Source organism: Sphingobium sp. 22B (genome assembly GCF_001580035.1).
GTDB classification, from domain to species: domain Bacteria; phylum Pseudomonadota; class Alphaproteobacteria; order Sphingomonadales; family Sphingomonadaceae; genus Sphingobium; species Sphingobium fuliginis.
In genome coordinates, this window is record NZ_LTAB01000002.1 from 113,956 (window position 1) to 170,538 (window position 56,583).

Genomic DNA, 56,583 nt, shown 5'->3' on the forward strand with positions numbered 1-56,583 from the left:
GACGGGTGAAGCCCTGCAAGGCCTGCAAGCGCTTCACATTGGCGAGCGCCGCATTGGACAGGGCCCTGCGCGCGGCAAGATCGCCGGCCTTCTCATCCGCCTCCTGCCGCGAGACGGCGTCCTGCGCGAGCATGGAGGCCCAGCGCTTCGACGTGGTGGCGGCCAGCCGTTCATTGGCGAGCGCGGTCTGATAATCGGCCTGCGCCTGTGCGAGCTGCTGGTCCACCTCCGGCGCGTCCAATATGGCGAGCGGCTGCCCGGCCCCGACATGATCGCCTATATCGGCCAGCCACCGCCGCACATAGCCATTGGTCCGGGCAAAGATCGCCGCGCTGTTATAGGCCTGGACATTGCCCGGCAGCACCAATGCGTCGCCTTCGCCACCGGCGGACGGCGTCACCACCGAGACGGTGGGAATGGATGCGTCGGCAGCGACCTGCCTCAGTTCATTGGTCGCACTGATCCGCGACGCCACGCCGATGCCGACGATGGCGACCGCGACGACCGCCGCGCCGATCCCTACCCGCTTCAACGTGCGGCTATCGGGTCCTTGCGCCTCGGGATTTTCGATGGGGTTGTGCTCAGACATGGCTCGGCTGCATTTCCAGGGAAGGCGCCTTTTGTCCATGCTTGCGATGGACGAAGGCGAATATGGTGGGAACGAAGAACAGGGTGGCGACCGTCGCGCAGATCAGGCCGCCGATGACCGCCCGGCCCAGCGGCGCATTCTGCTCGCCGCCGTCGCCCAGCCCCAGCGCCATAGGCCCCATGCCGATGATCATCGCAAGGGCGGTCATCAGCACCGGTCGGAACCGGACCATCCCCGCCTCCAGCGCGGCCTTGCCGGCGTCGCCCAGTTCGGCGAGCTTCTCCCGCGCGAAGCTGACGACCAGGATGGAATTGGCGGTCGCCACGCCCATGCACATGATCGCGCCCGTCAGCGCGGGCACGGACAGCGTCGTACCGGTGGTGAACAGCATCCAAACGATTCCCGCCAGCGCCGCCGGCAGGGCCGTGATGATCACGAAGGGGTCGACCCAGCTCTGGAAGTTGACGACGATCAGCAGGTAGATCAGCACGATGGCCCCCGCCAGCCCCCATCCCAGCCCGGAAAAGGCCGTGTTCATCGTCGCATATTGGCCGCGGATGGTGACGGTCGTCCCCTTGGGCAGTTCCTTCTCCAGCGACCGGATCGCCCGCTGCACATCCCGGGCGACCGCACCCAGGTCACGCCCCTGCGTCGTCGCGAAGATGTCCAGCACGGGCGCAATGTCATAGTGACTGACGACGGGCACGGTGTTGGACCGCTTGATCGTGGCCAGCCCGCCCAGCGGCTGAACCGAGGCGCTTGCCGCGCTGCCCGACACCGGCACATTGCTAAGGTCGCTCATGGAGCCCACCAGATATTCCGGCGCCTGCGCCACGACCGGATATTGCACGCCGTTTTCCGGGTTCACGAAGAAGACGGGCGCGGTCTGCGACGTGCCTGCAAGCTGGCTTGCCAGGCTGGTCGTCACGTCCCGCTCCGACAGGCCATATTGCCCGACGCGCGAGCGGTCGACCTCGACATCGAGCTGCGGCGAGCGCGCCGGCTGCTGGATGCGGGCGTCGGCCAGTCCCGAAATGGTGGCCATCTTCGCCAGCAGCTTCTGCGCATAGGCGCGATTGCCGGCGGCGTTCTTGCCCGCGATCTGCACGTCGATGGGCGCGGGCGCGCCGAAGTTCAGGATCTGGCTGGTGATGTCGGCCGGCAGGAAGGCGAAGCCGGTGCCGGGGAAGCGGCGCGGCAGCTCCCGCCGCAGGGTGGCGACGATCTCGTCCGTCGGCCGATGACCTCTGGTCAGCGCGATCAGCATGTCGCCATCCTGCGGGCCGATGGTGCCGCTATTATTGTAGATGGCGTTGATGCCGCTGACCGGCAGGCCGATATTGTCCGTGATGGAGGCGAGTTCCTTCGCGGGGATCAGTGAGCGGACTTCCCGCGCGATGCGGTCGAAGCGGGCGGCGCTGTCTTCGATCCGGGCGCCCACCGGCACGCGCACATGCATCGCGATCTGCCCTGAATCGACCGAGGGGAAGAAGTTGCTGCCCAGCATCGGCAACAGCCCGAAGGACAGCAGAACGACGGCCATGAAGCCGAGCAGGAAGGGCTTGCGCGCATTAAGCGCCCGGTGCAGCAGCCCGACATAGCCGCGCCTTATCCTTTCGAAGCGCCGTTCGAACCCGCGCTGGAAGCGGACCAGCGGATTGCGCGAGGCAGGCGCCCCGGCCATATGCGCGTCGCCCTGTTCGACATGGGGCCGCAGCAGATACATGGCCATGGTCGGCACCAGCGTCCGCGACAGGATGAAGGATGCGATCATCGCGAACACGACGGAAAGCGCCATCGGCACGAACAGGAATCCGGCGACCCCCGGCAGGAAGAACATCGGCACGAACACGATGCAGATGCACAGCAGCGACACGAAGGCGGGCGTCACGATCTGCGCCGCGCCGTCCAGTATCGCCTCGATCACGCCCTTGCCCTGCTCCAGATGCCAGTTGATATTCTCTATGGTCACGGTGGCGTCGTCGACCAATATGCCGACCGCCAGCGCCAGCCCGCCCAGCGTCATGACGTTCAGCGTCTGGCCGAAGGCTGCAAGCGCCGCGACCGCCGCCAGGATCGCAAGCGGGATCGACAGCGCGATGATCACCGTCGAGCGCCAGGAGCCCAGGAACAGCAGGATCATCAGGGACGTCAGCGCCGCCGCGATGGCGCCTTCGTGAATGACGCCTTCCACCGCCGCCTTCACGAACAGCGACTGGTCGCCGATGGGCAATATCTTCAGGCTGTCCGGCAGGCCCGCCGCGATCTGGGGCAGCTTTTCCTTGACGCCGTCCACGATCGCCAGGGTGGAGGTGGCGCCGTTCTTGAGGATGGTCAGCAGCACGGACCGGCTGCCCTCGACATGCACGATATTCTGCTGCGGCCCGCTGCCGTCGCGGACATGCGCGACATCGCGCATCGTGATGGTCGCGCCGTTGACCACCTTGACGGGCAAGTCGTTCAGCGCCTCTATGGAGGAAGGCGCATTGTTCAGCTTCACGCTGTACTGGGTTTCCCCGATCTTGACGAAACCGGCCGGATTGATCTGGTTCTGCGCGGCGATCGCCGCACCCACATCCTGCGCCGACAGCCCCTTGGACTGAAGCGCCAGCGGATTGAGGTCGATCTGCACCTGCCGCTGCTTGCCGCCCGAGGGGAAAGGCATGGCAAGGCCGGGGACCGTGATCAGCGGCGGGCGGACCTGGTTCATCCCCATGTCGAACAGCTGCTGTTCCGACAGCCCCTTGCCCGACAGGGCGAGCTGGAGGATCGGCACGGTCGACGCGCTGTAATTCAGGACAAGCGGCGGCGTGATCCCCGGCGGCATCTGGCGCAACACGGTCTGCGACACCGACGTCACCTGCGCGGTCGCGGTGCGGATGTCGGCGCCCGGCTGGAAATAGATTTTGATGATGCCGATGCCCTGAAGCGACTGGCTCTCGATATGTTCGATGTCGTTGACCGTGGTGGTCAGCACGCGCTCATAGGGATTGACGATGCGGTTGGCCATGTCCTCCGGCGACAGGCCCGCATATTGCCAGGCGACCGCTACCACGGGAATGCGGATATTGGGAAAGATGTCGACCGGCGTTCGCGCCGCCGCCAGCACCCCCGCGATCGCGATCAGGATCGCCATCACGATGAAGGTGAGCGGACGATGCAGGGCAACCTTGACGATACCGATCATTCACGACTCCACGGATGCGCCGCCGGATGATCCCCGCCGCACATGACGATACAACCTCTCCAGATATTTTCGCCGCCTGATACCAGAGACGAAGCGCGCCAGGAAATGCGCATATCGTTTGCCGCATTTCCGGCCGTCGCCAGAAAGGCGGCCAGCGCGGAAATGCTCCAGGACGCGTGGGGGCTTCGTTCGGGGCGAGGCGAATTTCTACACATCCTAGAATGCGACGGCATCCCCGGCCATGGCGGAGTGCTGCGGCAATGAGGGGGCATAGCCCGCGCATCTCCGCCGGCCAGCCGGGAGACGCCGCCACATTCGAAGCCGCCCATGCGCCCTTGGACATTCTGCGTCTAATATATAATATGGCATGATCGATATGTTGAGCGACATGATCCATGGACCTTCGCCATCTCCGCTATTTTCTGTGCGTCGCTGAGGAGATGCATTTCGGCCGCGCCGCGCTGCGCCTCGGCATATCGCAGCCGCCGCTCAGCCAGCAGATCCGTGCTCTGGAGGAGGAACTGGGCGTCCGCCTGTTCGACCGCACCAGCCGCAGGGTGCGACTGACGGAGGCGGGCCGGCTGTTCGAGCCTGAAGCGCGCCGGACCCTTGCCCAGGCGGACCGCGCCGCACAGATCGCGCGCATGGCCCAAAGGGCGGAGATCGGGCGGCTGGGGCTGGGCTTCACCACTTCCGGCCCCTTCGTGCCTCCGGTGGCGCGGGCGCTCTACCGCTTCCGCCAGACCTATCCCGATGTCGAACTGATCCTGCGCGAACAAGGGCGCGACGAGCAGGTGGAGAGTGTGGCGAGCCGTCAGCTCGACCTTGGCATCGTGCGTAATTTCGAGGCGCCGGCGCTGCCCGAAGGCATGCTGTCCCGATGCCTGCTCAAGGAAGAGATGGTGCTGGCCCTGCGCGCCGATCATCCGCTGGCGCTGCGCCCTGCCCCGCCGCGCATCGCTGACCTCTCCGACGAGCCGCTGGTGCTCTATGGCGCGCCCAATGGGACGGGGTTCACGGAGCATTTCCAGGCCCTGTGCGCGGAAGCAGGGTTCGTCCCGAAAATCTCGCATGAAGCCCGCAGCCTCGCGACCCTGCTGGGCCTTGTCGCGGCCGGCTTCGGCCCCACGGTGATCGCCGGGTCGATGGCGCGGCTGCATGTCGACAATGTGATCAACCGCCCGTTCGACGTGCCGGTCATGAGCGCGCTCTGGCTGATCCATCATGAGGATCTGTCACCGACCGGCCGGGCCTTTCTGAAGACCCTGCTGGAAGAACGTCATTTGTAGGAGTTAATTCACGAAACATCTTCTGCTCAAGCCTCCTCTTCCCATTCCCCTTTCCAGCCTCTATGCATGGCCGCCGAAGGGTGGTTTCGACCGACCTTCATGATCGCGCCGGTGCCCTCCCAAGGGGCTTAATAGGGAATGCGGTGATGAATCCGCGGCTGTCCCTGCAACTGTAAGCGGCGAGCGAGACGCATAGCGATCCCCCGGAAGCGCCGGAGGATCAGCCACTGGGCCGGACGCTAAATCATGCGAGGCCTGGGAAGGCCATGCGCCAAGCTATGACCCGCGAGCCAGGAAACCTGCCTGCGTCTGGTCGCTCTTGCCTTGGTCCAGGGGATGGCCACGGCACGGTCCTCCGTCTGAGCGACGCTTCACGCAGCGGGAGCTGCTGTCGGCATGCCGGGCGCAAGAGCGTCCGTCCGGCATGAAGGCGGCTCCCGTCCGGTTTCGCAGACGCAGACGGGGTATCGACCCTATGAGCATATCGACCCATGAGCCGGAATCGCCCGGGGCGCCGGCCAGCCGTCTTCGCCGCCGCGCGACCGGCATGTTCGCCGGGCTCATCGCCGCCAATCTGACGGCCTGGATCGCGGCCTTCACGATCTTCGCGGGCGATCCGGTCATGCTGGGCACGGCGTTGCTGGCCTGGAGCCTGGGCCTCCGCCATGCCGTGGATGCCGATCATATCGCCGCCATCGACAATGTGACCCGCAAGCTGATGCAGGACGGCCAGCGGCCCCTGACCGTCGGCTTCTGGTTCGCCATCGGCCATAGCGGCATCGTCCTGATCGCCGCCGTCGCCATCGCTGTCGCCGCCAATGCGCTGAGCCGGGTGGAAGCGGCGGGAGCCATCGGCGGCACCATCGCGACAATGGTGTCGGCGACCTTCCTCTTCGCCATCGCGGCGATGAACCTGATCATCCTCCGATCAGTTCTCAGGACGTTCAACCATGTTCGAAAGGGTGGAGCCTATGTCGATGAAGATATGGACATATTGCTCGGCAACCGGGGTTTGCTCGCACGCCTCTTCCGCCCGCTTTTCCGGCTGGTGACGCGAAGCTGGCACATGGCTCCGCTCGGCTTCCTCTTCGGCCTGGGCTTCGATACCGCAACCGAAGTCGCCATTCTGGGCCTGTCCGCCGGTCAGGCCGCCAGCGGCCTTTCGGTTGCGACCGTCCTCATCTTTCCCCTGCTCTTCGCGGCGGGCATGGCGCTGATCGACACGGCGGACGGTGCCCTGATGATGGGCGCCTATCAGTGGGCGTTCGTGAAGCCGATCCGCAAGCTCTATTACAATATCACCATCACGCTGGTGTCGGCGCTGGTCGCGCTGCTCATCGGCGGGATCGAGGCAGCGGCCCTGCTGGGCGACAAGCTCGGCCTCAGCGGCGGCGTCTGGACCCTTGCCGCCGACCTTGGCGAGCATTTCAACAGCCTCGGCTTCATCATCATCGGCCTGTTCGCCGCCTGCTGGCTGCTGAGCTGGGCCATCTATCGCTGGAAAGGCTTCGACGAGATCGAAGTCGCTCCCATCCCCAGCCACCAACCGCAAGGAAATCCCGCATGAAAAAGGTTCCCGCCACCGTCATCACCGGCTTTCTCGGCGCCGGCAAGACCACGCTGATCCGTCACCTCATCGAACATGCGGGCGGCTGCCGCCTCGCCCTCATCATCAACGAATTCGGGGACGTGGGCGTCGACGGCGCGCTGGTGCGGGGCTGCGGCGACGAAGCCTGCCCGGACGAGGACATCATCGAACTGGCCAATGGCTGCATCTGCTGCACCGTGGCCGACGATTTCCTGCCGACCATGCAAAAGCTGCTCGACCGGCCCACCCCGCCCGATCACATCATCATCGAGACCAGCGGCCTTGCCCTGCCCAAGCCGCTGGTGAAGGCCTTCCAATGGCCCGACATCCGCACGCGCGCCACGGTCGACGGAGTGATCGCCCTGATCGACGCCGACGCGCTGGCGGCGGGTCGCTTCGCCCATGACGAGGCGGCGCTCGCCGCCGCCCGCGCGGCCGACCCGACGCTGGATCATGACAGCCCCATCGAGGAACTGTTCGAGGACCAGCTTGCCTGCGCCGACCTTGTCCTGCTCAACAAGACCGATCTGGTCGCCGTGGACCGGCTGGCCGTGCTGGAGCGGGAACTGGCCCAGGAAATCCGCCCCGGCGTCCGCATCCTCCGCACGGCGAGGGGAGAGATCGATCCGGCCATATTGCTCGGCCTTGGCGCCGGGGTGGAGGACGGGATCGATGCCCGTCCCTCGCACCATGACGATGGGGAGGATCACGACCATGACGATTTCGAGAGCTTCATCGTCGACCTGGGCGAACTTTCCGGTCCGGAGCCGCTGTTGGCGGCGCTGGCGGAGAGCATCGCCGTGCATGACATCCTGCGGGTGAAGGGCTTCCTCGCCATAGAAGGGCGCCCCGCCCGCCTCGTGCTGCAAGCCGTCGGCCCCCGCATCCAGCATCATTATGACCGGCACTGGCAGGCCGACGAACCGCGCCACTCCCGTCTGGTGGTGATCGGCCAGAGCGGCATGGACCGCGCCGCCATAGAGGCCGCGCTCGGCGCGCAGATGGCCTCTGCCTGATGCATCTGCTGACCGCCACGCCCGGCACCGTCTCCAACGGCGACGAAGCCATCGACCTCGGCCAGTCGTCGGGCGACATCGTGCTGCTGACCGTGGCGGACAGCGAACTTGCCTGTTTCGCGAGCGCGGCCCATGTTCTGGGGCAGGAACTGGGCAGGGCGGCGCCCGAAATCCGGCTGGCCAATCTCCTCCAGCTCAAGCACCCCTATTCCGTCGATCTGTATGTCGAAAAGGTCGTCGCCCACGCCAAATTCGTCTGCGTCATCCTGCTGGGCGGCAAGAGCTATTGGCCCTATGGCATTGATGAGATTGCAAATATCGCCCGGAAAAAGGGCATAGCCTTTGCGGCGATTGCCGATGGGCGAGAAGATGACCCCGCGTTGCGCGCCGCATCGACCGTCGCGGCGGAGAGCTGCGATCTCCTGCGCGACTATCTGCGGCAGGGCGGCATTGCCAACGCCATCGCCTTCCTGCGCAACGCCGCCCGCCTTGCCGGCTTCGACGCGGGCGTTCCCGATGCGCCCGTTCCGGTGGCCGACGCCGGCCTCTATTTGCCCGGCGTCGATCGACCCACGCTGGATCAGGTCAGGAGCGGATGGAAGGCAGGGCAGCCGACGGCCCTCTTCCTCTTCTACCGCGCGCTGCTGATCGCGGGCACGCTGGAAGCCGTGGACCGCATGGTCGCGGGATTGGAGACGGCGGGCCTCAACGTCCTTCCCGTCCATGTGCGCGCCTTGCGCGAACCTTTCGCCCGGGACTTCCTGCAAGGGCTGATGGCGGAGGCGCCGCCGGACGTCATCCTCAACGCCACCGCCTTTGCCGCCAGCGCGCCGGGCGAGCCGCGCACGCCCTCCATCCTCGAACAGGCGGATTGCGCGATCCTCCAGACGATCTTCGCCAGCGCCGAACAGAGCGCCTGGGAGTCGAGTGCCCGCGGGCTTGGCCCCCGCGACCTCGCCATGCATGTCGCGCTGCCGGAGTTGGACGGCCGCCTCTTCACCCGCGCGGTCGCCTTCAAGGCCGCGGCACGGTTCGATGCCCGCACGGAATGCAGCATCGTCGTGCCCCAGATACTGGAAGATCGTGTCAGCTTCGTATCCCAACTTACTGCAAATTGGGCTAAACTTCGTAGAACGCGAGTGGAGGAACGTCAGGTCGCGCTCATCCTCGCCAACTATCCCAACAGGGATGGCCGCATCGGCAATGGCGTCGGCCTCGATACGCCCGCCAGTGCCGCCGCCATTCTGAAGGCCCTGGCGGAAGCAGGCTACGGAACGGATGATGCGCCCACCGACGGCGCCGCGCTGATGCAGCGCATGACAGGTGGCATCACCAATGCCGCGCCGGACCGTCCGGGTGAAATCACCCTCTCGCTCCAGGCCTACGACGCAGCCTTCGCCACGCTGCCCCAGACGGTCCGCGAAGCCGTCCGGTGCCGTTGGGGCGCGCCCGAAACCGATCCTTTCTTCCGCGATGGCGCCTTCCATCTGCCGGTGCACCGCTTCGGCCGGATCGCGGTCGCCGTGCAGCCGTCGCGCGGTTATCATGTCGATCCCAAGAGCAGCTATCACGACCCGGCGCTGCCCCCGCCCCATGCCTATCTCGCCTTCCATATCTGGCTGGCCGGCGATTTCGGCGCCCATGCCGTCGTCCATGTCGGCAAGCACGGCAATCTCGAATGGCTGCCGGGCAAGGCGATCGCGCTGTCCGAAAACTGCTTTCCGGAAATCTGCGCCGGGCCGATCCCGCAAATCTATCCGTTCATCGTCAACGATCCCGGCGAAGGCACCCAGGCCAAGCGCCGCATCGGCGCCTGCATCGTCGACCATCTGACGCCGCCATTGACCCGCGCCGAGAGCTACGGCCCGCTCAAGGAGCTGGAGGCTCTGGTCGACGAATATTATCTCGCCGCCGGCATGGACCCACGCCGGCTGGAAACGCTGCGCAAGGACATTCTGGCCCTCGCCGCCTCGCAAGGGCTGGACAAGGATTCAGGCGCGCAGGGAAGCGGAGACGAGGCTTTAGCAGCGATCGACAACTATCTGTGCGAACTCAAGGAAATGCAGATACGCGACGGGCTGCACGTCTTCACGCAAAGCCCGAAGGGTTCCCTTCGCCGCGACCTGCTCATTTCCCTTGCCCGCTGCCCAAGGGGTATGGACGATGCCGGCCAGCAGTCCCTGCTCCGTGCGCTGGCGGATGATCTGGGGCTGGATTTCGACCCGCTCGACTGCACGATGGGCGCGCCCTGGGCCGGACCCCGGCCGGAAGCGCTGCAAAGCCTGACAGGAGCACCTTGGCGCAGCACGGGCGACACGGTGGAACGGCTGGAACTTCACGCCATCCGCCTGCTCGATGAGCTGGAACATCGTCATTCCCGCGCGGGCGGGGATGACGGCAGTTGCCGGAAAGGCGCTCCCGGTCCACGGAGCGCTGCGGTTCTCAAGGCTATCGAAACCGATCTCGCCCCACGCGTCGACGGCTGCGGAGAGGCCGAAAAAGCCGCACTCCTCAAAGCCCTCAACGGCGATTTCGTCGCCCCGGGCCCTTCCGGAGCGCCCACCAGGGGTCGCCCCGACGTCCTCCCCACCGGGCGCAATTTCTATTCGGTCGACACCAGGGCCGTGCCCACGGTGGCGGCATGGAATCTCGGGCAGCGCTCCGCCGATCTCATCGTGCAGGACTATCTCCAGCGCGAGGGCGACTATCCCCGCGCCATCGCCCTTTCCGCCTGGGGCACCGCCAATATGCGGACCGGCGGCGACGACATAGCGCAGGCGCTGGCCCTGATGGGCGTCCGGCCCCGCTGGGACTGGGCTTCGGGCCGGGTCATCGGTTTCGAAGTCATGAAGATCGCGGAACTGAACCGCCCCCGCGTCGACGTCACCTTCCGCGTGTCCGGCTTCTTCCGCGACGCCTTCCCGGAACAGATCGACCTGATCGACAGCGCCGCCCGCGCCGTCATGGCGCTGGACGAGCCGGACGAGGACAATCCGGCCGCCGCCCGCCACCGCATCGAAACCGCCGCGCTGATCGCGCAGGGCACGCCGGAAAAGGCCGCGCGGCGCCGCGCGGGAAGCCGCGTCTTCGGTTCGAAACCGGGCGCCTATGGCGCCGGCCTCCAGGCGATGATCGACGAGAAGATCTGGCACGACCGGTCGGACCTTGCCAATGTCTATCTCGACTGGGGCAGCTATGCCTATGGCGGCGGGGTGGAAGGCGACAGCGAACGCGGCCTCTTCGCGCAGCGCCTGACCGAAGCCGACGCGCTGATCCAGAATCAGGACAATCGCGAGCACGACCTGCTCGACAGCGACGATTACTACCAGTTCGAAGGCGGCATCGCCGCCGCGGTCGAGCATCTCTCCGGCAGGAGGCCGCTCAGCTATCATAACGACCACAGCCGTCCCGAACGTCCGGTCATCCGCACGCTGGAGGACGAGATCGGCCGCATCGTCCGCGCCCGCGTCACCAACCCCAAATGGATCGCGGGCATGATGCGCCACGGCTACAAGGGCGCGTTCGAGATCGCGGCCTCCGTCGACTATCTCTTCGCTTTCGCCGCCACGACCCATGCGGTGAAGGATCATCATTTCGACGCCGTCCACGCCGCTTTCATCGAGGATGAGGCGGTCCGCGCCTTCATGGCGGAGGCCAATCCGGCAGCCCTGCGGGAGACCGCCGCCCGCCTTCACGAAGCGCTGGACCGCGCCCTTTGGAAACCCCGGTCGAACAGCGCCGCCATGCTTCTCTCCCAACTCAAGGATGCCCCGCAATGATCGAACGCACGCCCGAACAGCATGCCGAAAAGATGAAGAAGAAACAGGCCGCTCATGACAGGATCATGGCGACCAAGACGCAGGAAAAGGGCCTGCTGATCGTCCACACCGGCAAGGGCAAGGGCAAGACGACCGCCGCGCTCGGCATGGTGGTCCGCGCCATCGGCCATGGCAGGAAGGTGGGCGTCGTGCAGTTCGTGAAGGGCGCGATGACCACCGGAGAAAAACGGGTGTTCGATGCGTTCCCCGACAATGTCGAATTCAAGCCGATGGGCGAAGGCTTCACCTGGAACACGCAGGACCGGACGCGGGACATTGCCCTTGCACGCGAAGCATGGGATGAGGTGAAACGCATGATCGCCGATCCGGCCTATGACATGGTCCTTGCCGATGAACTCAACATCGTCCTGCGCTACGACTATCTTCCGGTCGAAGAGGTGTTGGAGGCCGTGACCGCCAGGGGCGAAATGAAGCATGTCATCGTCACAGGCCGCAACGCGCCCGAGGCGCTGATAGAGGCGGCCGATCTCGTCACTGAAATGACCCTCGTCAAACATCCCTTCCGCAGCGGCGTGAAGGCCCAGCCGGGAATCGAATTCTGACACACACCGCCTTCGACATCGCCGCCTTTGAGGAACTGGTGCACCTGCGTCGCGACGTGCGCCATTTCCTGACCGATCCGCTGGACGAGAGCGAGGTCGAACGGCTCCTTGCCCTTGCCCATAGCGCGCCCTCCGTCGGGCTGTCGCAGCCCTGGCGTTTCGTCCGGATCGAAACGCCCGCCCTGCGCGAGGATCTTGCCGCCCATGTCGACGCGCAGGTGATCGAGGCGGGCAGTATCTATCGGGGGGAGGAAGACAGGCTGTACCGAAGCCTGAAATTGCACGGCCTGCGCGAAGCGCCGGTGCTGTTCGCGGTCTATTGCGACGAAGGCACGGAAACCGGCCACAGGCTGGGCGCGATCACCATGCCGGAGGCGCGCCGCTATAGCTGCGTGATGGCGATCCACACCCTCTGGCTGGCTGCCCGCACGCGCGGCATCGGCATGGGCTGGGTTTCGATCCTCGACCGCCCGACCGTGGACGCCCTGCTCGCCATTCCGGAAAACTGGCGCTGCCTCGGCCTGCTGTGCCTGGGCTATCCGGTGAGCGAGGAGGCGACGCCGGAACTGGAGAGGCGCGGCTGGGAACATCGCACCGACTGGCATTCCACCATCGTTACGCGCTGACGATTCCCGTCCGAAGGCCTCTTCCCTTTCCTTTCCGCCCGGCCTATGAGCGTTTTTGGAGCGGGTTCCGCCCGCTCCATCGATCGCGTCGGTGCCCCGAAGGGGCTTAAATGGGAACGCGGTGCGGGAGGAGACTCCCTAATCCGTGGCTGTCCCTGCAACTGTGAGCGGCGAGCAAGGCAAGGACGTGCGGTTCCCCCCGGGGAACGGCCAGCCACTGGAGCGATCCGGGAAGGCCCGTGCCGAAGCGACGACCCGCAAGCCAGGAGACCTGCCGAACGCAAAGGTCGCTCTAGCCATGGTCCAGGGGATGGTCACGGCTCGGTTCTCCGCACGGGCGACGAAATGCGGCTGGGGGTGAACCCTCCGGCCGTCGTTGCGACGTGGGAGGTAAGGTCCGTTGCCAGACGCGCAAAGCGCATCGTCCGCCGCCATTCGCGGCTGGTGCCCGACGGCATGGCGCCCGATGATGGCGGGCGACGGGCTGCTGGTGCGGGTCCGTCCACCGCTGGGCCGTCTGACCGTCCCCCAGGCCATCGGCCTTGCCGAAGCCGCACGTCTTCACGGCAATGGCCTTGTCGACCTCACCAACCGGGCCGCGCTCCAGCTTCGCGGCGTGACGGAACAAGGCCATGGCCCGCTGCTCCGGCGCCTTGTCGCCCTGGGCCTTGCAGATCACGATCCGGCCCGCGAAGCGCGCCGCAATTTCCTGCTCGCTCCCGATTCATTGCCCAGGGACGACACGGAAAGCATCGCGCTCAGCCTGATCGCCCGCATCGCTGAGCTGCCCCAGCTTCCTTCCAAGATCGGGATCGCCATAGATGCCGGGCCTGCGCCCTGTCTTGCCGCCGTCCCCGCCGATTTCCGGTTCGAGCGCAGCGAGGCGGGCAGGCTGCTGCTGCGGGTGGAGGGGCGTCCGCTGGGTTCGCCCACCAGCGTTGAAACGGCGGCGCGCGACCTGATTGCGCTTGCCCGCTGGTTCCTTGCCACGGGCGGCGGCGCATCGGGCCGTGCCGCCCGGCACGAAGCCCCGCTGCCGACCGCTGCCGACATCGCGCCCGCGCCGTCCCGCCCGCTGTCCCAATTGCTGGCGGAGGCATCGGGGCCTTTCCACGGCATTCCCTTCGGTCAGCTTGACGCCGACAGCCTTATCGCGCTGGCCGGGAAACCGCATGTCACGGCCCTGCGCCTCACCCCATGGCGCGGTTTGATCCTGGAGGGCGGCGCAGACAGCGCGGAGCACGCCTCCCCTGACGGCTTGCTCCGCGTCGACGCCTGCCCCGGCGCGCCCGCATGCCCGCAGGCAAGCGTCGAGACCCGCGGCCTCGCCACCCGGCTCGCGCCCCTTGTCGAAGGGTCACTGCATGTGTCCGGCTGCGCCAAGGGCTGCGCCCGCCAAAGGCCCGCAGGGCTGGTCCTCACCGGCCGGCAGGGCCGCTTCGACCTGTCCCGCAACGCCCGCGCCGGATCGCCGCCGGAAACGACCGGCCTGACCGCCCGACAAATCCTCGCCCTTTTCGGAAGGCCCTGATGCCCCACAGCTACGAAACCGACGGAGCCGCCATCTACCGGCAGTCCTTCCGCACCATTCGCGCCGAAGCCGACCTTGCCCGCTTCTCGCCCGAGGAGGAACGCATCGCCGTCCGCATGATCCATGCGGCGGGTCTGGTCGGACTTGCTTCCCACATCCGCTTTTCGCCGTCCTTCGCCCGGGACGCCATCGCCGCGCTTCAGGCGGGCGCGCCGATCCTCTGCGACGCGCGCATGGTGTCGGAGGGCATAACCCTGAAGCGCCTGCCCGCCGCCAATCCGATCCTCTGCACCCTGAACGATCCGCAGGTGCCTGCCCTGGCGGCGCAAATGTCCAACACCCGCTCGGCCGCGGCGCTCGAACTCTGGCGCCCGCATCTGGAGGGTGCGCTGGTCGCGATCGGCAATGCCCCGACGGCGCTTTTCCATCTGCTCAACATGCTGGAGGACCCCGACTGCCCCCGCCCGGCCGCGATCATCGGCTGCCCCGTCGGCTTCGTCGGCGCGGCGGAATCGAAGGAAGCGCTCTGGCGCAGCCGGCCCGTCCCCTGCTGTATCGTGGAGGGTCGCCCCGGCGGCAGCGCCATCACGGTCGCGGCGGTGAATGCGATAGCGAGCCCGGCGGAATGAGCGGCGGGACCATCCATGGCGTCGGCCTGGGACCGGGGGCGCAGGACCTGATGAGCGTCCGCGCCGACCGGCTGATCCGCAATGCCCGGCACATCGCCTATTTCCGCAAGAGGGGAAGGTCGGGCCATGCCCGCAGCATCGTGGAGGGCATGTTGCGCGCCGATGCCGTCGAATATCCGATGGAATATCCGGTCACGACGGAAATCCCGCTGTCAGACCCGCGCTACAATGATCTGCTCTCGACCTTCTATGCCGATTGCACGGCGCATCTGGACGGGCTTTCGGCACGCGGCGAGGATGTGGTCGTCCTTTGCGAAGGCGATCCCTTCTTCTACGGCAGCTTCATGCACCTGCACAGCCGCCTTGCCGCGCCGGTGAAGATCGTCCCCGGCATCACCGGCATGTCCGGCGCCTGGACCGCCAGCGGCATGCCGATCAGTTGGGGCGACGATGTCCTGACGGTGTTGATGGCCACCCTGTCCGAAGAGGAACTGACCCGCCGCATCCGCGACAGCCATGCTCTGGTCGTCATGAAGATCGGCCGCAACCTTCCCAGGCTTCGCCGCGCCGTCGAAGCCGCGGGCAAGCAGGACAGCGCCTGGCTGGTCGAATATGCGACCATGGCGGATCAGCGCATCACCCCGCTGACGGAAGCGACCGACGTCACCGCCTATTTTTCGATCCTGCTGGTCCACGGACAGGGCCGCCGTCCATGACCGGATGGGTCGTGGCCGCCGGTCTTGGTCCGGGAGCGGACGCGCTCATCACGCCGGAGGTGTCGGATGCGCTGGCGCAGGCGAGCGACGTCATCGGATACATCCCCTATGTCGCCCGGGTGGCCCAAAGACCGGGCCTGACGCTCCACGCCTCGGACAATCGGGTCGAACTCGACCGCGCCGCCCATGCCCTGGCCCTCGCCGCGCAGGGCAAGCGGGTGGCGGTGGTTTCCTCGGGCGATCCGGGGGTCTTCGCCATGGCCTCCGCCCTGTTCGAAGCCGTGGAGGCGGGGCCGGAGGACTGGCGCGACCTCGACATCCGCGTCCTGCCCGGCATCACCGCCATGCTCGCCGCCGCCGCAAGGGCGGGCGCGCCGCTCGGCCATGATTTCTGCGCCATCAACCTGTCCGACAATCTCAAGCCCTGGCCGCTGATCGAGCGCCGCCTGCGCCTCGCCGCACAGGCCGATTTCGCCATGGCCTTCTACAATCCCCGTTCCCGTTCCAGGCCGGAGGGTTTCGGGCGGGCGCTGGCGATCCTGCGCGAGGAATGCGGCGAGGACCGGTTCATCCTGTTCGCCCGGGCCGTCTCCACGCCCGAGGAAACGCTGAGCGTGGTGCCGTTGAGCCGGGCCACTGCGGACATGGCCGACATGCGCACCATGGTCATCGTCGGTTCCAGCCGCACCCGGCTGATCGAACGCTCCGGCCCGCCCATCCTCTATACGCCGCGCTCCGCCGCATGACCCAGCCATTGCAGCACCCCGGCGACCTCATGCGTCACCTGCGCCGCTGGACAGGCCGGACGCTCGATCATCACGACCGGCAGTCCCAGCATGCGCGCGGCGACCAGCTTCGCCCGCGCGCCGCCGCCCCCCGCATTTTTCGACACCACGCAGTCGATGCCATGGGCGCGCATCAACTGCATGTCGCCCTCCACCGTGAAGGGACCGCGGTCGATCACCAGCGCATGATCGGGCAGCACCGGCGCAACGGCGGGCATATCGACGAAGCGCAACAGATAATGATGCTGAGGCTGCACGGCGAAGGCGTCCACATGCATGCGCCCAAGGGCCAGCATCACATTCTGCCTGGCTCCCTCCAGCGCTGCCACCGCCCCGGCCATGTCCGGCACATGGGTCCAGCGGTCTCCCTCCGCCGCGGTCCAGGGCGGCCGGGTCAGCATGATATGCTCCACCCCCGCCTCCCGCGCCGCGCCAAGGGCATTCCCGCTCATCACAGCGGCGAAGGGATGAGTGGCGTCCACCAGATGGGTGACGCCTTCCTCCCGCAAATAGCGCGCGAGGCCGGCGATGCCCCCGAAGCCGCCGACGCGCACCGGCACCGGCTGCGCCCGTGGTTTGTCCGTCCGCCCCGCATAGCTCAACACCGCGCGAACGCCCCGTTCGGCAAGAGCAGCCGCAAGCGCGCTCGCTTCCGTGGTGCCGCCCAGAATGAGGATGTTGGACATGCCCGATACTCCTGACGGTCCGTGGCTGACGATCGTCGGCATCGGGGAAGACGGCCCGAATGGCCTGTCGTCCGCCGCCCGCGAAGCGCTGGAGAAAGCCGCGCTCGTCGCCGGAGCGCCGCGCCATCTTGCGCTGCTGCCAGCCCTTAGGGCCGAAAGCCTGCCCTGGCCAGTCCCGTTCGCGGCCGGCGTTCCGATGCTGCTCGCCCGCCGTGGAGACCCAACCGTCCTGCTTGCCTCCGGCGATCCCTTCTGGTTCGGCGCGGGGAGCAGCATCACGCGGCATTTGCGGCCGGATGAATGGACGGCGCACCCAGCGCCCTCCACATTCTCACTTGCCGCCGCGCGGCTGGGCTGGGCGCTTCAGGACGTGGAATGCCATGGCCTCCACGCCGCGCCGCTGACGCGGTTGCGTCCCGGTCTCGTGCCCGGCCGCCGCGCCATATTGCTGCTGCGCGACGGGCAGGCGGCGGGCGAGCTTGCCGCCTGGCTGACGGAACAGGGCTTCGGCCGTTCGACCCTGCATGTGCTGGAAGCGCTGGCCGGCCCCCGCGAACATATCCGCCAGTGCACGGCCGAAGCGCCGGACCTTGCCGATGTCGCGCATCCCGTTGCGGTCGGCCTGTCCGTGGCGGGCGAAGGCAGGACGCTCCCCCGCTCCAGCGGCATCCCCGACGACTGGTTCGACCATGACGGCCAGATCACCAAGCGCCCGGCCCGCGCCCTGACCCTGTCCGCCCTGGCGCCCCGCCCCGGCGAGACATTATGGGACATAGGCGCAGGTTCCGGCTCCATCGCCATAGAATGGCTGCTCGCCCATTCCTCCACCCAGGCCATCGCTTTCGAGGCCGATCCGGACCGCGCCGCCCGGGCGCGCGCCAATGCCCTTCATCTGGGCGTCGACCGCCTGACCGTCATGGAGGGCAGAGCGCCCGACATCCTGACCGGCCGGACCCGCCCCGAGGCCGTCTTCATCGGCGGAGGGCTGAGCCAGTCCCTGCTCGCGACATTGTTCGCCCTGCCCGGCGGTCCCACGCGCCTTGTCGCCAATGCCGTCACGCTGGAATCGGAAGCGCTGCTTGCCAAATGGCATGCCGACAAGGGCGGCGACCTGCTTCGCATCGAGCTTGCGCAGGCAATGCCCCTGGGCAGCCGTCGCGGCTGGCGTTCCGCCTATCCGCTGGTGCAGTGGAGCGTGACGCTATGATCGTCGCCGGCTTCGGCTTCCGCCACAGCGCGTCGCTCGCTTCGCTGGAATCGGCGCTGGAGCAGGCGACGGGCGCCATGATCGCCGTCGACGCGCTGGCAACCCTCGATGGCAAGGCCGGGCAGCTTGCGCCATTGGCGCGCAAGCTCGCCCTGCCCCTGATGGCCGTCGGCGTGGAAAGGCTGGCGGAACAGCCCGTGGCCACCCGATCTCCCGCTAGTATGGCCGCCCATGGCACCGGCAGCGTCGCCGAAGCCACGGCCCTCGCCGCTTCAGGGCCAGAGGGCCGCCTGCTTGCCCCCCGCGCCTTCTCTTCCGACCGCCTGGCAAGTTGCGCCCTAGCCGAAAGCCCTGCCCCATGACCGTTCATTTCATCGGCGCCGGTCCCGGCGCGCCCGACCTCATCACCCTGCGCGGGCGCGACCTGATCGCGCGTTCTCCGGTCTGTCTCTATGCCGGATCGCTGGTGCCCGCCGCCCTGCTCGATCATTGTCCGGCGGGCGCGCGGATCGTCAACACGGCGCCGCTGACCCTGGACGAGATCGTCGCCATCATCGTCGATGCCCATCAAGCGGGGCATGACGTCGCGCGCCTTCATTCCGGCGACCTGTCCGTCTGGTCGGCCATGGGCGAGCAGCTTCGGCGGCTGAAAGCGATCGGCATTCCTTTCAGCATCACGCCCGGCGTCCCCTCCTTCGCCGCCGCCGCTGCCGCCATCGGCGCCGAACTGACGCTGCCCGAACTCGGCCAGTCGGTGATCCTCACCCGGACGCCGGGACGCGCCAGCGCCATGCCGTCCGGTGAAAGCCTCTCCGCATTCGGCGCGACCGGCGCGACGCTCGCCATCCATCTTTCGATCCATAATCTGGCACAGGTGGTGCGCGACCTGATCCCGCATCATGGCGCCCATTGCCCCGCGGCCGTGGTGTGGCGCGCAAGCTGGCCGGATCAGCGGATCGTGCGGGCGACGCTGGGCACCATCGGGGAAGCTGCTGCGGACGGGCCCGAACGGACCGCCATCATTCTTGTCGGCCCGGTGCTGGGCAGCGAGGATTTCGCGGAAAGCAGCCTCTACGCGCCCGGCTATGACCGCCGTTTCCGACCGGCCAGCGCCGACTCCGCCTTCATCGACAAGCCATGACGCCGGGCCTTCTGATCGCGGCGCCCCGTTCAGGATCGGGCAAGACGACCGTCACGCTGGGCCTGTTGCGGGCCTTTTCCCGGATGGGCATCAGGGTACAGCCGTTCAAGTCCGGCCCCGACTATATCGACCCGGCATTCCAGCAGGCGGCCAGCCGCCGCCCCTCCTTCAACCTTGACAGTTGGGCGATGTCCGCATCGCAGATGGCGACCGTTGCAGGCCGGGCCGACGCAGAACTGATCGTCGCGGAAGGCGTGATGGGCCTGTTCGACGGCGCCCCCGCCATCGGGGAAGCCGGCACCGGCGCGAGCGCGGACATCGCGGCGCTGTTCGGCTGGCCCGTCCTTCTCGTCATGGACGTGTCGGGCCAGAGCCAGTCCGCCGCCGCCATCGCCAGCGGTTTCCGTGGCCTTCGTTCCGATATTTCCATGGCCGGCGTCGTCCTCAACCATGTCGCCAGCCAGCGCCACGAACGGCTGATCCGCTCGGCGATGGAGGGGGCGGGCATCCCCGTCCTGGGCGCCATTCCGCGCTCCGCCGCGCTCCACCTGCCGGCGCGTCATCTGGGTCTGGTCCAGGCGGCCGAACAGGCCGATCTCGACCGGATCATCGACCGGATGGCGGAAATCGTGGCGACCCATGTGGACCTCAACGCCGTCCGGCGCGCAGCCCGGTCCGCCCCGGCGCAGGATCGCGCTTCAATGCCGACCCTGCCGCCACCCGGCCAGCGCATCGCCATCGCCCGGGACGAAGCCTTCTCCTTCACCTATGCGCATCTCCTGTCCGGCTGGCGGGATGCAGGCGCGGAAATCCTGCCCTTCTCCCCCCTGGCCGACGAAGCCCCGGCAGCCGATGCCGATGCGGTCTGGCTCCCCGGCGGCTATCCCGAACTCCATGCGGGCCGGATCGCGCAGGCGGCCCATTTCCTTTCCGGCCTGCGCCGCCACGCACTGGACCGTCCGATCCATGGCGAATGCGGCGGCTATATGGTGCTGGGACAGGCGCTGATCGATGCCGACGGGCAGGCACATGCCATGGCCGGCCTGCTCGGCCTCGTCACCAGCTTCGCGGAACGGCGCCTTCATCTTGGCTACCGACAGGCGCGCTTGCTGGCGCCGATGGGCGGCATGCCTGCGGGAGCGATGCTGAACGGCCATGAATTCCATTATTCCACCATCGTCGAGCAACCGGACAGCCCGCTCGCTCATGTGACCGACGCGGAAGGTCAGGCCGTTCCGTCGACGGGATCGCATCGCGGCCGTGTCACCGGCAGTTTCTTCCACCTCATCGCTCCCGCCTCGAAAGCCTCCTCATGATCAGTATCGACCTTATCGGCATCGGCACGGGCAATCCCGATCACCTCACCCGCGCCGCGGTGAAGGCGATGAACGACGCCGACCTCATCCTGCTGCCCCGCAAGGGCGACGCCAAGTCCGACCTCATCGACCTGCGCCGCGCCATTTGCGCCGAACTGCTGACGCAGGCGGTGAAAATCGTGGAATTCGACATGCCTCGGCGAGCGGACCGGACCGATTATGTCGGCGCCGTCCTCGACTGGCACGATGCCATCGCCGCGCTCTGGATGGAGCAGGTCGCGCGGCACCTTCCCGAAGGCGGCAGGCTCGCCCTGCTGGTCTGGGGCGATCCGTCGCTTTATGACAGCAGCCTGCGTATCGCCGGGCGCCTGCCGGACGTGAAGATCCGCGTGATCCCCGGCATCACCAGCGTACAGGCGCTGACCGCCGCCCACGGCATCTGCCTCAACGACCTTGCCGATCCCGTGCTGATCACCACCGGCCGGCGCCTCAGCGAACGCGGCTGGCCGGACTGCGCCGACAGCCTGGTCGTCATGCTGGATGGCCATTGCGCCTTCCAGACCCTGCCGCCCGAGGGTCTCGACATCTGGTGGGGCGCCTATCTGGGATTGCCCCAGGAAAGACTCGCCCAGGGTCCGCTGGCCATGAGGGGGGCCGAGATCGCCTCATGCCGCGCTGCGCTCCGCCAGGAACACGGCTGGATCATGGACATCTATCTTTTACGAAGGCGCAAGACGGTCCGACGACCCTGAAGCCGTCAGGCGACGTTCGGCATCAGTTCGATGATCGGCCTGCTAGCGGCCTGTCGCATGCCGCTCGATGCCGTTTCGGCGCGGCGGCGGAACTCGGCAGCCATTGCCTGATGCATCATGCGCGCCGAAGCATCCGCAGTGGTCGCTGCCAGTTGATCATGCATTCTTGCCCGGTCTAGACATTCTTCTGGCGTAAGAGCATTCGTCATGAATCGAACTCCTGCCTGTCGCAGGGCCCGTCCTCTCCACCGCCTTCAGAGCGACAGATCCGACTTCGCCCACGAAAAACCGGCGGACAACTTAACCTTTCCCATCATCGATTGAAAACGGAATCTTGCCGCAGCCCTTTTCCCGTCCGCCGCGCGCACCGGTTCAGCGCAGCCAGGCCGCATTGGGCTGCGCGCTATGGCTTTTCAATTCCTTGCGCGTTTCGGAATCAACCTCCTTCAACAGCACTTCATAGCCCCAGAGATTCGCCAGATTTTGCAAGACCATAGCGGCATCGCGGGCCTCCAGTTGGACGCCGTCCAGCACCGAATGCTCGACGATCAGCTTGCGGTCGCCCGCCAGGTCGACATCGACCACCTGTATGTCGGGTTCCTGCCGCCCGATTTCATATTCCCGCGCCAGGGAGCGCCGAATCCGGCGATAGCCGCGCTCATCGTGAATGGCGTCGACCCGCAGTTCCGATTCGCCCTGCTTGTCGAGGATCTTGAACAGCCGCCATTGCCGGATCAGATGTGGGCTCAGAAATTGCGAAACGAAGCTTTCGTCCCGATAATTGGCCCATATGTCCTTCAGCACCTCCATCGGGTCGCCCGATCCGGCAATATCCCCGAACCATTCGCGATCCTCCTCCGTCGGCGCCCGGCAGACCCTTTCGATGTCCGACATGATGCCGAAGCCCAGGGCATAGGGGTTGAAACCGCCAAATTGTCCTGAATCATAGGTGGGTTGATAGACAACATTGGTATGGGATGAGAGGAATTCCATGAAGGCGCCGTCGGTCAGCCATCCCCGTTCGTGCAGCGTCGTCATGATGCGATAATGGGTGTAGGTCGCAGCGCCTTCGTTCATCGCCTTGGTCTGGCGCTGCGGGTAGAAATATTGCGCGATCAACCGCACGATCCGCAAAATCTCCCGTTGCCAGCTTTCCAGCCGGGGGCCGGACTTTTCCAGGAAATAGAGGATATTTTCCTGCGGCAGTCCCAGCGCCGCCCGTCTGGCGTCGCTGGGGATCGCATCCGCCTTCGCTCCAGTGGGCACGGTGCGCCACAGATCGTCATAGATGCGGTCGCGATAGGCCTGCCGTTCCGCCTCCCGCGCCGCCTCCGCCTTCAAGTCCCTTGGGCGGACACGCGGATAGCGATGCACGCCCTGGTTCATCAGCGCATGGGCGGCGTCCAGCACCCGCTCGACCGGCAACTGACCGTAGCGTTCCTCGCATTGCGCGATGTAGCGCTTGGCGAATTCCAGATAATCCAGAATTCCCTCGGCATCGGTCCATTGCTTGAAGACATAATTATTCTTGAAGAAATGATTATGCCCGAAGGCCGCATGGGCGATGACCAGCGTCTGCATCGTCGCGCTGTTTTCCTGCATCAGATAGTTGATGCAGGGATCGCTGTTGATGACCAACTCATAGGCCAGGCCGCGCAGCCCCTTTCGGTACATCATCTCATTGGTCACGAACTGCTTGCCGAAGGACCAGTGTTTGTAGAAGAGCGGCATGCCGATGGAGGAATAGGCGTCCAGCATCTGCTCCGCGCTGATGACCTCTATCTGGTTGGGATAGATGTCGAGCTTCATTTCCTGGAGCGCGATGGGCTCGATCGTTTCGTAAATGCGGTTGATGAGCGCGAAGTCCCAATCGCTTCCCGTGAACAGCGGGGCGGACGCCAGTTCGACCGTCATGCCGGTTCCACCATCATGAACTCCGCTCCGCCACGCCCTTGCGCTGGAACAACTCCCGGAAAACCGGATAGATTTCCCGCCGATGATGCACCTTGCGCATCACGAAATTGCGGTTTGCCTCGCTGACCGGGGCATAGGCCTGCCACAGTCCGGTCGTCGTGCCGATGGTCTCTATGTCGGCGAATTCCTCTCGCCCGACTTCCAGATAGGCGAAATATTGGCTGAACGGCAGGATTTCCTGCTGCATCAGGCTGACCACCCGGCCATTGTCGGACTGCATGGTGTCGCCGTCCGACGCCTGCGCCACATAGATGTTCCAGTCATCCGGACGGAAGCGTTCCTGCACCACCTCGATCAGTTTCTCCAGCGCGCTCGACACCAAAGTTCCGCCCGTCACCGTGCTGTAGAAGAAGGTCTGCTCGTCCACCTCCGCCGCCCGGTCGGTATGGTGGATGAACACCACCTCCACATGCTCGTAGCAGCGCGACAGGAACAGGTGCAGCAGCGCGAAGAAACGCTTCGCCAGATCCTTCATATGCTCCGTCATGGAGCCGGAGACGTCCATCAGGCAGAACATCACTGCCTGGGCCACGGGCTTGGGCACCGTCTCAAACCGGCGATAGCGCAGGTCCACAGGGTCGATATAGGCGATCAGGTTGCGGCGGCGGATGACGGTCGAGCGTTCCTCGCGCAATGCCTCCAGCCGTACGGCATCGTCGGGCAGGGCCGGATCGCGCGCCTCGATCAGCGCGATCTCCTCCTCGATCCGGGCAAGATCGGCGCCCTTGGGACGGCGCAGCGCCAACCGACGCGACATCGCCTTCTGCATGGTGCGCGGCACGGACAGGTTGGACGGGTTGCCGACCGTCGAATAGCCTGCCCGCCTTATGCCGTCGACGGCCCCGCCGATCAGCCGCCTTTTGGCGAGGTCCGGCAGCTCCAGATCGTCGAGGAACAGATCCAGAAACTCTTCCCGGCTGAGCGCGAACTGGAAATCGTCATTCCCCTCGCCCTGCCCGGCCTTCGACCCCGCGCCCGCGCCGCCATCGGGCCGCTTGATCCGGTCGCCTTCCATATAGTCGTGATTGCCGGGGAAGACCCGTTCGCGGCTGCCCCCCTGCGCGGCGCGGTGCAGCGTCGGTTCGTGGATGACGTCGCGCTGGATCGAAATCTGGCCTTCCTTGTCCAGATCCTTGATGCTGCGGTCCTTCAGGCTGTCGCGCACCGCCTGCTGCACATATGCCCTTGCCCTCCGCAGGAAGCGCTGCCTGTTGACCAGGCTCTTGCCTCCTGGATTCAACCGTCTGTCGACTATGTGCATGGCGGGCTTGGCGCCTCCATCATCCGGCCTGCTTGACGCGTATATACCATTCGACAAGCCGCCGAACCTGCCGCTCAGTATAGCCTCTTTCGATCATCCGCGCGACGAATTCGTCATGCTTGGTCGCAGTCTCGCCGTCCTTCTTCGATCCGAAGCTGATGACCGGCAGCAGGTCCTCGACCTGGCTGAACATCCGCTTCTCGATCACCTCGCGGATTTTCTCGTAACTGGTCCATGACGGGTTGCGCCCGTCATTGCTGGCCCGCATGCGCAGCGCGAACTTCACCACCTCGTTGCGGAAATCCTTGGGATTGGCGATCCCGGCGGGCTTTTCGGTCTTGGACAGTTCCTGGTTGATGACCTCCCGGTCCAGCAATTGACCCGTGTCCGGGTCCTTGAAGTCCAGATCCTCGATCCACGCATCGGCATAGGCGACATAACGGTCGAACAGGTTCTGCCCATAATCATGGTAGGATTCGAGATAGGCCTTCTGGATTTCATTGCCGATGAACTCGGCATAGCGCGGCGCCAGTTCGCCCTTGATGAACTCCAGATAGCGGGATTCGATCTCAGCGGGGAACTGCTCCTGCCGGACCATGCCCTCCAGCACATACATGAGGTGCACGGGATCGGCCGCGATCTCATTGGTGTCATGGTTGAAGGTGGCCGACAGCGCCTTGAAGGCGAAGCGGGTCGAAATGCCCGACATGCCCTCGTCCACGCCCGCAGCGTCGCGATATTCCTGAAGACTCTTGGCCCTCGGATCGATTTCCCGCAGCATCTCGCCGTCATAGACGCGCATCTTGGAATAGAGATTGCTGTTCTCATGCTCCCGCAGCCGCGTCAGCACGGAGAAACGCGCCAGCATGTCCAAAGTCCCCGGCGCGCAGGGCGCCTTGTTCAGGTCCGATTCCCGCAGCAACTTCTCATAGACATGCCGTTCCTCGGTGGCCTGCAAACTATAAGGAACCTTGATGACGTAGATACGGTCGATAAAGGCTTCGTTATTCTTGTTGTTCTTGAAATTCGCCCATTCAGATTCATTGCTATGGGCCATGATGATGCCGGTATAGGGAATGGCGCCGATATTCTCCGTGCCGATATAATTGCCCTCCTGCGTCGCGGTCAGCAACGGGTGGAGCATCTTGATCGGCGCCTTGAACATCTCGACGAATTCCAGCATGCCCTGGTTCGCCCGGTTGAGCCCGCCCGAATAGCTGTAGGCGTCCGGATCGTTCTGCGAGAGCATTTCAAGCTTGCGGATGTCGACCTTGCCGACCAGCGAACTGATGTCCTGGTTGTTCTCGTCGCCCGGCTCGGTCTTGGCGATGGCGACCTGCCGCATGCGGGACGGCATCATGCGCACGACCCTGAACTGGGATATGTCGCCGCCATATTCATCCAGCCGCTTGCGGCACCAGGGGCTGATCATGCCGGTCAGCCGCCGCCGGGGAATGGCGTAATTCTCCTCGATATAGTCGCCATGGGTTTCGGCGTCGAACAAGGCGAGCGGGCTTTCGAAGATCGGGCTGATCTCATCCCCCGCCTTCAGCACATAGATGGGATGCACCTCCATCAGCGCCTTCAGCCGCTCGGCCAGGGACGACTTGCCGCCGCCCACCGGACCCAGCAGGTATAAGATCTGCTTGCGCTCCTCCAATCCCTGGCTGGCGTGGCGCAGGAAACTGACGATATGCTCGATCGTCCCTTCCATGCCGTAGAAATTGGTGAAGCTCTTGTAGCGGCGGATGGTCCGGTTCATGAAGATCCGGCCCAGCCGCTGATCGCGCGAGGTGTCGATGATCTCCGGCTCACCGATTGCAGCCAGCAGCCGCTCCGGCGCGGACGCATGCATCAATGGATCGTTGCGACATCCCAGCAGATAATCTTCGATAGACATTTCGGCCTGACGCCGATCATCGAACTTCCGCGTGAAGCTGGAAAACAGCTCATTCTTTGTCACTGGCGACTCCCGCTAAAGTAGCCATGGAATGTATATAGACCCTTATGGTCTGTAAAAACAGTGCAATAGAACCTGTTCAGAGTAAAAAATTCAAATCTGTCCAATCGTCGATCTGCATGTTTCTGCAAAAAGAACGCACGATGCTTATCCGGCCACGCAGAAGCATTTCCGGCAATCGCACGACCATCTTCATGCGACCGGCAAGATCATTACCGCGCCGCCGTCATGCAGCATCTTCCAATCGGCGCGACGTTCCCCCGCCGCGATATGATGCATAGTGTCACCTGAGCCCCCGGGAGGGAAGAGGGTAAAGGAGATAATCTCACCAGGGGTGCATTGGTTCCCATGCATGGAACGATGCGATCGCGACGATCGAAGGCTGCATTGCATATGCTGAACCTGTTTCGGCATCCTTCCCGCCTGCGGAAATGCCGTTACGCCCGCATGTCGATCGTGGCGATCAGCCCGCCGTCGGACGCATTGGCCAGGCGCACGGACGCCTCGAAACTCAGCGCCAGCGATCGCGCGATGGTGAGGCCGATGCCGGTCCCGGGCCGCCCGCCGGGCTGCCCCGCCACACCGCGGGTGAAGGGTTCGAACATCTGGTCCAACTGATCGGGTGCGATGCCCGGCCCATGGTCGCGCACCTCGATCAGCACGCGCGTCCCCTGCCGCATGCAACTGACGTCGGCGCTGCCGCCATATTTCACGGCATTGTTCACCAGATTGCTGATGCAGCGGGTCAGCGCGTTGGGCTTCACCCGCACCGTGCCGCCGCAGCCCGACAGGAAACGCACGGGCAATCCCAGGTCCTGCGCGTCTTCGGCCATGCTGGTGAGCAGCGAATCGATGTCGATCACCGACCAGTCCTCCTGCGCCTCCGTGCTCGCCGCCAGGTCCAGCCCTTCGCGGACCAGCGTCATCATCGCCTGGTGATCCTGCAAGAGGCGGGCCCGCAACTCCTCGTTCTCCACCAGTTCCAGCCGCAAGCGCAGGCGGGTGAGCGGCGTCTGAAGATCATGGCTGATCGCCGCCAGCAACTGCGTCCGCTCGGCAAAGCCCGCACGGACCCGGCGCTGCATCAGGTTGAAGGTCGACAGGGCGGCCCGCACTTCTTCCGGCCCCCGCTCCGGGATTTCCTCCGGATCGACCGATACCGAAAAGGCTTCGGCCGCCCGCTCCAGCCGGCGCAGCGGCTTGGCGACGAAGCGCGCGACGACGATCGCCAGCCCTGCCGAGGACAGCAGGATCAGCAGCAGGTAGATCGGCTTGGCGAGATTGCTGGGCGGCTTGACGACCCGCGGCAAATAGAGGGCGAGCGACCGCCGTTCGCCCGTGCCGTCGGTGAAGCGCACGACCCAGCAATCGGGCCGTGGCGCGTCGATCAGACCCGCCGCCCGATTGTTCGGATCGACCTTGCCGGCCGGAAAGCACAGCCCGACCGGCACCTGCCCCGCTTCGGGGTTGGAGTGCGGCCCGAAACGCACCGCCAGCGCGTCCGCCAGCGTCGGGTCCGGGTCCGCCAGCGCCACGCCCTCCGGCGCGGTCCTCGCCCCCATGATCTGCTGGTCCTTCAGCATCGCCTCTATCTTGACCGGATCGTGACTCAGCCGCTGCGCGATGTCGACGGCGCTGGCCACGACGCGCTGGAGGCGCCAGCGCTCGAAATCGAGATGCCGGGCCTGCTCCGCGACCAGCAGCGCCAGCACGGCGGCGACCGTCATGCCGACGGTCAGCAGCAGGAATATCTGCCCCACCAGCGACCGGAAGAAATTGCGCGCCCGCGCCACGACGGGGATCATCATGCGCCGATCATCCGCCCGTCATTCATAGGTCACCGTGCTCGCCAGCACATAGCCTTCGCCCCGCACCGTCAGGATCAGGCCGTCGCCGCCCGGGCTGTCGGCCAGTTTCTGCCGCAACCGGCTGACCTGCAGGTCTATGGACCGGTCGAACGCCGCCGTGGCCCGGCGTTCGGGCACCAGCGCCTCGCGCGAGAGCACCACATTGGGTTCCTCGATAAAGCGCGACAGCAGGCGAAATTCGGCGGAGGAGAGCATGATCAGCCGCTCGTCGCTGGCGATCAGCCGCCGCTGGAACAGGTCGAGCCGCCAAGATCCGAAGCGGGCGATCCGCGCCGTCTTCTGCCGCGCCGGCTCCTCGCTGCGCGACCGCCGCAGCAGGTTGCGGACCCGCACCAGCAGCTCGCGCGGCTCGAACGGCTTGGTCAGATAATCGTCCGCGCCCAGTTCCAATCCCAGCACCCGGTCTATGGCGCTGCCCCGCGCCGTCACCATGATGATCTGAACGCCATTGCCCTGCCCCCGCAATTCCCGGCACAGCGACAGGCCGTCGCCGTCTGGCAGGTTGAGGTCGAGCACGATGAGGTCGACCGCCCCCGCCGCCATGAGCCCCCGCAATTCGGCAAGGCTGCCGGCCGCCTCCACCTCATAATGGTCCTGCGCAAGCTGTCCGACGATCAGCCCCCTTATGTCTTCATCATCATCGACGACGATCACGCGGAACGGGCGGGATGGCGGCATATCGGGCATCGTCTCCTTCTAACCGCATTCGCGCGGCAAGTCTGCGCTCGCGGCGGCGGCCGTTACATATCGATACAATCCGCTACACAATGATCCAACCGGATGAAAAGTCGCTCTACCATGCGACATGATGAAGAGAGATGAGGAGCAGGTCGGCGCCCCTTTGGAGGAGCCGACCTTCGCCCGGCGCGCCCCTCCCTCCCCCTGCGCCGGGCGAAGTCCCCATCTTCATTCTGGACCCGCCCGACGACCATGCCCAGCCGCCTCCCCGCCCTTCGGACCGCCTCCATGGCGCTTTGCGTCCTTGTCGCCGCCTGCGGTCACAAGGAGGCGCCGAAAAAGGGACCGGTGGAGGTCGGGGTGGTGACTTTGGCGACGCAGGATGTGACCGTATCCACCGAACTGCCCGGCCGCACCGCCTCCACCATGATGTCGGAGGTCCGGCCGCAGGTCGCCGGCGTCGTCCAGAAGCGGCTGTTCGCGGAGGGTTCGACGGTCAGGGCGGGCCAGCCCCTCTACCAGATCGACCCCTCGCTCTACCGCGCGTCCCGCGACGAGGCGCAGGCCACCTTGGCCAGCGCGCAGGCGACCGCCGCCGCCGCGCAGGCAAGGGCCAGTCGCTACCGTACGCTAGGCCAGAGCGAGGCGGTGAGCGCGCAGGATCGCGACGACGTCATCGCCACGGCCCGTCAGGCCGCCGCCGCCGTGCAACAGGCCCGCGCCACGCTCCAGACGGCGGGCATCAACCTCAACTTCACGCAGGTCCGGGCGCCCATCAGCGGGCGCATAGGCCGGTCCGCCGTGACGCCCGGCGCGCTGGTGACGGCCAGCCAGGCGACGCCGCTCGCCATCATCCAGCAGCTCGACCCGATCTTCGTCGATGTGACGCAATCGAGCGCAAAGCTGCTCCAGTTGCGCCGCGCGCTGGCGGCGGGCAAGGCGCTGCCCGCCAGCGCCACGATCCGGCTGAAACTGGACGACGGCACCGCTTATCCGCTGGAGGGCCGCATCGAATTTGCCGAGCCCATCGTCGATCCCGACAGCGGCACCGTCACGCTGCGCGCCCGCTTCCCCAATCCGGACGGCCTGCTGCTGCCCGGCATGTTCGTGCGCGTGGTCGCGCCGCAGTCGGTCGTGCCGAATGCGATACTGGTGCCGCAGCAGGGCATCAGCCGCGATCCCAAGGGCAACGCCACCGCGCTGGTGGTGGACAAGGGGAACAAGGTCGAACGGCGCACCGTCACCGCCGCGCAGGCCGTGGGCGACAAATGGCTGATCACCGACGGATTGCGGAGAGGCGACAGGCTGATCGTCGAGGGCACGGACAAGGTGCAGCCCGGCGACACGGTCAAGGCCGTTCTGGTCGACCAGGCCGCGAAATAAGGGGCCGGGACCTTGCTCAGCCGCTTTTTCATCGAACGGCCGATCTTCGCCTGGGTCATCGCCATCGGCATCATGATGGCAGGCCTGGGCGCGATGTTGACCCTGCCGATCGCGCAATATCCGGACATCGCCCCACCGTCGGTCAACATCAGCGCCAACTATCCCGGCGCGGCGGCCGAAACCGTGGAGACCAGCGTCACCCAGGTGATCGAGCAACAGCTCACCGGCATCGACGGTCTCATGTACTTCTCCTCCTCGTCCACGGCCAATGGACAGGCGCGGATCACCGTCACCTTCAAGAAGGGCACCGATCCCGACACCGCGCAGGTGCAGGTGCAGAACAAGGTGCAGCAGGCGCTGAGCCGGCTGCCCAATGCCGTGCAGCAGCAGGGCCTGACCGTCACCAAGTCCCAGACCGATTTCCTGATGGTCGTCGGCCTTTACGACAGGACCGACACGGCGTCGCAGGCCGACATCGCGGACTATCTGGTCAATAATTTCCAGGACGCCATCGCCCGCGTCGACGGCGTCGGTTCATCCCAGATCTTCGGATCGCAATATGCGATGCGCATCTGGCTGGACCCCTACCGGCTGGCCACCGTCAAGCTGATGCCGTCGGACGTGCAAAGCGCCATCGCGGCCCAGAATGTCGAGGTGTCGGCGGGCCAGATCGGCGCCGACCCCGCGCCGGAGGGGCAGCAGCTCAATGCCACCGTCACCGCCCGCGCCCGCCTGCAGACGCCCGAGCAGTTCCGCAACATCATCGTCAAGACGCAGAGCGACGGATCGGTCGTCCACCTGTCGGACGTGGCGCGGGTCGAACTGGGCAATGAAAGCTACACCTCCTCCGCGCGCCTCAGCGGTCATCCCGCCTCCGGCATGGCGTTGCAGCTCGCGCCGGGCGCCGACGCGCTCAAGACCGCCGAACTGGTCAAGGCGAAGGTGCGGGAACTGTCGACCAACCTGCCGCATGGCTACACCGTCACCTATCCGCGCGACACCACGCCCTTCATCAAGCTGTCGGTGGAGGAAGTGGTCCAGACGCTGATCGAGGCGGTCGCTCTGGTCGTGGTGGTGATGTTCATCTTCCTGCAAAGCTGGCGCGCGACACTGGTGCCCGCCATCGCCGTTCCGGTGGTCCTGCTCGGCACATTCGGCGTGCTGGCGCTGTTCGGCTATTCGATCAACACGCTGACGCTGTTCGGCATGGTGCTGGCCATCGGCCTGCTGGTCGACGACGCCATCGTCGTGGTCGAGAATGTCGAACGCATCATGGAAGAGGAAGGACTTTCCCCGCGGCAGGCCACCATCAAGTCGATGGAGGAGATCGGCAGCGCCCTGATCGGCATCGCGCTGGTCCTGTCCGCCGTGCTGCTGCCCATGGCCTTTTTCGGCGGGTCGACAGGCGTCATCTACCGGCAATTCTCGATCACCATCGTCTCCTCCATGCTGCTTTCGGTGGTCGTTGCGCTGATCCTTTCGCCCGCCCTCTGCGCGACGATCCTGAAGCCGGTTTCGCATGAGAAACGCGACCGAGGATGGACCGGCAAGTTCAATCGCTGGTTCGGCCGCGTCACCCATGGCTATATGGCGCGGCTGAATGGCTTCATCGGCCGGCGGACCGTCTTCTGGATCGGCTATGCGGTGATGCTCGGCCTGCTCTGGCTGCTGTTCGTCCGCCTGCCCACCAGCTTCCTGCCGGTGGAGGACCAAGGCCAGCTGATGGTTCAGGTCACATTGCCCGCCGGCGCCAAATCCTCCCGCACCAGCGCAGCGATCGACCAGATCCAGAATTATTTCGTCAATGACGAGAAGGACAATGTCGACTTCATCTTCGTGACCCAGGGCTTCAGCTTCGCCGGGCAGGGTGAGAATACCGCCCAGGGCTTCGTCAGCCTCGTGCCGTGGGACAAGCGCAAGGGAGCCGCCAACAGCGCGACCATGATCGCGAACCGCGCCACGAAGCAACTCGCCGCGATCCGCGATGCCAAGGCGCTGGCGATGACTCCGCCCTCCATTCGCGGGCTGGGCCAGTCCAACGGCTTTACCTTCGAACTGCTGAACACCGGCGGCCTCAGCCGCGAACGCTTCCTCGAACTGCGCAACCAGCTCATGAAGGCGGCGACCGGCAGCCCGAAACTGGCGGGCGTGCGCGCCGCCACGCTGGAGGACACGCCGCAGCTCAAGGTCGACATCGACTCCGAGAAACTCGCGGTCCTCGGCCTCACCCAGAGCAGCGTCGACAATGTGCTGAGCGCCGCCTGGGGCAGCACCTATATCAACGATTTCGTCGACCGCGGCCGAGTGAAGCGCGTCTATATGCAGGCCGACGCGCCCTTCCGCGCCCTGCCGACCGATCTCGACAATTGGCAGGTGCGCTCCGCCACGACGGGGGAAATGGTGCCCTTCTCCGCCTTCGCCACCACCCATTGGACGATGGGGCCGACCACCGTTTCGCGCTATAACGGCCAGTCTTCCTATGAAATCCAGGGGCAGGCCGCGCCCGGTTCCAGTTCGGGCGAGGCGATGGACGAGATGGTGAAGCTGCAAAAACAGCTTCCCCCCGGCACCGGCTATGCCTGGAGCGGCCTTTCCTATCAGGAGCAGCTTTCCGGCGGGCAGGCGCCGCTGCTCTACGGCCTGTCGGTGCTGGTCGTGTTCCTCTGCCTCGCCGCGCTCTACGAAAGCTGGTCGATCCCGCTCGCCGTGCTGCTGGTGATCCCGCTCGGCCTGATCGGCGCGGTGCTGGCGGTGACGCTGCGCGGGCTGGAGAACAACATCTATTTCCAGGTCGGCCTGCTCACCACCATGGGCCTCGCCGCCAAGAACGCGATCCTGATCGTCGAATTCGCGGAACTCGCCTATCTGCAGGGCAAGGACGCCATGTCCGCCGCGCTGGAGGCCGCGCGCCTGCGCTTCCGCCCGATCCTGATGACGTCGCTGGCCTTCATCGCGGGCGTCATTCCGCTCGCCATCGCCAGCGGCGCGGGCGCGCAGAGCCGCGTCGCCATCGGCACGGCGGTGATCGGCGGCATGCTGACCGCGACCGTGCTCGCCATCTTCTACGTCCCCCTCTTCTTCCTGACGATCATGCGCATCTTCAACCGCAAGAACCCGCCCTCCCCCGCCGCCAACGCCACGGAGGTTCCGGCATGAGGCGCGCTTTCCTCATCCCGACCTGGGCGACGGCCCTGTCGGCCTGCAACATGGCGCCGACCTATGTGCGGCCCACGCCCCCGGTGCCCGCCGGCTTCCCCGGCGGCCCGGCCTATGCGCCCGCGGCCGCGACGGAAAGGCCCGGCCTGCCCTGGACCGCGCTGATCGGCGATCCCAGCCTCAGGACGGTGATCGGGCGTGCACTGGACAATAATCGCGACCTGCGCGCCGCGCTCGCCAATGTGGAGGCGGCCCGGGCGCTCTACCGGGTGCAGCGCGCCGAACGGCTGCCTGCCGTCACCGGTGAGGCGGCAGCCAGCTTTTCCCGGCGGAACGACGCGCGCCAGGACAGTTACAGCGCCGACATCGGTTTCAGCGCGTTCGAGATCGACCTGTTCGGCCGGGTGAAGAACCTGACCCGATCGGCGCTGGAATCCTATCTGGCGACCGAGGAAGGGGCGCGGGCGACCCGCATCGCCCTGATCGCGGAAACGGCCACGGCCTATGCGACCTTGGCCGCCGATCAGGAATATCTGGACCTTTCCCGGCAGACATTGGCGAGCGCCGAACGGACGCTTGCCCTCACCCGGTCGCTGAACGGCGCGGGGCTGATCGGCAAGCTGGACGTCCATCAGGCCGAAACCACGGTCGAACAGGCGCGCAGCGACATTGCCGCGAACGTCACCCAGGTGGCGCAGGACCGGAACGCGCTGGACCTGCTGGCCGGCGCGCCGGTCGAGGATGCGCTGTTGCCCCGGTCGTTGCAGCAACTGACCGGCAGCATTGCGAAGGTGCCGGCGGGCCTTTCCTCCGACGTGCTGCTCCAGCGGCCGGACGTGCTGCAGGCCGAACATCAGCTGAAGGCCGCCAATGCCGACATCGGCGCGGCGCGCGCCGCGATGTTCCCGAGGATCAGCCTGACCGCGGCCATCGGCGTCGCCAGTTCGGCGCTGTCGTCGCTTTTCACGGGCGACGGCTTCGCCTGGTCGGCGGCGCCGTCCGTCGGCATGCCGATCTTCGGCGGCGCGGCTCGCGGCAATCTCGAATATAGCAAGGCGCAGCGCGACCTCAGCCTTGCCCAATATGAAAAGGCGATCCAGACCGCCTTTCAGGAAGTATCCGACGCACTGGCGCGCGAAGGCACGATTGACGAGCAGCAGGCCGCCCAGCAGCGTCTGGTCCTCGCCAGCCAGCGCAGCTACAGGCTGGCCGAGGAACGCTATCGCGCGGGCATCGACCCATTCCTCAACAGCCTGACCAGCCAGCGAAGCCTCTACAATGCGCAGCAAAGCGCGATCGCGACGAACCTGGCGCTGATCAGGAACCGCATCCTGCTCTACCGGGTCATCGGGGCCGATTTCCGGGAAGGATGATCGCCATGGCTGGCCGAACCTACGCCGCCTGACCTTAGCCCTTCAACCGCAGCGGCAAGCCGGCGGCCATCAATATGACGTCCTCGCACAGGGCCGCCATCTGCTGGTTCAGCCAGCCCGCCTCGTCCCGGAACCGCCGGGCCAGGGCATTGTCCGGCACGATGCCGAGGCCCACTTCATTGCTCACCAGCACGACAGGAACCGGACAGGCCATCATCGCCTCCGCCAGCGCCGCCCGGGCGCTGGCCAAATCCTCTTCGGCAAGCATCAGGTTGGTCAGCCAGAGAGTCAGGCAATCGACCAGGACGGCATCTGCCCGGCGCGCTGCTTCGGACAGGGCGGCGGGCAGGTCCATGGGTGCGTCGATGGTCAGCCAGCGGCTTCCACGCTCACCCTTGTGGCGCGCTATCCGCTCCTCCATCTCCGCGTCGAAGGCCTGCGCGGTCGCGATATAAGCCAGGTTCCCGTTCCCGACAGCCTCGCAGCGTTGCTGCGCATAGCGGCTCTTGCCGGACCGGCATCCGCCCAGCACCAGCATTCTCGTCATCCGACATTCTCCCAAATAGCGGCCAGGACCCACAGCAGCAGGCAGGCGCGCAAATAGATCCGGAGCGCTGTCCGCATTCCGCGGACGTCCGCTTCCCCGCCCGCGCCGATCCATGGCTTGTCGTGCAGCACGCCGTCATAGTGGATCGGTCCCGCCAGCCGGATGCCGAGCGCGCCGGCCATCGCCGCCTCCGGCCATCCCGCATTGGGCGAGGCATGCTTCCGGCGATCCCGCCGCAACACGGCCCATCCGCCGCCGCCTGCAACGCACAGGATCAAGCCGGATAGCCGCGCCGGCACCCAGTTCAACAGATCGTCGAAACGGGCCGCCGCCCAGCCGAAGTCGGTATAGGGCGCTTCCTTGTGCCCGATCATGCTGTCGGCTGTGTTGACGGCCTTATAGGCCCATATTCCCGGCAGACCGAACAGCAGCAGCCAGAACAGCGGCGCCACGACGCCATCGCAGAAGCTTTCGGCCAGACTTTCTATGCCGGCCCGTGCAACGCCCGCCTCATCCAGCGCGGCCGTGTCGCGGCCCACGATCCGGGCCACCGCCTGCCGCGCGGCATCCAGATCCCCGCGCGCCAGAGCGCGAACCACCGGCGCCACATGGACATAGAGGCTGTTCTGCGCCAGCGCCGGCCATGCGGCGAACGCCAGCCATGGCCAGGCCATGGCCCCGCCCCAGCGGCGGATCGCCCATTCCAAAGCCAGACCGGCGCCCCCGCCCACGGCCAGCAACAGCAACAACAGGGCGAGTCCCGTCCAGCGGCGCAGCGGGCCGCTCCACGCCTCCCGGTTCCATCGCCGCTCCGCCACGCCGATGATCCGGGCGAAACCGCCCACCGGATGGCCGATCCGCGCATGCAGCCAGCCCGGCCAGCCAAGCGCCGCATCCAGCATCAGCGCCGCCAGGGCCACCGGCTCACCCATCGGCCAACGCCCGGTCAAGACGGGCGAGAGCCCTCGTATCGGCAGGCAGGCCGATCCGCAGCCAGCGCCGGTCCTCCTCGAAGGGGCGCGTCAGGATCGAACGCCGCGCCAGCCTGTCGAACAGGGTCCACCCATCTTCCACCTCCACCAGACGGAATAACGGGCATTCGCCCCGCGCCCCCAATCCGTGCCGCGCCAGCAAACCATCCAGTTGCGCCGCGTGCTCGCCCAGCGCCGTCACTGTCCCGTCGATCCAGCTCCGGTCGCGATAGGCCGCGCCGCCGAACGCGACCGCCGCCGCGGAAACCGGCCATTCCCCCAGCATCCGCCGCAGCTGTGCGACGACCTCTCGCGGCCCGAGCACAAAGCCCAGCCTGACACCGGCCAACCCGAAGAATTTACCGAAGGACCGCAACAGGATCAGCCGCCGCCCGTCCCCCACCTCGCCCGCCAGACTGCATGAAGGCACGGCGTCGGCATAGGCTTCGTCGACGATCAGCCATCCTCCGCGCTCCTCCAGCCGGGCCAGCCATTGCAGCAGGCGGGCAGGCGGCAGGATGCGCCCGTCGGGATTGTTGGGGTTGGCGAGCAGCAGGGCGATCGCTTCGCGAGGCGGTTCTTCATCGGCGGACATCGGGGCGCCATGCGCGAAAATCTCCGCATGGGTGCGGTAGCTGGGCACGCGCCATCGTGCGGGCATGTCCAGCATCCGCCCCACCAGCCGCAATCCCGCCTCGCTGCCGGGCACGGTGCAAAGATGATCGGGATCGACCCCGAAACAGGCCGCCGCCGCCGCCTCCATCGCCGCCAGATCGTGCGGATCGGGCAAATGCCGCCAGTCGATGGACAGATGATCGGACCCCGGCCAAGCCAGGGGGCTGATCCCGGTCGAGAGGTCGATCCAGTCCTGCCCGCCATAAGCGCCCCACGCTTCGGCCAGGCGGCCGCCATGCCAGGTGAAGCCGCTCATCGCGCCACCGCCATCGCCAGCAGCAGGGCGCTCTCCAGCAATTCGATGCCGGCGCCATGCCCATCCCCGGAGATGCCGCCGATCCGCGAGCGCAGCCAAAGACCCCAAAGCGGGATCAACGGGATCGCCGCCAAAAGGGCAGGCTCCCGATAACCCAGCGCCAGCCCCAATATCGACCAGAGGATAAACGGCTCCGCCCGCCAGCCGGCCCGGAAACGGCTGGCCAGTCCTTCATGGAGCGGCGGCAGCCAGCGCGTCCAGAATAGCGGCCCGATGCGCGCCACCATCGCCACGGCCGCCAGCATCCATGGCGGAAAGCTTTCCAGCCAGAGTCGCAACAGCACCAGCTTGGCCGCCAGTTGCAGGCCGATGGCGACAACGCCGAAGCTGCCGATATGCGGATCGGCCAGAACGGCGGACAGGCGGCTCCGGTCGCCATGCGCCGCCCCCGCCGCATCCGCTATGTCGCCCAATCCATCCAGGTGCAGCGCACCGGTCACGGCCACCCAGACGACCAAGCCGAAAAGCGCCCCCGCCCAAGGGTCGATGCGCATGCCCAGCCCGGCACCGCCCGCGACCACCAGCCCGACGGCAATGCCCGTTGCGGGCAGCCAGCGGATGGCGGCGGCGAAATCCCCCTCATCGACATCCTGCGCGGGCAACGGCAGGCGTGTCATCAATTGCAGGGCCAGCACCAGCCGCTTCATGCGGTCAGGCCCGTAATCTGTCCCGACCGCCCTTCCGGCCAGACCCGCAGGCTCAGCACCGCGCCATAGGGCAGGTCCACCGCCCAGCCCTGCCGCACGTCGAAACCGCACAGCACAGCCAGCGCCGCCCGTATCGCCCCGGCATGGCAGACCACCAATGCCGGCTCGCCAAGCATGTCCAGCCCGTCCCCGATCCGGGCGCGGAGGTCGGTCCAGCTTTCGCCCCCAGGCGGCGGAAATCCGTCCGGATCGTCCCAGAAGCGCGCCAGATCCTCCGCAGGCAGGAGCGCGGGGTCCGCACCCTCCCAATCCCCGAAATTCAGTTCCCGCCAGCGCCGGTCGACGTCAAGTTCGATACCCCGCTCCGCCGCGATCGCCGCGCCCGGCGCCCGCGTCCTGGCGAGGTCGGATGTCACCACCCGCGCGAAATCCAGATGCCGCGCCCGCTCGATGCAGAGGGCGATCCCCTCCGCTTCTGGCGGGGCGTCCAGATGGCCGAGCAACCGTCCGGCAAGCTGCGGCGCGCCATGGCGCATCAGGTGGAGGGGAAAGGCGTTCATAGCGCACCTGCCACCGCCGCTTCGGCAAAGGTCGCCATGCCGCCATGCGCTGCCAGAGCGGAACGCACGATCTGCGCCGCGACCGCCGCGCCGCTTCCTTCGCCCAGCCGCATGTCGAGCCGCAGCAACGGCTCCAGCGCCAGAGCGGCCAGCAGGCGTTCATGCCCCGCCTCCGCCGACATATGGGCGGCCATGCAGTGCCCGACGATCGCCGGATTGTCCTTCGCCAGCGGCGCGACCGCCGCGCAGCCGATGAACCCGTCCAGCATCACCGGCACGCGCAGCATCCGCGCCGCCAGCACCGCACCGGCCAGCGCCGCGATCTCTCGCCCGCCCAGCCGGCGCAACGTGTCGAAGGCATCGGCGCAATGCGCCCCGTGCAGGGCGAGCGCCCGCGCCACAGCTTCGGCCTTGCGCGCCAGCCCGTCGCCATCCACGCCTGTCCCGCGTCCCACCCAATGGGCCGCAGCACCCCCAAAGGCCTGCGCGCAGAGCGCCGCCGCCGGCGTGCTGTTGGCAATGCCCATCTCGCCCAGCAGCAGCAGGTCCAGTCCCGGTTCCACCGCCGCCGCCCCCGCATTGATCGCGCTCAGGCAATCCGCCTCGCTCATGGCCGCCGCGACGCAGATGTCCTCCGTCGGCCTTTCCAGATCGAGCGCGACGACGGCCAGCTCCGCCCCGCAGGCTTGGGCCAGCGCATTGATCGCCGCGCCGCCATGACGGAAATTCGCCACCATCTGGGCGGTGACCTCGGCCGGGAAGGCGCTGACCCCGCGGGCGGCCACGCCATGATTGCCCGCGAAGATCGCGGCGCGGATGCGCTCCGCCCGGGGGCGTTCCCGCCCCTGCCAACCCGCCATGAAAAGCGCGATCTCCTCCAGCCGCCCAAGCGAACCGGCCGGCTTCGTCAGCACCCGCTGCCGCGCCGTCGCGGCTTCGGTGGCGCCTGCATCCGGGGCGGGAAGGTCGGCCAGCGCGGCGGCAAAGGCCGCGCGGTCGTTGAACCGAATCATGAACAGACGAAGCCTTCGGGCGGCGTGCGGACGATGAAATGCCCCTTCACCCCCTGGGGCCAGTCCGCATAGCGCACCACGCCCTCGTCACTTTGGGCATGGCGCAGGGCATAATCCAGGATCGCGCGCGCGGCTTCCTCATCCGGCGTGAAGTCGCCCAGCACATAGCCGATCTTGCCCGTTCCGCGCACATGTACCGTGCAATGGCGCTGACAGGCGAAGAGGCAGGGCATGTCCTGAACAGCGACGGACGCATAAGCGGGATCGCCATCGCGTACCCTGTGCAGCGCCTCTGCCAGCAAGGCGCCGCCGCGCCGTCCGGCAGCATCCTCCCGCTGTCCCGCCGAAAGGCGGCAGGTCGAACAGACGACGACCGAAGCCCCCGGCCCCACGGCCCGCAGCATCAGCGATCGCTCCGCAAATCAGTCATTCCACATCCTCCCGCCCGACGGCATGTGCCCCGACGGGAACCGGGCAAGGGAGGACGGTCCGGCACCAGGCAGGCGACAGGCCTTCCCCCGCACGGTCCAACCGGCAAGGCGATGGCTGTCGTTCAGCGAGGGAACCCCCGTTCGGCCGGCACACCCTGTCCGGTCGAAGAACGACGGCGTCAGGCAGGTCTCCTGGCTCGCGGGTCGATGCTTTCCGGCCGCCTTCTCGGACCTTCATGGCCCAATGGCGCGATGGCCGGATGGCTCGCCGCTTACAGTTGCAGGGGCAGCGCGGGCGTTCCACCCGACTTCCCTTTTCATCCCCATGCGGGGAACCTGTCGCACCAGCGCTGATAAAGCCGCCTTCGTCCAATCGCAAGGGTGGAAAAACAAAGCCGGCCCAGCCCGCTCCAATGGCGCGACTTGTCCTCGTCCGGGCAATGGCAAAGCTTCTCTTCACCTGCGTGAACTGCTATTATCGGGCGATAGGGAGAGGGCCATGGCGATTCTGACGCGATGGATGGACTGGTTCTGCCGACTGTTCGCATGCACGGCTGAAAACGACATGCGGGTCAACGACCTGATCGCGCACCTCCGTTCCGACATCAACGAACGCTGAGCGGCAGGCGCGAAGCCGCTTTCCCATTCGGCCGCATTCACGGGAACGGGCGCGCCTCTCGCGGGTATTATGGCTATGTTGGCCAACGACCTCGGCACCACGCTCGTCCGCCTCTTTCTCGCGACCCTGCTGGGGCTCGCCCTGGGGTTCGAGCGCGAACGCAACGGCCATGATGCGGGCCTGCGCACCCACGGGCTGGTATCGCTGAGTTCGGCCATGCTGACCCTGTCCGCCCTGGAACTGGCGGAGGTCCACAAGGACAGCGACCCGATCCGCGTCGTTCAGGGCCTTGCCCAGGCCATCGGCTTTATCGCGGGCGGCCTGATCTTCGTGCGCGGCGGAGATGTGCGCAACATGACCACGGCGGCAAGCCTGTGGATGGCCGCTGCCGTCGGGATCACGGCGGGCGCCGGCCAATATGTCCTCGTGCTGGCAGGGTCGCTGATCGCGCTGCTGCTGCTTTCCCTGCTCCTCATATTCGAAAAGCATATCGGTCCGCCCGAGAGCGGATCGGACGATCCGGACGCCGATTCCATGACCATGCCCAACCGGCGCGGGTCCGCCCCGGAGCGCGAAAACTGAAAGCCGGCAAGATGCGTTGAAACGAGCGGCCGGAAATCGCCCGCCCACGGTCCGTCGCCCCTTCGCCCTACCGGATCGTCATTCCCGAAACCGCGCCGTCATCTGTGCGGGTCGGAATAGCCGGCGCATGATCCATCGCCGCCGGGTCGGAAGGGCATAGGCAGCATCTATGGGGCATATACCTTAATCGCATCTGGCGCGTTGGGCGCGTCTTCCCGATGCTGAAACGACATGAAGTTCAATGAACTGCGAACATCATTTTCGTCGCCTGGCGAGGCGGACACGCCCGCAGGGACGAGGCAGCATCTCGAGGTCAGCATATGGACGGCGTTCGCGTAGGCAAGAGAGTGATAGGCGCACAGGCGCCCGTCATCATCGGGTGGGAAAATATAGGCCGGGTGGAAGGCGGACCGCTCAAGCAGTTCATCTTCACCTGGTTCCAGCCCACGGCGCTGTTCGCGCTCATCGCCTTCTGGTACTATGCGCCCAATTCCATCGCCAAGGCGTCCACCGCCATCGGGATCGGCATCGGTTTCAGGGTGCTGCTGCTGGCGCTCGAATGGGTCAGCCCGCGCTATGAGAGCTGGCGCCTGACGTGGAAGGAACTGGTCACCGATCTCTTCTATGTCGGGCTGGGCTACACCATCCTGGACCTTGTCGAACATTATATCGGCAGCGGTGCGGTGATCGAGGCCATCCAGCACAGTTTCGACTGGGACAAGCTGGCGTGGTTCACGGGCCTGCCGCTGCTGGTGCAGGCTTTCCTGATCTCCTTCATTTTCGACTTCGGGCAATATTGGATGCACCGGGGGATGCATAACTGGTATCCGCTCTGGCTGCCCCATTCGGTGCATCATTACATCACCCAGTTGAACATCAACAAAGGCGCGGTCGGCAATCCCGTCGAGCTTTTCCTGATCGGGCTGGGCATTGGCGGGTTCTTCGACTTCCTGCCGAGGGCCGCCCTCCTTGCCGGCACCTTCGGTCTGGCGATCGGCACCTATCAGCACATCAATGTCCGCTTCAACACGCCGCGTTGGTGGCGCTTCCTGTTCAACACCACAGAACATCACAGCCTGCATCATTCGCAGGACTTCGAAGCGACCCGCAGCAATTATTCCAACACCTATATCTTCATCGATCGCATCTTCGGAACATGCGTCGATGGCGAAGCCGAATTGCTGGGACTGGAGGGCGGACGCCGGATGTCGATCCGCGAGCAGATGACCTATCCCTTCACCGAAGGCTGGAAGACGATCAAGGAACGCTACGACCGCCCAGCGGCGGTGCCGGCTGAATAAGGCAACTGCTCTTGCAAAAAGGGGATCATGTGACAGCGCGTTTCCTGGACTGGATCTGGCATATAAAGGGCAGCCTGACGCTCGCCTCCGGGCAATCGGCCGATGAGGCCATGGCCAGGCTCGGTCCCCTGTTCCGTCAGGCCGGCACCAGCCATGAGCGTATTGGCGACACGCTGACCTTCAGCAAGAAGGATCAGGCCGCGCAGGACAGGATGTCCATCTTCGATGGCGGCATTCTCAGGATCGAGAGGGAGCCGGCCGGGCCGGTGCTGCGCTATTGCCTGACCAGCCGGGCATTGCTGTTCTGCTTCCTGGCGCCGCTGCTGTTCCTGAGCTTCGCCGGGCTGACGATCGTCGCCGGCAAGCTCGCAAAGCCAGCGGCGCAGGAGACGGTGAAAAAGGACGACAAGAAGGACAAGGTCCTGCCGCAGCACTGGATCGACAAGGCGCTGGGCGCGCCGGCGCCTGAAAAGCCCAAGAAGGACGACAAGAACAAGGAGGATGGCAAGACGCCAAAGCCCACCGCGGCCTATGTCTTCGCCGGCCTGTTCGCCGCGCTCTACGTCGTGGGACGCATTCTGGAGGGCCGGCTCGTCAAATCACTGTTCAGAAAGAGCCTGCTGAGTTGACGATGGCTGCATCGGTTCGGCTGCGCTGCTGGCCGGGCCGAAGGAATCGAGCGGCAGGGCGCCGTCGAGCACGAGTTCGCCGCTGGCGATCCTGCGCTTCAGATAGGCGAAGGTCTGCGCCGTCTGGTTGAACAGATGCTCGCCGCCCTTGAGCGGGGCGTAACGGGGCTCCTCCCCGCGCACGACCGGGGCAACGACATAATCATAGTCGCAGGCGTGGAAGAGCGCGAAGGAATAGCGTTCTTCCCTGACCTTCTTCACGCGGTGCCGTGTCGCGGCATAGCGGCCGTTGGAGAGTATCTCCATCATGTCGCCGATGTTCATGATCATCGTGCCCTCGACCAGGGGAACGTCGATCCACTGGCCCTGCCGGTCGATGATCTGGAGACCGGGCGCCGTTGCGAACAGCAGGGTGAAACATTCGTAATCGGTATGCGCGCCGATGCCCTGGCGGTCTTCAGCGGTCGCGTCGAAGGGATAATGGATCAGCCGAAGCTGGCTGGGGGGATTTCGCAGATGCGCCTGGAAATGATCTTCGTCGAGCCCGAGCGCCAGGGCGAAAGCGCGGAAAAGCTGGCCTCCGATGCCCGTCACATGGCGGTAATAAGCCTGCACGTCTTCGCGGAAGCCCGGCATTTCGGGCCACAGATTCGGACCCAGCAGCGGTCGCCTGCCCTCGGAGCGCACATAGTCGCAATTGACGTCGAACGCCTCTTTGAGGTCGCGCTGGCCGGCGGCGAATTGCTCCTCCCCCACCGGCACATAGCCGCTGTGGTTTTCCGAAAGGCCGATATAGCTCTTCATCTTGGTGTCGGCGTCGAGCGCGAAATAGGCCTGCGCGCGCGCGACGATCCTGCGGAACAAGGCATCGTCCATCTGCGCGCCCGCTATGTAGAGGAACCCTGCCTCCACGCAGGCGCGGTCGAGTTCACGGGCAACGGAAAGCCGATCCTCAAGCCTCGGGCTGTCCAGTTTCGAAATATCGACGAGCGGCAGGACATGGTGCTGTGTCATGGGTGAGGAGCGTAAATCCCCCGGGGCATAGCGATAGATGGACCCATGCTATGATTTCCATCGATTTGATCTATGAGCGGAGCAGTCCACCGCCTATGAAGAGCCGCTCTATCTTCCAGGAAAGCAGCACGCGCATGAACGATCGAACGCCGCTGATCGACAGGAAATTTGCCAGCCGGGTCGATTGGAACCTCATGCGGACCTTCGTGGATATCGTTCGCGCCGGCGGCATAGGCGCGGCGGCGCGACGGCTCAACCGGCAGCAGCCCAGCATCAGCGCGGCGCTCAAGCGGCTGGAGGACCATGTCGGGACGGCGCTGCTCCACCGCACCGCCACCGGCGTGGAGATGACCGCGGCCGGCAAGGCGATGATGGCGCTGTGCGAGGACATGCTGGAATCCGCCCGGATGATGCCGCATGTGATCGCGCAGGCGACCAAGCGGGTCGAGGGCATCGTCCGCATCCAGATCGTGTCCGGCCTGGTGTCCGCCGAGTTCGACGAGGCCATTGCCAGCTTTCACCGGCGCAATCCGGCCATCCACATCGAAATCCGCGTCTCTCCCTGGCGCCAGCTTCTCGATGCGCTGGAGCAGGGCGAGGTGGAGATCGGCGTGGGCTATGACAGCAGCGTTCGGGGAAGCCTGATGTACGAACCGCTGCTGATCGAGCGTCAGCAGCTCTATTGTTCGCGCAGCAGCCCCTATTTCGGCTATCGGGTGAGCCGATTGGGCGAGTTGAAGGATCAGGGTTTCGTCCTGACCGGCGATGATGAAATAGAGGCGATCACCCATTTGCGCCGGCGCTATCGGCTCGGCACCGTGGTGAGCGGCCTTGCGGAGGACATCAATGAGGCGCGGCGGCTTATCAACATGGGCGTAGGGATCGGCTTCCTTCCCACCGCCGCTGCTGCAAGTGACGTTGCAAGCGGCCGTTTATGGCCCATGCTGTTCGCGGATTTCGAGCCCGCTTACGACATCTTCCTGCTCGCCCGGTCGGAACCGGCGCGGGACACAGCCACGCAGCTTTTCTGGGATGAGGTCATCCGGCGCGTGCGTGCGCAACGGGCATAAATCCAGTCTATGGCTTTCATCGGGATTTTCGACCTCCCTTCATGACGCAGCGCAGCGCAGTGTGAATGCACTGACAGGAGCTGCGGCATGGAAACCAGCCTCAAAGACCGGCTATTCAACCTGATCCCGCCTGCCATGATCGCGGTCGTCCTCAGCTTCTGGGCGTTCGGACCAAGGTCTCTGGTCGAGCATCCCTGGGCTCTCACCGTGACTTCTCCCCTCATCGTGATCGCCATCCTGCTGCTGGAGGCTGTGCACGAACGTCATGCCGGCTGGCGCATGAACAGGCGGGAGTTCCTGACGGACCTTTATTATTCGGTCCTCAGCGCGACCGTGATCGCCTGGCTGACGCAGAAACTGGCCGAGGAACCGCTGGTCGCCCTCAAGGCCTCGCTGGGGCTGACCACGGCATGGGCGAGCCATCTGCCCTGGCTGGCGCAGGTCGCAATGGTGATCTTCCTCATCGAATTCGGCCAATATTGGATGCATCGGCTGATGCACAATTGGACGCCTTTCTGGCTCACCCATGCGCCGCATCACCATATCACCCAGCTTAATGCGGCCAAGGGCGCCGTCGGCAACCCGATCGAGCTGTTCCTGATCAGCCTGAGCGTCGTCGCGCTGTTCGATTTCGACAAGACGGCCATCTTCGCAGCCCTGAACACCATGGGCGTCATCTCCGTCTTCGCCCATGCCAATGTGCGCGCCGACCCCCCGATCTGGTATTCGTTCTTCTTCACGACGATCAGGCATCACAGCCTGCACCATTCCACCGACTATGAGAGCACGCGTTGCAATTACGGCAACTCGCTGATCCTGCTGGATCGCATCTTCGGAACATATCGCGAGGGCGAGGGCATTCTCGTCGGGCAGGACGACCGCAAGCGGCTGACCATCCGGGAGCAGACGATGTTCCCCTTCGCGCCGATGATCAAGAAATTCAAGGTCTGGCGCGCAGCGAAGCAGCCACGCGGCGCACTGGCTGAGGCGGGCCCGGCCGATGATCTGGACCGGGACGCTGCGGGAGCAAAGGCCGCGGCATGATGGCGGCCCGCTCCGGTCAGGCCATCGCAGCGCGCAGCGCGCTCGCCCGGGGCGATATCGATGCCACTCAGCGATTGGCCGCGACGCTGGTGTCGGAAAATCCCGGCGATGCCGAAGGTCACTTCCTCCTTGGCGTCGCAGAATCGAGCATCGGCCGCGTCCATGCCGGCATCCAGCATCTCGGCCGCGCGGTCGAACTCGATCCCCAAGGCGAATATCGCGCGCAGCTTGCCAAGCTCTTCACTCTGGTACGGCAGGACGGGGACGCCGCCGCCGTACTGCAGGATGCAGAGCATGCTCTCCCTGCCGATGCCCTGAGCCGCGACACGATGGGCTGCGTCTATGCCCGCCTGGGCGACCACCCGGCCGCGCTCGGTCATTTTTCGGCAGCGGTGCGGCTCGAACCCGGGAACAGGCAGTTCCGCTACAACCAGGCCGTGACGCTCAACTTCCTCGGCCGGACGGAGGAAGCCGAAGCCGCGCTGGAGGCGTTGATCGCCCTGGCGCCGGATGATGCCCGTGCCCATCACCTTCTCTCCAGCCTGCGCAAGCAGTCAGCCGGGCATAATCATGTCGAGCGCCTCGCGAAGGTCCACTCAGCCACCGGGGACGGACGGGGCAGGCTGCTGCTGGGCTATGCTCTGGCGAAAGAACTCGAAGACCTCAGCCGTCCGGAAGAAGCACTGGAACGGCTCTGCGCGGTCAATGCCGAGCATCGCCGGACGTTGCGCTACGAATTTGCGCGCGATGCAGCGACCTTCGACGCGATAGAGGCGAGTTGGCCGAGCATCGCTGCGGCTCCCGCGGACGACGCCCCCCGCGATGCGCCGATCTTCATCATCGGGATGCCGCGCACCGGCACGACGCTGGTCGACCGCATTCTCTCGTCTCACCCCGACGTCGAAAGCGCTGGCGAACTGCAAGCCATGCCGCTCGCCGTCAAGAAGGCGGCAGGCACGCGCACGCCCACGGTCTTGGACCCGGAGACGATCGCCACGGCTGCCGCCAGCGACATGGGCACGATCGGCCGCGACTTCCTGCAACGCGCCAGCCATCACCGCCGCGACCCCGGCCGGAGGTTCATCGACAAGTTTCCGGGTAATTTCCACTATGCCGGGTTCATTGCGCGGGCCCTCCCGGCGGCCAACATCGTCTGCCTCCGTCGCCACCCGATGGACACGGTGCTCAGCAACTTCCGCAATCTCTTTGCCGTCAATTCGCGCTATTATGACTATAGCTACGACCTTCTGGAGATCGCCGCTTACTACGTCCGCTTCGACCGGCTGATGGCCCTGTGGCGCGAAGTCCTGCCGGGGCGGGTCATCGAACTGCGCTACGAGGATCTTGTGGCGGACCAGGAAGGCCAGAGCCGCCGCCTGCTCGCCCATTGCGGTCTGGAATGGGCGGATGAGTGCCTGTCCTTCCACACCAATGATGCGCCGGTTTCCACGCCCAGCGCGGCGCAGGTCCGCCGGCCGATCTACCGCGACGCGGTTGCGCGGTGGAAACGGCATGAGCAGGTCCTGGAACCCGTTCGACGCTTCTTCGAACGATCCGGCATTTCCATCGACTGAAAGGGAGCGCGCGACCATGCCCAGATCTGGAACATTCGCCTTCTGCATGGCCCTGGCTGCGGGGTTCGTGCAGCCAGCCGCCGCCGCTTCCTCCCCACGGACCCGTCTGGTGGAGTTTCGGTCGGAAAACTGCCTGCTGATTTCCGGCAGTCGCGACAATGCCGCTTCAAAGGTCAGCGTCAATGGCCACATCGTGCCGGTCGAAGGCCGCCATAACTGGCGGGTTCGCTTGCCGGTCAGCACCGTCCGGTCCTGGTCCGCTCCCATGGCGCGAACGGTTACGGTCGCGGTCGAGGGATTGAGCCATGAAGCCGATCTGCCGATCGGGCTGCTCGGTCATGCTGATGACCTTGCGATGCTGGTGGTCAGAGCGAAGTAATAACCGCTATGGTCATAAGTAATAAAAGAACATATTCGGAATAGATATTGTAAGTTTTCTCTCCTGGGCTTATCTACGCGCCAGCCGCCGAAGAGCGGTGCTCGTTTTTCGCACAGGAGAAGATGATGAAGATTGGGCTCATGTGCCTGGCGGCTTTCGCCTTCGCGACCCCGGCAATCGCTGGCACTACCGGCGGCAATCCCTTCGCTCAGGACACCGCGATCCTCGACCTCAAGGGGTTGGACCTCTCTACCGCCTCTGGCCAGCAGAGCCTCGCCATCCGCATGGATCAGGCGGCGCGGGCCGTTTGCGGCGATCATTTGGCGGGCGTGCACCTCGCTCTCGAATCCAAGGCGCGGGATTGTCGCACTGCGGTTGCGGCCGACATCCGCACCCAGATCGAAGCCCGGCTTGCCAAGGCTGGCGATAAGTCGCCCGTCCAAATGGCTTCCGCCCGCTGAAAATCTGCTCCGCGGCGCTTGATGGCGCCGCGGACGCCTCATTTCGCCAGCTTCGCCGGATCGGGCCACCAGGTCAGCGTGTGCACGTCATGCGCGGACGTCCAGATGCCTGAATCCGTGAAGCGCAGCGCGCCGCTGCCTTCAGCTTTCCCCACTCGCGCCCTGACCGTCATCGGCTTGGGATCGATCACGACGAAGGTCTGATCCTCCGTGGTGCGCAGCCACACCAGCCCGCCGCCCGTATCGATGTCGCCCCATTTCAGCACTGCGCCGACCTTCACCCGGCCAGCCACGTCGCCGGTTTCCGGGTCGATGCGGACGACCGTTCCGTCGCCCTGCTCCTGAACCCAGACCCCGCCTTCCCCGGCCGCAAGGAAACCCGGCTCCTTGCCCAGTGCCGTCGTCTTGACGACGCTGTCGGTCGCGGGGTCGATGCGCTGGATCGAGCGGCTCTCGCTGCTGACCGCCCAGACCGATCCGAAACCGAACGCCAGATAATGGGTGCCGGGATTGACGGGGATGGTCGCCGTCACCGCGTTCTTCGCCGGGTCGACGCGGGATACGACGCCCTTCTGATCGCTGGCGACCCAGATCGATCCGGTACCGGCGACCACATTCAGTTCGCCCTTGGGATTGGCGATGCCGGTGGGGATGGTGGCAGTCTTCCGCGCGGTCTTCGTATCGATCTTTATGAGCGCATTTTCCTGGCAATCGGCCACCCAGAGCGCTCCGTCGGACAGGGCCATGGCGCCGCAGGGTTTCGACATGGCGACGGCGGCAAGCCTGCCCTGCCGCGACCAGCGCTCGACCCGGCCGGCATTGGTCGCCCAGACGCTGTCGCCGTCGACCGCCAGGAAGTCCGCAAAGCCCGGCACTTCGATCACCTGCTCCGCATGGGCCATGGAAGCCGCACATCCCGCCGCCACTGTCATGATCAATCTCCTGAGCCTTTTCATGCCTTGCCCTTTCCTCGCGAAGATCAGGCGCGCTGCGCGATATAGGCGCGCCATCCGCCCAGGGCGGTGATGTCCTCCGCTCCCGTCAGCGCGCGCGGCTCTGCAACGAAGCCCTTGACGCTGCTGCCGTCGGCCAGCGTCACCGTGCCTATGGCAAGTGGCGCCGGCACCTCGACCACGAAGCTGCCGAACTCGGCGATGCCAAGCTCGTAAACCTCCAGCGCGATCGATCCGCCGTCCTCGCTGTGCACGAGCGCAGGCTTGGGCGGCACGCTGTTTGCGATCGCATAGAGACGGTAGTTGGGTGCCGTTTCGAAAGCACCCACGAACTTCGCGTCGCGGGAAGTGAGTTGCCAGTGCAGCGGCATGTCCTTCAGATGAGCGCCGACTACAGCGAGTTTTACGGTTTCCATTTTGCCCTCCAGATCGAGCGGTGGCGGCGACGGAATATCCGCCGCCGAAATATAGGCGTCGGCGGCGTCGAGCAGCGCAACATCGCTGTCGGCGGGACCGATCAGGGTGATGCCGAACCCGGTCGCATTCGACCTTATGCCGGCGGGCACGGCGACGGCGGCCATGTCCAGCAGGTTCACGAAATTGGTGTAGAAGCCCAGGGCGCTGTTCAGCGCGATCGGCGCGGCCTTGAGTTCCGCCACCCGATAGGTCGTGCCGGTGGTAGGGAAGGCGAGCAGGTCGATGCTCTCCCAAAGCGTATCGGCGTGACGCTTGAGTTCGGCAAGCCGATAGATGCCGTTGAACAGATCGACGGCGCTTATTTCCAGTCCCGGCTCGACGACTTCACGCACGGTCGGGTCTATCGCGTGGGGATGGTCGGCAAGCAGGTCCGCGATGGCGGCGGTCCGCTCCGCCACCCAAGGGCCGCCATAGAGGAGCTGCGCCGCTTCCTGTAGCGGCGCATAGTCGATCTCCACCAGCTCGGCGAGGGTGGAGAGCCTGTCGAGCGCCCGGTCGTAAAGATATTCGGACTGAGCATCGCCGAAGAAGGCGCGCTGGTCGCGGCGAGGAACGCCGATCCTCTTGCGCCCGATCGGCCGGTCGGCAAGCGGCTTGGAATAGGGGTCGGCGGCATCGAAGCCTGCTGCGATAGAGTCGACCAGCCGGGCGTCCGCCGTGTCGCTCGTGAAGGCGGTGATGCAATCGAGCGTGCGGCAGGCTGGCACGAGACCGCTGTTGCTCCACCGGCCTTTGCTGGGCTTGAACCCGATCAAATGCTGGAAAGCGGCGGGAACGCGGCCCGATCCTGCGGTGTCGGTGCCGAGTGCGAAGGCAACCAGTCCCGCCGCCACGGCGACCGAGGAACCGGAGCTGGAGCCGCCGCTGACATAGGACAGGTTGTAGGCGTTTCTGGGGCTGCCATAGGGGCTTCGCGTGCCGTTCAGTCCCGTGGCGAACTGGTCGAGATTGGTCTTGCCGACGCAGATCGCACCCGCCGCGATCAGCCGCTCAACGACCGTGGCCGAAGCCTTCGGCCGATAAGTGAAGGCGGGGCAGGCCGCGGTCGTATCGAGCCCCTGGACATCGATATTGTCCTTCACGGCGAAGGGAACGCCGGCCAGCGGCAAGGCTTCGCCCGCCGCCACCCGCGCATCGACCGTGCGGGCGGCCTCGATCAGGGCGTCCGGCGCGACCCGGCTGATCCAGATCTGGGGCTGAACCGCGTCATAAAGGGCCAGACGCGCGATCGTCTCTTCGGCCACCGCAACGGCGCTCATGCGCCCCGCCCTGACCGCATCGGCAATCATCGACACGCTGCGGCGGTTCAGCCGGTTCCCGGCTGGCGCGGTCATGCGTGCCTCCTCAGCGCCATCATCGGCGCGCCGGGCTGCAGCGACTGCCGCTCCTGCACATAGAGCGCCTCGACCCTGCCCGCGCCCGGGCTGTGAACGGCACATTCCATCTTCATCGCCTCTATGATCGCGATCGTTTCGCCGGCATCGACCTCGTCGCCGGGCCCAACGAGCAGTTTCCACAGGCTGCCGCCGAACGGCGCTTCGACCAGATCGGCGCCATCGGGAACTTCCACGGCGTCCGGCTGCGGCTGCTCAGCTTCGGATAGATGGGCGACGCGGTCGAATTCGCCGTTCCGCTGCCACTCGGCTCGCTCCTCATCGAAGGCGCTCTGTCGTCGCGCCTCAAATTCCGCGATCGACTTCGCATTGTCGGCAAGGAAAGCGCGATAATCGGAGAGGCGGAATTCGCACGGCTCGATCCTGATCGAGCGTCGGCCGCTCGGAAAATCGCGCCGCCATTCGACGAGTTCGTCCGCGCTTACAGGATAGAAGCGGATCTGGTCGAAAAAGCGCAGCAGCCAGGGCTTTCCCTCGGTGAAGGCGTCGGTCTGCCGATGGGTATTCCACATCTGGATGGTGCGGCCGAACAGTTGATAGCCGCCCGGCCCTTCCATGCCGTAGATGCACATATAGGCCCCGCCGATGCCAACGACATTGGGCGGCGTCCAGGTGCGCGCTGGGTTGTATTTGGTGGTGACCAGCCGATGCCGCGGATCGACCGGCGTGGCCACCGGGGCGCCCAGGTAAACGTCGCCCAGGCCCAGGACGAGATAATTGGCCTCGAAGATCAGATTCTCCACGGCCGCGGCATCGGGAAGGCCGTTGATCCGCCGGATGAACTCGATATTGTCGGGGCACCAGGGCGCATCGGCGCGGACGGCGCCCATATATTTCTCGATCGTCTCGATCGTGGCCGGATCGCGCCAGCTGAGCGGCAGGTGGACGATACGCGACGGGACGACGAAGTCCGCCAGATCGCCCAGCCGCTCCTCCGCCGCCATCAGCATGTCGAGGGCGGCTCGCTGATCCATGATCTCCCCGTCGAAATGCAACTGGAGGGACCGGATTCCGGGCACGATGTCGACAATCCCGGCGGGATCGAGCCTTTCCAGCTCAGCCATCAGCGCATGCGCCCTTATCCGCAGCTCGATATCCAGCACGATGGGGCCGTATTCGACCAGGATATTGCGGTCGCCTTGCTGGCGATAGACCGTGCGCGGGCGATCCGGGGTGGCCGGGATTTCCGCAAGGATGGGGGTGAGCGTGCCGATGGGCCGGGCTGGTCCGCCCCCAAGCGCCGTACCCGATGCGATCAGCCCGCGCTGGTGCAAATCCGCCGCGCGCGCATCCTCGACATCGACCGGCACGAAGCGCAGCTTGTCGCCGGGCGCCAGCTGACCCATGATCCAGCGATCGGCGGCGATCACCACGAAGGGGCAGACAAAGCCGCCGAGCGAAGGGCCGTCCGGACCCAATATGATCGGCATGTCGCCGGTGAAGTCCACGGCCCCGATCGCATAGGGATTGTCGTGAATGTTGGACGGGTGCAGACCCGCTTCCCCGCCGTCGGTGCGCGCCCACCGGGGCTTGGGGCCGATCAGCCGGACGCCGGTACGATTGCTGTTATAGTGGACCTGCCACTCCGCCGTCACGATTTCCTCAATATCCTCGTCGGTGAAGAAATCGGGCGCCCCGTGCGGGCCATAGAGCACCCGCAAGGTCCATTCATTCGTCAAGGGCGGCAGCGCGACTTCCGGCAAGGCAGGCCCGACCTCGTCACCGGCCAGATGCAGCGTATCGCCAGCCAGCAACCGGCGCGCGGCATGTCCGCCGAACTGGCCAAGCTCGAAGGTGCTGCGACTGCCGAGATAGGGCGCGATGTCCAGGCCGCCGGCCATGAGGATGTAGCCGCGTATGCCGCCGCCCCTCACCCGGCCAAGGCTGAGCGTCCGCCCCTCCCCCACGTCGAAGGCGACGCCACGCGGCACCGGCGTTCCGTCAAGCTTGGCGTCGAAATCAGCGCCGGTCAGGCAGATGCGCGCTGGCGCGTTGAAGGTCAATGTCGGCCCGGTATGGAGCACTTCCAGGCCAGCCGTGCCTTCGGCATTGCCGAGCAGCCGGTTGCCCAGCCGGAACGACTGGTCGTCCATCGGGCCCGATGGCGGAACACCCACGGCCCACAGTTTCTGCCGGCCGGGCCAATCCTGAACGGTCGTCGCCGTGCCGCCGCTGACGACCTGGATGCTGCGCGGATGGAAGGCGATGCCGTCGAGGACGCGGGTCGAGACTTCCCCACTGACGAAGGGAGACGAACGCACCACCTCCCGAAGCCAGCGCAGGTTGGTTTCGATCCCGTCGATACGGCTTTGGTCCAGTGCCGCCTGCATGGCGGATACGGCTTGGGCGCGGGTGGGCGCATGCACGATCAGCTTCGCCAGCATCGGATCGTACCAGGCGCTGACCGTGCTGCCGGCCATGCACCAGGTTTCGACGCGAATGTCGGGCGGAAACGCAACCGCCGTCAGCGTGCCGGAGGTCGGGCGATAGTCGAGCGCGGGATCTTCGGCGTAGAGGCGCACCTGCACGGAATGGCCATTGGGACGCGGCGGCTCCCTGTCGAGGAAGGAGAAGTCTCCGGCAGCGCCGCGGATCATCCATTCGACAAGATCGATGCCCATCACCTCTTCGGTGACGCCATGTTCGACCTGAAGGCGGGTGTTCATCTCCAGAAAGAAAAATTCTTCCCGTTCCGCATCATAGAGAAATTCGACGGTGCCGGCCGACCGATAGGACGCGGCCTCGCCCAGCCGCGTGGCGGCAGCGATCAGCGCGCTGCGCACCGCGTCGGGCAGCAGGGGCGCGGGCGCTTCCTCGACCACTTTCTGGTTGCGGCGCTGGAGCGAGCAGTCCCGTTCGCCCACCGGCATGACGCGCCCCTCGCCATCGCCGAATATCTGCACCTCGATGTGCCGTGCGCGCCGGATGTAGCGTTCCAGGAAGATGCCCGCGTCGCCGAAATTGCTTTCGCCCAGACGCGCGACGGCGGCGAAACTCTCGCGGACGGCGGCCTCGTCCTCGCAGACGCGCATGCCGATGCCGCCGCCGCCCGCAGTCGCCTTGAGGATCACGGGGAAACCGATCTCACGAGCGGCGAGTACGGCCTGCGCCTCGTCCCTGAGCAGATCCGTGCCGGGCGCGAGCGGAACATCGTGCGCGGCGGCAAGCTCGCGCGCGCTGTGCTTGAGGCCGAAGGTGCGGATATTATCCGGCGTGGGGCCGATGAAGATGATCCCGGCCTTCGCGCAAGCCTGTGCGAACTCGACATTTTCAGCGAGGAAACCGTAACCCGGGTGAATGGCGCCAGAGCCCGTCCTGCGGGCCGCATCCAATATGGCCTCGATGTTGAGATAGCTTTCCGAGGCGCGCGCACCGCCAATGCAGACCGCTTCGTCGGCCAGTGCAACGTGGAGCGAATCCTCGTCGGCTTCGGAATAGACCGCGACTGATCGCAGGCCCATCCGGCGGAGCGTGCGGATGATGCGGGTGGCGATCGCTCCGCGATTCGCGATGAGGACGGTATCAAACCTCATGCGGCGACAATCATGCGCACGGGCGTCGGGTTGAAACCGTTGCACGGATTGTTGATCTGCGGGCAGTTGGAAACCACCACGATGACATCCATCTCCGCGCGCAGGTCCACGGTCAGGCCGGGCGCGGAGATGCCATCGACGATCCCCAGCGATCCGTCGGCCTCCACCGGCACGTTCATGAAGAAGTTGATGTTGGAGACAATGTCGCGCTTGCCCCGGCCTTCGCGCAGATTCGCCTCCAGGAAGTTTTCGACGCAGGCATGTTCGGCCTTGGTGTGGTGGCCGTAGCGAAGCGTGTTGGATTCGCAGGAACAGGCGCCGCCGATGGTGTCGTGATAATCGACGGACGTGGCGGTGATCGTCATCATCGCCCGTCCCTCGTTGGAACGCAGCACCGCGCCTTCGCGAAGGAAGAGATTGCCTTGCGCGGCGACGGTGTCCTGCGCGCTGTAACGCTCCGCATCGTCCTGCGCGGAATAGAGGAGGAAATCGACCGCCTGATTCCCTTCCAGATCGACGATCCGCAGGGTCTGGCCGGCTGCGACATGATGCAGCCAGGGCGCTCGCGCCGGCACGATCACGTCATGGAGGACAGTGCCCGGAAGGCCGGACAAGTGAATATCGACGCTCATTGAGGCGTTTTCCTTTTAACGGCGGAAATAGTCTTCGACATTCTCGAAGGCGCGCAGGCCTTCTGGAGTGGCGGTGCGGATGGTATCGTCGGCGGGAGTGACCGGACCGCGCCAGGCCGTCGCGCGAAGCGGCGTCACGGTCCAATCCTCGCGCGGGTCCAGGACATGCGGGCAGTTCGCGATCACCACGATCACATTCATCTCGGCGCGCAGCACCAGGCTTCGCGCCTGGGCAAAGGGGCCTAACTGCGGCACGATCGCTCCGTCGGCTTCGATCCGCACCCCCTTGAACAGGTTGACGCACGGATGCACGTCGCGCCGCTGGAGGCCGTGTTTGGCGACGCCGAGCAGGAAGCGGTCGCGTCCGCTGGGCGTCGGGCCGCTATTGGCCCCATTGCCATATCTGGCCGCATTCGTCGCAGCGTTGGAGGTGCCGCAGAAGGCATCATGCGTCCCCGCCCCATCCTCGACAAAGCTCATGAGGACACGGCCCATGTCCGACAGCAGCAGCTTGCCCGTGCCGAGATAGGCGTTCCATTGCACTTTCACCGTGTCGGCGACGTTGAGCCGTTCGGTCGGCAGTTCGGCGTTGAAGATGAGGAGGGAAGCACAGGCATCGCCCTTGAGGTCGATCAGCCGCAGGCGGGCGCCGCGCGGCAGACGCCGCGT

Annotated in this window: 49 protein-coding genes and 3 riboswitches (2 of these 52 cut by a window edge); of the genes, 26 read left to right on the forward strand and 23 right to left on the reverse strand. The window is 65.9% G+C overall.

The window, feature by feature from the left end; translation table 11 throughout:
• A protein-coding gene (locus A0J57_RS03500) for an efflux RND transporter periplasmic adaptor subunit (protein WP_061933848.1) crosses the window boundary here: on the reverse strand, nucleotides 1–589 show its 5' portion. Its footprint begins 605 nt before the window's first position; only the first 589 of its 1,194 coding nucleotides appear in the window; its start codon is at nucleotides 587–589; its stop codon lies beyond the left edge, outside the window.
• Nucleotides 582–3,776, reverse strand: a complete 3,195-nt coding sequence (locus tag A0J57_RS03505) for an efflux RND transporter permease subunit (RefSeq protein ID WP_061933851.1) — start codon at nucleotides 3,774–3,776, stop codon at nucleotides 582–584. Before A0J57_RS03505 ends, A0J57_RS03500 begins: the two co-directional genes overlap by 8 nt.
• Nucleotides 3,777–4,171: 395 nt before the next feature.
• On the opposite strand from A0J57_RS03505, the gene A0J57_RS03515 reads away from it, so the two are divergent.
• The 10 genes from A0J57_RS03515 (at nucleotide 4,172) to cobJ (ending at nucleotide 16,298) form a co-directional block, all read left to right on the forward strand.
• Entirely contained in the window at nucleotides 4,172–5,065 is an 894-nt protein-coding gene (locus tag A0J57_RS03515) for a LysR substrate-binding domain-containing protein (protein ID WP_025546659.1), read from the forward strand.
• A gap of 92 nt (nucleotides 5,066–5,157) precedes the next feature.
• A riboswitch (cobalamin riboswitch) is annotated at nucleotides 5,158–5,387 on the forward strand.
• A gap of 153 nt (nucleotides 5,388–5,540) precedes the next feature.
• On the forward strand, nucleotides 5,541–6,632 hold the full coding sequence (locus A0J57_RS03520) for a HoxN/HupN/NixA family nickel/cobalt transporter (RefSeq protein WP_061933855.1): 1,092 nt from the start codon (nucleotides 5,541–5,543) through the stop codon (nucleotides 6,630–6,632).
• Complete coding sequence (gene cobW / locus A0J57_RS03525; protein ID WP_061933857.1) at nucleotides 6,629–7,669, forward strand: cobalamin biosynthesis protein CobW; 1,041 nt, start codon at nucleotides 6,629–6,631, stop codon at nucleotides 7,667–7,669. Before A0J57_RS03520 ends, cobW begins: the two co-directional genes overlap by 4 nt.
• Complete coding sequence (gene cobN, locus A0J57_RS03530) at nucleotides 7,669–11,448, forward strand: cobaltochelatase subunit CobN (RefSeq protein ID WP_061933859.1); 3,780 nt, start codon at nucleotides 7,669–7,671, stop codon at nucleotides 11,446–11,448. The genes cobW and cobN overlap by 1 nt, the downstream gene beginning before the upstream one ends.
• A complete protein-coding gene (cobO, locus tag A0J57_RS03535; RefSeq protein WP_025546651.1) occupies nucleotides 11,445–12,050 on the forward strand; it encodes a cob(I)yrinic acid a,c-diamide adenosyltransferase in 606 nt (201 codons plus the stop codon). The genes cobN and cobO overlap by 4 nt, the downstream gene beginning before the upstream one ends.
• 17 nt (nucleotides 12,051–12,067) lie before the next feature.
• Nucleotides 12,068–12,676: a 5,6-dimethylbenzimidazole synthase gene (bluB, locus tag A0J57_RS03540; protein WP_076605713.1), complete on the forward strand. Its 609-nt coding sequence runs from the start codon at nucleotides 12,068–12,070 to the stop codon at nucleotides 12,674–12,676.
• Nucleotides 12,677–12,748: 72 nt separating this feature from the next.
• Nucleotides 12,749–12,970, forward strand: a riboswitch (cobalamin riboswitch).
• A 172-nt stretch (nucleotides 12,971–13,142) separates the two neighbouring features.
• The gene (locus A0J57_RS03545; RefSeq protein WP_061933861.1) at nucleotides 13,143–14,207 is read left to right on the forward strand and encodes a cobalamin biosynthesis protein CobG; all 1,065 of its coding nucleotides are present in this window, start codon (nucleotides 13,143–13,145) and stop codon (nucleotides 14,205–14,207) included.
• Nucleotides 14,207–14,836: a precorrin-8X methylmutase gene (locus A0J57_RS03550; protein ID WP_044660799.1), complete on the forward strand. Its 630-nt coding sequence runs from the start codon at nucleotides 14,207–14,209 to the stop codon at nucleotides 14,834–14,836. Before A0J57_RS03545 ends, A0J57_RS03550 begins: the two co-directional genes overlap by 1 nt.
• Entirely contained in the window at nucleotides 14,833–15,552 is a 720-nt protein-coding gene (cobI, locus tag A0J57_RS03555) for a precorrin-2 C(20)-methyltransferase (protein WP_061933863.1), read from the forward strand. The genes A0J57_RS03550 and cobI overlap by 4 nt, the downstream gene beginning before the upstream one ends.
• Nucleotides 15,549–16,298, forward strand: coding sequence for a precorrin-3B C(17)-methyltransferase (gene cobJ, locus A0J57_RS03560; RefSeq protein ID WP_025546642.1), 750 nt, complete (start codon nucleotides 15,549–15,551; stop codon nucleotides 16,296–16,298). The genes cobI and cobJ overlap by 4 nt, the downstream gene beginning before the upstream one ends.
• Here cobJ and A0J57_RS03565 read toward each other — a convergent pair.
• The gene (locus A0J57_RS03565) at nucleotides 16,274–17,023 is read right to left on the reverse strand and encodes a cobalt-precorrin-6A reductase (RefSeq protein ID WP_061933865.1); all 750 of its coding nucleotides are present in this window, start codon (nucleotides 17,021–17,023) and stop codon (nucleotides 16,274–16,276) included. The genes cobJ and A0J57_RS03565 overlap by 25 nt on opposite strands.
• On the opposite strand from A0J57_RS03565, the gene A0J57_RS03570 reads away from it, so the two are divergent.
• The 5 genes from A0J57_RS03570 to cobF are packed head-to-tail and all read left to right on the forward strand — an operon-like array spanning nucleotide 17,022 to nucleotide 21,439.
• A complete protein-coding gene (locus tag A0J57_RS03570; RefSeq protein WP_061933867.1) occupies nucleotides 17,022–18,230 on the forward strand; it encodes a bifunctional cobalt-precorrin-7 (C(5))-methyltransferase/cobalt-precorrin-6B (C(15))-methyltransferase in 1,209 nt (402 codons plus the stop codon). The genes A0J57_RS03565 and A0J57_RS03570 overlap by 2 nt on opposite strands.
• Entirely contained in the window at nucleotides 18,227–18,592 is a 366-nt protein-coding gene (locus A0J57_RS03575; RefSeq protein ID WP_025546640.1) for a cobalamin biosynthesis protein, read from the forward strand. Before A0J57_RS03570 ends, A0J57_RS03575 begins: the two co-directional genes overlap by 4 nt.
• Complete coding sequence (gene cobM / locus A0J57_RS03580) at nucleotides 18,589–19,371, forward strand: precorrin-4 C(11)-methyltransferase (RefSeq protein WP_025546638.1); 783 nt, start codon at nucleotides 18,589–18,591, stop codon at nucleotides 19,369–19,371. Before A0J57_RS03575 ends, cobM begins: the two co-directional genes overlap by 4 nt.
• Nucleotides 19,368–20,687, forward strand: coding sequence for a cobyrinate a,c-diamide synthase (locus A0J57_RS03585; RefSeq protein WP_061933869.1), 1,320 nt, complete (start codon nucleotides 19,368–19,370; stop codon nucleotides 20,685–20,687). The genes cobM and A0J57_RS03585 overlap by 4 nt, the downstream gene beginning before the upstream one ends.
• The gene (gene cobF, locus A0J57_RS03590; RefSeq protein WP_061933871.1) at nucleotides 20,684–21,439 is read left to right on the forward strand and encodes a precorrin-6A synthase (deacetylating); all 756 of its coding nucleotides are present in this window, start codon (nucleotides 20,684–20,686) and stop codon (nucleotides 21,437–21,439) included. The genes A0J57_RS03585 and cobF overlap by 4 nt, the downstream gene beginning before the upstream one ends.
• Nucleotides 21,440–21,444: 5 nt before the next feature.
• Here the strand turns inward: cobF and A0J57_RS03595 are convergent, their stop codons facing one another.
• The 7 genes from A0J57_RS03595 to A0J57_RS03620 form a co-directional block, all read right to left on the reverse strand.
• Nucleotides 21,445–21,648, reverse strand: a complete 204-nt coding sequence (locus tag A0J57_RS03595; RefSeq protein WP_025546632.1) for a hypothetical protein — start codon at nucleotides 21,646–21,648, stop codon at nucleotides 21,445–21,447.
• Between the two features lie 45 nt (nucleotides 21,649–21,693).
• A complete protein-coding gene (locus A0J57_RS27350) occupies nucleotides 21,694–21,831 on the reverse strand; it encodes a hypothetical protein (RefSeq protein WP_367379464.1) in 138 nt (45 codons plus the stop codon).
• Nucleotides 21,812–23,353 carry a SpoVR family protein gene (locus A0J57_RS03600; RefSeq protein WP_044660807.1) on the reverse strand — a complete coding sequence of 514 codons (1,542 nt, stop codon included), beginning with the start codon at nucleotides 23,351–23,353 and terminating at the stop codon, nucleotides 21,812–21,814. The genes A0J57_RS27350 and A0J57_RS03600 overlap by 20 nt, the downstream gene beginning before the upstream one ends.
• 13 nt (nucleotides 23,354–23,366) lie before the next feature.
• The gene (locus A0J57_RS03605; protein WP_044660808.1) at nucleotides 23,367–24,674 is read right to left on the reverse strand and encodes a YeaH/YhbH family protein; all 1,308 of its coding nucleotides are present in this window, start codon (nucleotides 24,672–24,674) and stop codon (nucleotides 23,367–23,369) included.
• Between the two features lie 19 nt (nucleotides 24,675–24,693).
• On the reverse strand, nucleotides 24,694–26,637 hold the full coding sequence (locus A0J57_RS03610) for a PrkA family serine protein kinase (RefSeq protein WP_025546627.1): 1,944 nt from the start codon (nucleotides 26,635–26,637) through the stop codon (nucleotides 24,694–24,696).
• Nucleotides 26,638–27,071: 434 nt separating this feature from the next.
• The gene (locus A0J57_RS03615; protein ID WP_061933873.1) at nucleotides 27,072–28,442 is read right to left on the reverse strand and encodes an ATP-binding protein; all 1,371 of its coding nucleotides are present in this window, start codon (nucleotides 28,440–28,442) and stop codon (nucleotides 27,072–27,074) included.
• A gap of 18 nt (nucleotides 28,443–28,460) precedes the next feature.
• On the reverse strand, nucleotides 28,461–29,189 hold the full coding sequence (locus tag A0J57_RS03620; RefSeq protein WP_044660811.1) for a response regulator: 729 nt from the start codon (nucleotides 29,187–29,189) through the stop codon (nucleotides 28,461–28,463).
• Between the two features lie 243 nt (nucleotides 29,190–29,432).
• On the opposite strand from A0J57_RS03620, the gene A0J57_RS03625 reads away from it, so the two are divergent.
• From A0J57_RS03625 to A0J57_RS03635, 3 genes are read left to right on the forward strand one after another with little or no spacing between them, the layout of a single operon-like run.
• Nucleotides 29,433–30,563, forward strand: coding sequence for an efflux RND transporter periplasmic adaptor subunit (locus tag A0J57_RS03625; RefSeq protein WP_061933875.1), 1,131 nt, complete (start codon nucleotides 29,433–29,435; stop codon nucleotides 30,561–30,563).
• A 12-nt stretch (nucleotides 30,564–30,575) separates the two neighbouring features.
• Complete coding sequence (locus A0J57_RS03630; RefSeq protein WP_061933877.1) at nucleotides 30,576–33,719, forward strand: efflux RND transporter permease subunit; 3,144 nt, start codon at nucleotides 30,576–30,578, stop codon at nucleotides 33,717–33,719.
• Nucleotides 33,716–35,092: an efflux transporter outer membrane subunit gene (locus A0J57_RS03635; RefSeq protein ID WP_061933879.1), complete on the forward strand. Its 1,377-nt coding sequence runs from the start codon at nucleotides 33,716–33,718 to the stop codon at nucleotides 35,090–35,092. Before A0J57_RS03630 ends, A0J57_RS03635 begins: the two co-directional genes overlap by 4 nt.
• 34 nt (nucleotides 35,093–35,126) lie before the next feature.
• On the opposite strand, the gene cobU is transcribed toward A0J57_RS03635, so the two are convergent.
• The 7 genes from cobU to A0J57_RS03670 are packed head-to-tail and all read right to left on the reverse strand — an operon-like array spanning nucleotide 35,127 to nucleotide 40,225.
• A complete protein-coding gene (cobU, locus tag A0J57_RS03640; protein WP_061933881.1) occupies nucleotides 35,127–35,630 on the reverse strand; it encodes a bifunctional adenosylcobinamide kinase/adenosylcobinamide-phosphate guanylyltransferase in 504 nt (167 codons plus the stop codon).
• 5 nt (nucleotides 35,631–35,635) lie between these two features.
• Nucleotides 35,636–36,571 carry an adenosylcobinamide-phosphate synthase CbiB gene (gene cbiB / locus A0J57_RS03645; protein ID WP_061933883.1) on the reverse strand — a complete coding sequence of 312 codons (936 nt, stop codon included), beginning with the start codon at nucleotides 36,569–36,571 and terminating at the stop codon, nucleotides 35,636–35,638.
• Nucleotides 36,564–37,541, reverse strand: coding sequence for a threonine-phosphate decarboxylase (locus A0J57_RS03650; protein ID WP_061933885.1), 978 nt, complete (start codon nucleotides 37,539–37,541; stop codon nucleotides 36,564–36,566). Before A0J57_RS03650 ends, cbiB begins: the two co-directional genes overlap by 8 nt.
• Nucleotides 37,538–38,248: an adenosylcobinamide-GDP ribazoletransferase gene (locus A0J57_RS03655; protein WP_061933887.1), complete on the reverse strand. Its 711-nt coding sequence runs from the start codon at nucleotides 38,246–38,248 to the stop codon at nucleotides 37,538–37,540. The genes A0J57_RS03650 and A0J57_RS03655 overlap by 4 nt, the downstream gene beginning before the upstream one ends.
• A complete protein-coding gene (locus tag A0J57_RS03660; RefSeq protein WP_061933890.1) occupies nucleotides 38,245–38,808 on the reverse strand; it encodes a histidine phosphatase family protein in 564 nt (187 codons plus the stop codon). Before A0J57_RS03660 ends, A0J57_RS03655 begins: the two co-directional genes overlap by 4 nt.
• A complete protein-coding gene (gene cobT, locus A0J57_RS03665; protein WP_061933892.1) occupies nucleotides 38,805–39,821 on the reverse strand; it encodes a nicotinate-nucleotide--dimethylbenzimidazole phosphoribosyltransferase in 1,017 nt (338 codons plus the stop codon). The genes A0J57_RS03660 and cobT overlap by 4 nt, the downstream gene beginning before the upstream one ends.
• On the reverse strand, nucleotides 39,818–40,225 hold the full coding sequence (locus A0J57_RS03670) for a DUF1636 domain-containing protein (protein ID WP_061933894.1): 408 nt from the start codon (nucleotides 40,223–40,225) through the stop codon (nucleotides 39,818–39,820). Before A0J57_RS03670 ends, cobT begins: the two co-directional genes overlap by 4 nt.
• Nucleotides 40,226–40,416: 191 nt before the next feature.
• Nucleotides 40,417–40,607, reverse strand: a riboswitch (cobalamin riboswitch).
• Between the two features lie 339 nt (nucleotides 40,608–40,946).
• Here A0J57_RS03670 and A0J57_RS03675 point away from each other — a divergent pair.
• The 3 genes from A0J57_RS03675 (at nucleotide 40,947) to A0J57_RS03685 (ending at nucleotide 43,383) form a co-directional block, all read left to right on the forward strand.
• Nucleotides 40,947–41,453 carry an MgtC/SapB family protein gene (locus A0J57_RS03675; protein WP_061933896.1) on the forward strand — a complete coding sequence of 169 codons (507 nt, stop codon included), beginning with the start codon at nucleotides 40,947–40,949 and terminating at the stop codon, nucleotides 41,451–41,453.
• A gap of 320 nt (nucleotides 41,454–41,773) precedes the next feature.
• Nucleotides 41,774–42,754, forward strand: coding sequence for a sterol desaturase family protein (locus A0J57_RS03680; RefSeq protein WP_061933898.1), 981 nt, complete (start codon nucleotides 41,774–41,776; stop codon nucleotides 42,752–42,754).
• Between the two features lie 29 nt (nucleotides 42,755–42,783).
• A complete protein-coding gene (locus A0J57_RS03685; protein ID WP_061933899.1) occupies nucleotides 42,784–43,383 on the forward strand; it encodes a hypothetical protein in 600 nt (199 codons plus the stop codon).
• Here the strand turns inward: A0J57_RS03685 and A0J57_RS03690 are convergent.
• The gene (locus tag A0J57_RS03690) at nucleotides 43,354–44,397 is read right to left on the reverse strand and encodes an isopenicillin N synthase family oxygenase (RefSeq protein WP_044660824.1); all 1,044 of its coding nucleotides are present in this window, start codon (nucleotides 44,395–44,397) and stop codon (nucleotides 43,354–43,356) included. The two genes, A0J57_RS03685 and A0J57_RS03690, sit on opposite strands and share 30 nt — an antisense overlap.
• 134 nt (nucleotides 44,398–44,531) lie before the next feature.
• Here A0J57_RS03690 and A0J57_RS03695 point away from each other — a divergent pair, with 134 nt between their 5' ends.
• From A0J57_RS03695 to A0J57_RS03715, 5 genes are all read left to right on the forward strand, one after another.
• Nucleotides 44,532–45,467 (forward strand): LysR family transcriptional regulator, encoded by a 936-nt coding sequence (locus A0J57_RS03695; protein ID WP_025546599.1) that lies wholly within the window; start codon nucleotides 44,532–44,534, stop codon nucleotides 45,465–45,467.
• 87 nt (nucleotides 45,468–45,554) lie between these two features.
• Nucleotides 45,555–46,511 carry a sterol desaturase family protein gene (locus A0J57_RS03700; protein WP_061933901.1) on the forward strand — a complete coding sequence of 319 codons (957 nt, stop codon included), beginning with the start codon at nucleotides 45,555–45,557 and terminating at the stop codon, nucleotides 46,509–46,511.
• A complete protein-coding gene (locus A0J57_RS03705; protein WP_061933903.1) occupies nucleotides 46,508–48,085 on the forward strand; it encodes a tetratricopeptide repeat-containing sulfotransferase family protein in 1,578 nt (525 codons plus the stop codon). Before A0J57_RS03700 ends, A0J57_RS03705 begins: the two co-directional genes overlap by 4 nt.
• A 16-nt stretch (nucleotides 48,086–48,101) precedes the next feature.
• Nucleotides 48,102–48,464 (forward strand): hypothetical protein, encoded by a 363-nt coding sequence (locus A0J57_RS03710; protein WP_044660827.1) that lies wholly within the window; start codon nucleotides 48,102–48,104, stop codon nucleotides 48,462–48,464.
• A 125-nt stretch (nucleotides 48,465–48,589) separates the two neighbouring features.
• Complete coding sequence (locus A0J57_RS03715; RefSeq protein WP_044662915.1) at nucleotides 48,590–48,925, forward strand: UrcA family protein; 336 nt, start codon at nucleotides 48,590–48,592, stop codon at nucleotides 48,923–48,925.
• Between the two features lie 38 nt (nucleotides 48,926–48,963).
• Here A0J57_RS03715 and A0J57_RS03720 read toward each other — a convergent pair whose 3' ends face one another.
• The 5 genes in view from A0J57_RS03720 to A0J57_RS03740 are tightly spaced (at most 47 nt apart) and all read right to left on the reverse strand, a layout consistent with a single transcriptional unit that may run on beyond the window.
• Nucleotides 48,964–49,857 (reverse strand): YncE family protein, encoded by an 894-nt coding sequence (locus A0J57_RS03720; RefSeq protein WP_235600775.1) that lies wholly within the window; start codon nucleotides 49,855–49,857, stop codon nucleotides 48,964–48,966.
• A 47-nt stretch (nucleotides 49,858–49,904) separates the two neighbouring features.
• Nucleotides 49,905–51,689: an allophanate hydrolase gene (gene atzF, locus A0J57_RS03725; protein ID WP_061933905.1), complete on the reverse strand. Its 1,785-nt coding sequence runs from the start codon at nucleotides 51,687–51,689 to the stop codon at nucleotides 49,905–49,907.
• Nucleotides 51,686–55,282, reverse strand: coding sequence for an urea carboxylase (gene uca / locus A0J57_RS03730; RefSeq protein WP_061933907.1), 3,597 nt, complete (start codon nucleotides 55,280–55,282; stop codon nucleotides 51,686–51,688). Before uca ends, atzF begins: the two co-directional genes overlap by 4 nt.
• Nucleotides 55,279–55,914, reverse strand: a complete 636-nt coding sequence (locus A0J57_RS03735; protein ID WP_025546586.1) for an urea amidolyase associated protein UAAP2 — start codon at nucleotides 55,912–55,914, stop codon at nucleotides 55,279–55,281. The genes uca and A0J57_RS03735 overlap by 4 nt, the downstream gene beginning before the upstream one ends.
• A gap of 15 nt (nucleotides 55,915–55,929) precedes the next feature.
• Nucleotides 55,930–56,583, reverse strand: the 3' portion of a protein-coding gene (locus A0J57_RS03740; protein WP_061933910.1) for an urea amidolyase associated protein UAAP1. It continues 168 nt past the right edge of the window; the window shows 654 of its 822 coding nt (coding positions 169–822); its start codon lies off the right edge, out of view — the gene reads right to left on this strand; the stop codon is at nucleotides 55,930–55,932.

What these genes read in the sequence shown, in the direction of transcription:
- A0J57_RS03505 (WP_061933851.1), bottom strand. Translation starts at nt 3,776, where the DNA reads ATGATCGGTATCGTCAAGGTTGCCCTGCATCGTCCGCTCACCTTCATC.
- A0J57_RS03515 (WP_025546659.1), top strand. Translation starts at nt 4,172, where the DNA reads ATGGACCTTCGCCATCTCCGCTATTTTCTGTGCGTCGCTGAGGAGATG.
- A0J57_RS03520 (WP_061933855.1), top strand. Translation starts at nt 5,541, where the DNA reads ATGAGCATATCGACCCATGAGCCGGAATCGCCCGGGGCGCCGGCCAGC.
- cobW (WP_061933857.1), top strand. Translation starts at nt 6,629, where the DNA reads ATGAAAAAGGTTCCCGCCACCGTCATCACCGGCTTTCTCGGCGCCGGC.
- cobN (WP_061933859.1), top strand. Translation starts at nt 7,669, where the DNA reads ATGCATCTGCTGACCGCCACGCCCGGCACCGTCTCCAACGGCGACGAA.
- cobO (WP_025546651.1), top strand. Translation starts at nt 11,445, where the DNA reads ATGATCGAACGCACGCCCGAACAGCATGCCGAAAAGATGAAGAAGAAA.
- A0J57_RS03545 (WP_061933861.1), top strand. Translation starts at nt 13,143, where the DNA reads ATGATGGCGGGCGACGGGCTGCTGGTGCGGGTCCGTCCACCGCTGGGC.
- A0J57_RS03550 (WP_044660799.1), top strand. Translation starts at nt 14,207, where the DNA reads ATGCCCCACAGCTACGAAACCGACGGAGCCGCCATCTACCGGCAGTCC.
- cobI (WP_061933863.1), top strand. Translation starts at nt 14,833, where the DNA reads ATGAGCGGCGGGACCATCCATGGCGTCGGCCTGGGACCGGGGGCGCAG.
- cobJ (WP_025546642.1), top strand. Translation starts at nt 15,549, where the DNA reads ATGACCGGATGGGTCGTGGCCGCCGGTCTTGGTCCGGGAGCGGACGCG.
- A0J57_RS03570 (WP_061933867.1), top strand. Translation starts at nt 17,022, where the DNA reads ATGCCCGATACTCCTGACGGTCCGTGGCTGACGATCGTCGGCATCGGG.
- A0J57_RS03565 (WP_061933865.1), bottom strand. Translation starts at nt 17,023, where the DNA reads ATGTCCAACATCCTCATTCTGGGCGGCACCACGGAAGCGAGCGCGCTT.
- A0J57_RS03575 (WP_025546640.1), top strand. Translation starts at nt 18,227, where the DNA reads ATGATCGTCGCCGGCTTCGGCTTCCGCCACAGCGCGTCGCTCGCTTCG.
- cobM (WP_025546638.1), top strand. Translation starts at nt 18,589, where the DNA reads ATGACCGTTCATTTCATCGGCGCCGGTCCCGGCGCGCCCGACCTCATC.
- A0J57_RS03585 (WP_061933869.1), top strand. Translation starts at nt 19,368, where the DNA reads ATGACGCCGGGCCTTCTGATCGCGGCGCCCCGTTCAGGATCGGGCAAG.
- cobF (WP_061933871.1), top strand. Translation starts at nt 20,684, where the DNA reads ATGATCAGTATCGACCTTATCGGCATCGGCACGGGCAATCCCGATCAC.
- A0J57_RS03595 (WP_025546632.1), bottom strand. Translation starts at nt 21,648, where the DNA reads ATGACGAATGCTCTTACGCCAGAAGAATGTCTAGACCGGGCAAGAATG.
- A0J57_RS27350 (WP_367379464.1), bottom strand. Translation starts at nt 21,831, where the DNA reads ATGCGGCCTGGCTGCGCTGAACCGGTGCGCGCGGCGGACGGGAAAAGG.
- A0J57_RS03600 (WP_044660807.1), bottom strand. Translation starts at nt 23,353, where the DNA reads ATGACGGTCGAACTGGCGTCCGCCCCGCTGTTCACGGGAAGCGATTGG.
- A0J57_RS03605 (WP_044660808.1), bottom strand. Translation starts at nt 24,674, where the DNA reads ATGCACATAGTCGACAGACGGTTGAATCCAGGAGGCAAGAGCCTGGTC.
- A0J57_RS03615 (WP_061933873.1), bottom strand. Translation starts at nt 28,442, where the DNA reads ATGATGATCCCCGTCGTGGCGCGGGCGCGCAATTTCTTCCGGTCGCTG.
- A0J57_RS03620 (WP_044660811.1), bottom strand. Translation starts at nt 29,189, where the DNA reads ATGCCCGATATGCCGCCATCCCGCCCGTTCCGCGTGATCGTCGTCGAT.
- A0J57_RS03625 (WP_061933875.1), top strand. Translation starts at nt 29,433, where the DNA reads ATGCCCAGCCGCCTCCCCGCCCTTCGGACCGCCTCCATGGCGCTTTGC.
- A0J57_RS03635 (WP_061933879.1), top strand. Translation starts at nt 33,716, where the DNA reads ATGAGGCGCGCTTTCCTCATCCCGACCTGGGCGACGGCCCTGTCGGCC.
- cobU (WP_061933881.1), bottom strand. Translation starts at nt 35,630, where the DNA reads ATGCTGGTGCTGGGCGGATGCCGGTCCGGCAAGAGCCGCTATGCGCAG.
- cbiB (WP_061933883.1), bottom strand. Translation starts at nt 36,571, where the DNA reads ATGGGTGAGCCGGTGGCCCTGGCGGCGCTGATGCTGGATGCGGCGCTT.
- A0J57_RS03650 (WP_061933885.1), bottom strand. Translation starts at nt 37,541, where the DNA reads ATGAGCGGCTTCACCTGGCATGGCGGCCGCCTGGCCGAAGCGTGGGGC.
- A0J57_RS03655 (WP_061933887.1), bottom strand. Translation starts at nt 38,248, where the DNA reads ATGAAGCGGCTGGTGCTGGCCCTGCAATTGATGACACGCCTGCCGTTG.
- A0J57_RS03660 (WP_061933890.1), bottom strand. Translation starts at nt 38,808, where the DNA reads ATGAACGCCTTTCCCCTCCACCTGATGCGCCATGGCGCGCCGCAGCTT.
- cobT (WP_061933892.1), bottom strand. Translation starts at nt 39,821, where the DNA reads ATGATTCGGTTCAACGACCGCGCGGCCTTTGCCGCCGCGCTGGCCGAC.
- A0J57_RS03670 (WP_061933894.1), bottom strand. Translation starts at nt 40,225, where the DNA reads ATGCTGCGGGCCGTGGGGCCGGGGGCTTCGGTCGTCGTCTGTTCGACC.
- A0J57_RS03675 (WP_061933896.1), top strand. Translation starts at nt 40,947, where the DNA reads ATGTTGGCCAACGACCTCGGCACCACGCTCGTCCGCCTCTTTCTCGCG.
- A0J57_RS03680 (WP_061933898.1), top strand. Translation starts at nt 41,774, where the DNA reads ATGGACGGCGTTCGCGTAGGCAAGAGAGTGATAGGCGCACAGGCGCCC.
- A0J57_RS03690 (WP_044660824.1), bottom strand. Translation starts at nt 44,397, where the DNA reads ATGACACAGCACCATGTCCTGCCGCTCGTCGATATTTCGAAACTGGAC.
- A0J57_RS03695 (WP_025546599.1), top strand. Translation starts at nt 44,532, where the DNA reads ATGAACGATCGAACGCCGCTGATCGACAGGAAATTTGCCAGCCGGGTC.
- A0J57_RS03700 (WP_061933901.1), top strand. Translation starts at nt 45,555, where the DNA reads ATGGAAACCAGCCTCAAAGACCGGCTATTCAACCTGATCCCGCCTGCC.
- A0J57_RS03705 (WP_061933903.1), top strand. Translation starts at nt 46,508, where the DNA reads ATGATGGCGGCCCGCTCCGGTCAGGCCATCGCAGCGCGCAGCGCGCTC.
- A0J57_RS03710 (WP_044660827.1), top strand. Translation starts at nt 48,102, where the DNA reads ATGCCCAGATCTGGAACATTCGCCTTCTGCATGGCCCTGGCTGCGGGG.
- A0J57_RS03715 (WP_044662915.1), top strand. Translation starts at nt 48,590, where the DNA reads ATGAAGATTGGGCTCATGTGCCTGGCGGCTTTCGCCTTCGCGACCCCG.
- A0J57_RS03720 (WP_235600775.1), bottom strand. Translation starts at nt 49,857, where the DNA reads ATGACAGTGGCGGCGGGATGTGCGGCTTCCATGGCCCATGCGGAGCAG.
- atzF (WP_061933905.1), bottom strand. Translation starts at nt 51,689, where the DNA reads ATGACCGCGCCAGCCGGGAACCGGCTGAACCGCCGCAGCGTGTCGATG.
- uca (WP_061933907.1), bottom strand. Translation starts at nt 55,282, where the DNA reads ATGAGGTTTGATACCGTCCTCATCGCGAATCGCGGAGCGATCGCCACC.
- A0J57_RS03735 (WP_025546586.1), bottom strand. Translation starts at nt 55,914, where the DNA reads ATGAGCGTCGATATTCACTTGTCCGGCCTTCCGGGCACTGTCCTCCAT.